Origin of the sequence: Paenibacillus sp. Aloe-11 (genome assembly GCF_000245715.1) — a bacterium.
GTDB classification, from domain to species: domain Bacteria; phylum Bacillota; class Bacilli; order Paenibacillales; family Paenibacillaceae; genus Paenibacillus; species Paenibacillus kribbensis.
Genome location: NZ_JH601045.1, coordinates 1 through 43,021 on the forward strand (window position 1 = coordinate 1; position 43,021 = coordinate 43,021).

The 43,021-nt window shown below is 47.5% G+C and carries 35 protein-coding genes and 1 pseudogene; 23 read left to right on the plus strand and 13 right to left on the minus strand.

Annotation, left to right across the window (positions count from 1 at the left end):
• The 3 genes from WG8_RS03365 to WG8_RS03375 form a co-directional block, all read right to left on the minus strand.
• Positions 1 to 574, minus strand: a 574-nt coding sequence (locus WG8_RS03365) for a collagen-like repeat preface domain-containing protein (RefSeq protein ID WP_007428679.1), incomplete at its 3' end; no start/stop codon positions are given.
• Between the two features lie 222 nt (positions 575 to 796).
• Positions 797 to 4,684, minus strand: coding sequence for an immunoglobulin-like domain-containing protein (locus tag WG8_RS03370; RefSeq protein ID WP_007428680.1), 3,888 nt, complete (start codon positions 4,682 to 4,684; stop codon positions 797 to 799).
• Positions 4,685 to 4,730: 46 nt separating this feature from the next.
• Positions 4,731 to 5,075 (minus strand): phage tail protein, encoded by a 345-nt coding sequence (locus WG8_RS03375; protein ID WP_007428681.1) that lies wholly within the window; start codon positions 5,073 to 5,075, stop codon positions 4,731 to 4,733.
• A 313-nt stretch (positions 5,076 to 5,388) separates the two neighbouring features.
• On the opposite strand from WG8_RS03375, the gene WG8_RS03380 reads away from it, so the two are divergent.
• From WG8_RS03380 to WG8_RS03390, 3 genes are read left to right on the plus strand one after another with little or no spacing between them, the layout of a single operon-like run.
• A complete protein-coding gene (locus WG8_RS03380; protein ID WP_007428682.1) occupies positions 5,389 to 7,083 on the plus strand; it encodes a spore germination protein in 1,695 nt (564 codons plus the stop codon).
• Between the two features lie 22 nt (positions 7,084 to 7,105).
• Positions 7,106 to 8,203, plus strand: coding sequence for a GerAB/ArcD/ProY family transporter (locus tag WG8_RS03385; RefSeq protein WP_007428683.1), 1,098 nt, complete (start codon positions 7,106 to 7,108; stop codon positions 8,201 to 8,203).
• On the plus strand, positions 8,200 to 9,399 hold the full coding sequence (locus WG8_RS03390; RefSeq protein ID WP_007428684.1) for a Ger(x)C family spore germination protein: 1,200 nt from the start codon (positions 8,200 to 8,202) through the stop codon (positions 9,397 to 9,399). The genes WG8_RS03385 and WG8_RS03390 overlap by 4 nt, the downstream gene beginning before the upstream one ends.
• 90 nt (positions 9,400 to 9,489) lie before the next feature.
• On the opposite strand, the gene WG8_RS03395 is transcribed toward WG8_RS03390, so the two are convergent.
• A complete protein-coding gene (locus WG8_RS03395) occupies positions 9,490 to 10,041 on the minus strand; it encodes a PadR family transcriptional regulator (RefSeq protein WP_007428685.1) in 552 nt (183 codons plus the stop codon).
• A 156-nt stretch (positions 10,042 to 10,197) separates the two neighbouring features.
• Between WG8_RS03395 and WG8_RS03400 the strand changes: the two genes are divergently transcribed.
• Positions 10,198 to 10,689 (plus strand): phenolic acid decarboxylase, encoded by a 492-nt coding sequence (locus tag WG8_RS03400; protein ID WP_007428686.1) that lies wholly within the window; start codon positions 10,198 to 10,200, stop codon positions 10,687 to 10,689.
• Positions 10,690 to 11,180: 491 nt separating this feature from the next.
• Here WG8_RS03400 and WG8_RS03405 read toward each other — a convergent pair whose 3' ends face one another.
• Together WG8_RS03405 and WG8_RS03410 are read right to left on the minus strand one after the other, a co-directional pair.
• The gene (locus WG8_RS03405; RefSeq protein ID WP_007428687.1) at positions 11,181 to 11,570 is read right to left on the minus strand and encodes a winged helix-turn-helix transcriptional regulator; all 390 of its coding nucleotides are present in this window, start codon (positions 11,568 to 11,570) and stop codon (positions 11,181 to 11,183) included.
• 150 nt (positions 11,571 to 11,720) lie between these two features.
• Positions 11,721 to 13,064: a glycoside hydrolase family 30 protein gene (locus WG8_RS03410; RefSeq protein WP_007428688.1), complete on the minus strand. Its 1,344-nt coding sequence runs from the start codon at positions 13,062 to 13,064 to the stop codon at positions 11,721 to 11,723.
• Positions 13,065 to 13,271: 207 nt separating this feature from the next.
• On the opposite strand from WG8_RS03410, the gene WG8_RS03415 reads away from it, so the two are divergent.
• From WG8_RS03415 to WG8_RS03440, 6 genes are all read left to right on the plus strand, one after another.
• Positions 13,272 to 13,952, plus strand: a complete 681-nt coding sequence (locus tag WG8_RS03415) for a response regulator transcription factor (RefSeq protein ID WP_007428689.1) — start codon at positions 13,272 to 13,274, stop codon at positions 13,950 to 13,952.
• Complete coding sequence (locus WG8_RS03420) at positions 13,949 to 15,715, plus strand: sensor histidine kinase (RefSeq protein WP_007428690.1); 1,767 nt, start codon at positions 13,949 to 13,951, stop codon at positions 15,713 to 15,715. Before WG8_RS03415 ends, WG8_RS03420 begins: the two co-directional genes overlap by 4 nt.
• 24 nt (positions 15,716 to 15,739) lie before the next feature.
• Positions 15,740 to 16,264, plus strand: a complete 525-nt coding sequence (gene pssA, locus WG8_RS03425; protein ID WP_007428691.1) for a CDP-diacylglycerol--serine O-phosphatidyltransferase — start codon at positions 15,740 to 15,742, stop codon at positions 16,262 to 16,264.
• Between the two features lie 7 nt (positions 16,265 to 16,271).
• Positions 16,272 to 16,766: a DedA family protein gene (locus tag WG8_RS03430; RefSeq protein WP_007428692.1), complete on the plus strand. Its 495-nt coding sequence runs from the start codon at positions 16,272 to 16,274 to the stop codon at positions 16,764 to 16,766.
• Between the two features lie 87 nt (positions 16,767 to 16,853).
• Positions 16,854 to 17,270: a phosphate-starvation-inducible protein PsiE gene (gene psiE / locus WG8_RS03435; protein WP_007428693.1), complete on the plus strand. Its 417-nt coding sequence runs from the start codon at positions 16,854 to 16,856 to the stop codon at positions 17,268 to 17,270.
• Positions 17,271 to 17,325: 55 nt separating this feature from the next.
• Positions 17,326 to 18,333, plus strand: a complete 1,008-nt coding sequence (locus tag WG8_RS03440) for an AI-2E family transporter (RefSeq protein ID WP_007428694.1) — start codon at positions 17,326 to 17,328, stop codon at positions 18,331 to 18,333.
• Positions 18,334 to 18,391: 58 nt separating this feature from the next.
• On the opposite strand, the gene WG8_RS03445 is transcribed toward WG8_RS03440, so the two are convergent.
• Both WG8_RS03445 and WG8_RS03450 read right to left on the minus strand, forming a co-directional pair.
• Positions 18,392 to 19,027, minus strand: a complete 636-nt coding sequence (locus WG8_RS03445; RefSeq protein WP_007428695.1) for a GNAT family N-acetyltransferase — start codon at positions 19,025 to 19,027, stop codon at positions 18,392 to 18,394.
• Positions 19,024 to 19,593, minus strand: coding sequence for a hypothetical protein (locus tag WG8_RS03450; RefSeq protein ID WP_007428696.1), 570 nt, complete (start codon positions 19,591 to 19,593; stop codon positions 19,024 to 19,026). Before WG8_RS03450 ends, WG8_RS03445 begins: the two co-directional genes overlap by 4 nt.
• A 184-nt stretch (positions 19,594 to 19,777) precedes the next feature.
• Here WG8_RS03450 and WG8_RS03455 point away from each other — a divergent pair, with 184 nt between their 5' ends.
• The 4 genes from WG8_RS03455 to WG8_RS03470 all read left to right on the plus strand — a co-directional run bounded on the left by WG8_RS03455 (position 19,778) and on the right by WG8_RS03470 (position 22,536).
• The gene (locus WG8_RS03455; protein ID WP_007428697.1) at positions 19,778 to 20,374 is read left to right on the plus strand and encodes a TetR/AcrR family transcriptional regulator; all 597 of its coding nucleotides are present in this window, start codon (positions 19,778 to 19,780) and stop codon (positions 20,372 to 20,374) included.
• Between the two features lie 64 nt (positions 20,375 to 20,438).
• Positions 20,439 to 20,810: an MmcQ/YjbR family DNA-binding protein gene (locus tag WG8_RS03460; protein WP_007428698.1), complete on the plus strand. Its 372-nt coding sequence runs from the start codon at positions 20,439 to 20,441 to the stop codon at positions 20,808 to 20,810.
• 111 nt (positions 20,811 to 20,921) lie between these two features.
• Positions 20,922 to 21,548 (plus strand): nitroreductase family protein, encoded by a 627-nt coding sequence (locus tag WG8_RS03465; RefSeq protein WP_007428699.1) that lies wholly within the window; start codon positions 20,922 to 20,924, stop codon positions 21,546 to 21,548.
• Between the two features lie 37 nt (positions 21,549 to 21,585).
• A complete protein-coding gene (locus WG8_RS03470) occupies positions 21,586 to 22,536 on the plus strand; it encodes a ring-cleaving dioxygenase (RefSeq protein ID WP_007428700.1) in 951 nt (316 codons plus the stop codon).
• 110 nt (positions 22,537 to 22,646) lie between these two features.
• Here WG8_RS03470 and WG8_RS03475 read toward each other — a convergent pair whose 3' ends face one another.
• On the minus strand, positions 22,647 to 25,985 hold the full coding sequence (locus WG8_RS03475; RefSeq protein WP_007428701.1) for a DEAD/DEAH box helicase: 3,339 nt from the start codon (positions 25,983 to 25,985) through the stop codon (positions 22,647 to 22,649).
• Between the two features lie 147 nt (positions 25,986 to 26,132).
• On the opposite strand from WG8_RS03475, the gene WG8_RS03480 reads away from it, so the two are divergent.
• The gene (locus tag WG8_RS03480) at positions 26,133 to 27,224 is read left to right on the plus strand and encodes a site-2 protease family protein (protein WP_007428702.1); all 1,092 of its coding nucleotides are present in this window, start codon (positions 26,133 to 26,135) and stop codon (positions 27,222 to 27,224) included.
• Positions 27,225 to 27,300: 76 nt separating this feature from the next.
• Here the strand turns inward: WG8_RS03480 and WG8_RS03485 are convergent, their stop codons facing one another.
• Complete coding sequence (locus WG8_RS03485) at positions 27,301 to 28,089, minus strand: hypothetical protein (protein ID WP_043890748.1); 789 nt, start codon at positions 28,087 to 28,089, stop codon at positions 27,301 to 27,303.
• Between the two features lie 197 nt (positions 28,090 to 28,286).
• Positions 28,287 to 29,195: an AraC family transcriptional regulator gene (locus WG8_RS03490; RefSeq protein ID WP_007428703.1), complete on the minus strand. Its 909-nt coding sequence runs from the start codon at positions 29,193 to 29,195 to the stop codon at positions 28,287 to 28,289.
• 175 nt (positions 29,196 to 29,370) lie between these two features.
• Between WG8_RS03490 and WG8_RS03495 the strand changes: the two genes are divergently transcribed.
• From WG8_RS03495 to WG8_RS03530, 8 genes and pseudogenes are all read left to right on the plus strand, one after another.
• Positions 29,371 to 30,765, plus strand: coding sequence for an MFS transporter (locus WG8_RS03495; RefSeq protein ID WP_007428704.1), 1,395 nt, complete (start codon positions 29,371 to 29,373; stop codon positions 30,763 to 30,765).
• Positions 30,766 to 30,817: 52 nt separating this feature from the next.
• Positions 30,818 to 32,829, plus strand: a pseudogene (locus WG8_RS03500) (beta-galactosidase).
• A 135-nt stretch (positions 32,830 to 32,964) separates the two neighbouring features.
• A complete protein-coding gene (locus WG8_RS03505; RefSeq protein WP_007428707.1) occupies positions 32,965 to 34,764 on the plus strand; it encodes a sensor histidine kinase in 1,800 nt (599 codons plus the stop codon).
• Positions 34,761 to 35,873: a response regulator transcription factor gene (locus WG8_RS03510; protein WP_007428708.1), complete on the plus strand. Its 1,113-nt coding sequence runs from the start codon at positions 34,761 to 34,763 to the stop codon at positions 35,871 to 35,873. Before WG8_RS03505 ends, WG8_RS03510 begins: the two co-directional genes overlap by 4 nt.
• Positions 35,874 to 36,049: 176 nt before the next feature.
• Positions 36,050 to 37,330: an ABC transporter substrate-binding protein gene (locus WG8_RS03515; RefSeq protein WP_007428709.1), complete on the plus strand. Its 1,281-nt coding sequence runs from the start codon at positions 36,050 to 36,052 to the stop codon at positions 37,328 to 37,330.
• Positions 37,331 to 37,370: 40 nt separating this feature from the next.
• On the plus strand, positions 37,371 to 38,255 hold the full coding sequence (locus WG8_RS03520) for a carbohydrate ABC transporter permease (RefSeq protein WP_007428710.1): 885 nt from the start codon (positions 37,371 to 37,373) through the stop codon (positions 38,253 to 38,255).
• On the plus strand, positions 38,252 to 39,079 hold the full coding sequence (locus WG8_RS03525) for a carbohydrate ABC transporter permease (protein ID WP_007428711.1): 828 nt from the start codon (positions 38,252 to 38,254) through the stop codon (positions 39,077 to 39,079). Before WG8_RS03520 ends, WG8_RS03525 begins: the two co-directional genes overlap by 4 nt.
• Before the next feature lie 440 nt (positions 39,080 to 39,519).
• Complete coding sequence (locus tag WG8_RS03530; RefSeq protein ID WP_043890749.1) at positions 39,520 to 40,566, plus strand: hypothetical protein; 1,047 nt, start codon at positions 39,520 to 39,522, stop codon at positions 40,564 to 40,566.
• Between the two features lie 28 nt (positions 40,567 to 40,594).
• On the opposite strand, the gene WG8_RS03535 is transcribed toward WG8_RS03530, so the two are convergent.
• Positions 40,595 to 42,148, minus strand: coding sequence for an Ig domain-containing protein (locus tag WG8_RS03535; protein ID WP_007428713.1), 1,554 nt, complete (start codon positions 42,146 to 42,148; stop codon positions 40,595 to 40,597).
• A 165-nt stretch (positions 42,149 to 42,313) separates the two neighbouring features.
• A partial coding sequence (locus tag WG8_RS27840) for a LamG domain-containing protein (RefSeq protein ID WP_007428714.1) occupies positions 42,314 to 43,021 on the minus strand: 708 nt, incomplete at its 5' end.

The following is a 43,021-nucleotide window of genomic DNA, read 5'->3' on the forward strand; positions in this document are numbered from 1 at the left end:
GCCCGGCAGGTCCAACAGGACCAGCAGGTCCGACATGCCCCTGTGGTCCGGGAACCCCTGCTGGTCCCGGAGCACCCATGGGACCTGGAGGTCCAGCAGGTCCTTGTGGGCCAGGGACCCCTGAATAGTATGTTTCACTTAATGCGTTGCTAATAGTCGTTCCTGTCGTTCTGATCGCACTAATCAGGCTGCCTTTAAAGACAGGACCAAGAGGTTCCTGTAGAACGATAGACAATAGGGCATCCAGTAGCTGTTGCAGTGTAGTTCCTACACTAATCGGTGAGAAAGGTGTGGCTTCCAGTGCCACGATAGCCAGCTCCAACGCAGCCAATAGGTCTGCCTTAACGCCATTTCTAAGTCTTAAGCTTTTCGTCAGAATCAACAATCGCCTTAAAATTTGCTGCAATGAAGATACATTAGCCGCTGAGGGATTTTTGAATACAAGCGGGATGATTGCGGTCAATTCATTTATAAGCTTGAGAAGAGCTTCAATACCCCGATTAACCTTTGCTGGTTTATTGTCTTCATCCTTTTTTGAAGCGCCACTGAACCTGAACGACCTTTTATGTTTCATGCTCAAATAACTCCTCCTCACCATTCTTCCTGCTGTAGAGATGACAGGTGGTTAATCGCCCCGCTTCACAGATATAATTAATATATTTACTGAGGGAAAAAGGGTGAATAAACAAGCAAAAATGAATGTTGGAGTATTCACAAAAAAGCGCGGTCCCCGAAAATGCCAGGGGCCGCGCTGTATTTGTTTGTATTCCATCTAATTTAAGGGTCTTCAACAGACTTATTTGAAAATACGTATTAGCATTTCAGCCAGCTCACCTCTGCTGATGGCTGCCTTCGGTCTGAGCGTCCCATCAGGATATCCGCTGATCCAACCGGAGCCTATAGCATTTTCGAATGCAGTGGAAGCCCAGGAGGCAATCTGCTGCTCATCCTTATAGGACTGCGGTGCAGCCTTGCTTGGAGCAGATACTTTATCCGCTACTGCATGTGACAGGATCACCATCGCCTGTTCACGTGTAAGGCTTTCATCAGGGCCGAATGTCTGAACGGTTAGCCCTTGAATCCACCTTTGACGATGAGCGGTATCCACGGCTGCTGCAGCCCAGTGCCCTTCCATATCTGTAAAGTCTGTAGATGCACCCTTGTCTTCGGTAGTCCCCAAAGCTCTGATCAGTATGGACACAAATTCTGCACGGCTTACCGCGCGCTCAGGGCGCATATTGCCGTCTTTATATCCTTGTATCCAGCCTTTGGCTGCAAGAGATTGCAGGGACTTCGCTGCCCAATGTCCTTGTACATCCGGCCATACCTGAGCGAGCTCTTGCGAATCCGATGAATTTATAGGGTCATTTTGCACATTTGTACGGTCGGTTTGAGGCTTTGCGTCGGTGGAGACGGCAACAGCAAAGGTACTTAACCGGGTCGTATTCAGACTCACACCTGACAACATGCCTTTTGAATCCATCACAGCAGTGCCTTTTAGAATCTCACGCTCGCCATTTTCATGAATAACAAGAATGGAGAATTGAGGCTCCGCATTCTGTACTTTACTTAAGGATTCGTTATCCAGCGGTAGAACGATGGACGAGGTTCCTGTCACGTTGGCTTTGATGTCTACAACCGGACCTATCAGCTTCAGGCTGGATTGTTGCTCCGCCCAATCGCGCATCTGCTGTACACGTTGTGCATCTGCATGCTGGAAGGACAAAGTAACGTCCTCCTGGCCTGAAGCCATACGGGTTAAGGCGTCGCTGGATATCATCAGTGTTCCATATCGGGATATCACGGCAGCTCCAACCTTATCCCATTTATTCAGTAAAGCATGAGAAAGGATAACACGGCTAATCTGTTTTTCCTGCTCCAAATGAATGTCTGCGTACGCCTTGCCTTCTCGAAGTGCTTGTTGTATCTGCTCATTCACATATGCCGCTGTTGGAATAAAGAGGGAGACCTCTTTCCCCTGTCCGGACAATCCTGCCTGTAGAGCCTGATCTTCCTCTTTATCTTTGTTAGACTTCCCCGTGTTCACACTAATCTTGGCAGGGATCATGACTTCTATTGCTTGTGTCAAAGCATGAGAACCATCACTTACCTTTGTGACATCCAATATTACAGCTACAACGGATGGAGTTGCTGCCTGAATAATCGTTCCATCGGTCCGCACGATGTCTGTCTGGCTGCTGCTGCTAATGGTCAGACGGAAACCATCGGGTACAACAGGCAACCTGAGCAGTGTATCACTTGCTGTAGGAGCGGGTATGCCTGTGATGGAATCCGCGACACGCTGGGCGGTTAAACCTTGGGCATATACTAACTCTGAAGGAACGCTTTGCATGCCATTTACGTTCTGCAGCACATAGTAGCCGGCACCCTCGGGAACGGGGGTAAACATATATTTCCCTTCTCCCGAAGCGATCCCTTCCGCTATAAGCTGCTGCTGGGCATTGTACAGCTCCAGCCGAGCCCCCGGCAAGGCACCTGTAACGATCACTGAGGCGACACTCCCTGTGCCTGCTATGGCTTGAACAGCACGTGGCAGTACGTTTACACGGCGTTTGGCTGGCTCTGCCGTCCAGCCTCCATTGTCGTTATAAGCATAGCTCAATACGTATATGCCGGGTACATCTGTATCGACATTACCGCTACCTGACAGCTCAGGTATCAGGACATTGCCGTATACGCTGTCCAGTACACTGGCTCCCGGATCGGTGAAGCTGTCGCCAGTTTCCAGGACAATCGGATTATTGCCGTTCAATCGTACATAAGGTGTATTCGGCAATGCCTTTAACACTGTGATCGAGAATGTTCTTTGTGCAGAAGCTGTACCTTTAGAAATGATTGCCATTAACTGTACATTCACATCACCGTCTGTATATTTGGGCCGATTCACCTGACCGCTGCTGCTGAGGATATCCGGTTGATCCGAAGACCAGACGATCTGGGTGTCGAATGCCCCTGTCTGTGGCAGAGCAATAGAATCCTTAATCCCTTGCGGGTAATCCAGTTTCAGTGTATTTGCCGCCAAATTCACTGCTTCATCAGCGCTTACAGGCAGTGCGGGCACGAGCAGGCTGAATGTTTTTCGAAGCTCAACCCCGCCTCTTGCCAGAACCGCTTCCAGCGTGATGGTCTGATCACCCTGTACATAGCTCGGGAATGTTACATGTCCAGTATGTTCCAGGAATTCAGGCTGATTTGAAGTCCACGACACCTGAACGCCGTTCAGAGCGTCTTTTGGCAGATATACGTCTCCAGTTACTGTAGTCATCGGCAGTTCAAGCGCTCTGTATGCTGCGTCAACGGCCTCGGTGTCATTCATTGGCAGACGGAGTACGTGTGCAGTAAAATTCTTTATTTTCGTTAAGCCAGCGAGCTGTAGGGTAGCTGTTAGGGTAACATCTGTATCTCCATGACTATAGGAGGGTCTGGTGAGTGTTCCATCTGCTGAAATAACAAGCGCATTAGCTGATGACCATTGAATTAGCACACCACCATCTCCAGATAAAGGGAGAGATATATTTTCTTTTACGGCAGACAAATCGCCTAGTGTGAGATGATTCGCAGCCTGGTCCAGTGTATCTTGAGCAGAAGCTTTCAGTACCGTAACCTCGAAGGTTCGGGTATCTGAAGCGGTTCCCTTTGTAATCGTCGCTGTCAGCTTTACCGTCTTGTCTCCCGCATCGTAGCTTGGACGCGTTACAGTCCCTGTATTAGTAATGACATCCGGGGCATCTGAGTTCCAACTCACCGTCGTACCGTTCAACCCAGACAGTGGCAATGCCAGCGGCTGTGATACTGCTGTGGCTGAGTCACCCGAAGCAAAGCCCGGAGCAAGTGCGTCTTTGGCCTGCGCAACATCATCGGCATCCGTAGGGATGTTCACTGTGACCTCCGAGGGAGTACTTTCTCCCCGAGCATTCACAGCCTGCAGACTGTAAACAGCCGTACCTGCCGGTAATGCCGTGGAATCTGTGAATCGGGTTAATGGTCCTGCATACAATGTGATGCCATTTCTGATGACCTTGTATGACGTGGCGTAAGGAACAGCGTCCCAGCTTAACTCCACCGTATTTCCATTTTTGGTTCCTGTAAAATGACCTGGAGCCTGCGGAACGGGCAATCGCTCCCCATAAGCAGCGAATTCCATGATAGAAGTCCACAGATTGTTTCTCGCGTTTCCTTGGTCAATATATAATCGCAAGAATCGTGCGGTTACAGGAGTGATGCTCTTTTCAAAATTAGGATTCGTATTATTCTGAACGGTATCGACAGTAACCCAATTGCTTCCGTCACTGCTTGTTTGCAATCGAAAGCCATAAGGGTCACGTTGATCCTGCCATCCACTGATGATCCCCATGCCTGCTACACCATAACGGTCTACGATATACCAGTCTCTCAAATCTATCTGAATCCATTTTTCACCGTTGCTGGCTTGATACCAGCGGCTTGTTGGTTCATAGGAACCGTCGACTGCCTTGGCGGGGGCATAGGGTTGACTGTAGCCGCTGGTTGTGACTGGCTTGTTAAGCACCACATTTTCCGGACCTGCCGCATTGGCTTTATTCGTCCCTATGAGCAAAGCCGCTCCGCCGAGAAAGGGCAGCAACGGAATCAGCAAGCGATAGGGTTTCAATTTGTTGCGTGTGAAGTTATTGCCTTCGAGCACGCCATCACCTCTTCTTCGTTAAATAGCACACTGATGAACACATTCATTATGGGCGGGACGGGAACGCCGCTCCTTCAATTGCGATATAGTAGTCTACATTCGGCATCGGAGAGGCCCCGCGCAAATCAGGCAATGCAAATGTGGTTCTCCCATCGCCACCAAAATTAGTACCCAACAGCGAAAATAACGCTGTATTTTGCGAAATATTCAAGATCTGACCTTCGCACTTTAGCCAGCCTCTAGGAGCGAACGTGTAAGGGTACAACGTAATTTCTCCAAGATAAGGCTCGGGGGATGCTTGTGCCTGTTTGGGACTAATCGCCGTTCCTCCTAACAAAATCACTGCTAACAAGCTCAACACAGCGGCTTTTTTCCAAAAATGATTCTTCATACCTACAGCTCCTTTTGAATTCGAATAATGGACAAATAAACACAAGTAATTTGCGACATTAGTCATAGAATGAATAGATATTATCATGGTTTTTCGCTTTTGACACTGCAATTGCCCCATCAAATTCACCTTTTTATTCCTTTTATTTATCAAAAAATATCCCCCATGAAATAGGCATGTTTAGGTGCGAATGTCACTTGTTAAATCCTTTATGTACGCGTGAGACGGATTAAGCCGTCTGTCAGTGATGCATCTTTTTTCTAATCCAGGTAAATATATATACAAATCGGATGGAAGTGAAGGAGGAATGGACATGTGGCGGACAATCATGACTCACGTCCCCAAATGGACTGTGTGGATAGAAGCCTTATTTTTGTTCATTGTACCTTTGGTTATTTTTTTGGTGGTACGACAAATTAGAAAACTGGATGGCCGAGAGAGTAGACGTATGGAGCGTTTGAAGCTTATGGAAGAACAAGACCGCTCGAAGCATGCAGATCGTAATACGCTTGCAAGTGAGAAGGAAGGGGAAACCTTTACAGAAGATTATCAGGCCAATGTGGAAAAAATCAGACAAGCAGCCGCAGATATGGCAGATGTGAACGAGCGCTCCATTTTTCTGGAAAACCTGAACGCTGCAGGTACTCTTTTTTTTGTGGATGGATTAACGGACAAGGTGGGTATGGACCAGAACGTTTTAAAGCCGCTGATGGATTGGGGCAGATCCGGACAAGAGGGCGACGAGCCTCCGAGAGGAGAATCGCTTCGGGATATGATTATTCGTCAGGTCATGCTTGTGTCGGAGACAGAATGTACGTTGGAAGTCCAATATGCTTTGCAAAAGGTATTGTTCGGTTCAGTGGTTCTCATGATTCAAGGCATACCGGGTGCTTTTGTGCTGGGTACACCCAAGGGGAATACACGAGGGGTAGAAGACCCAATATCAGAGTCGGTGCTGCGAGGACCGCGAGTCGGTTTTACGGAGACACTCAGCGACAATACGGCGATGCTGCGCAGACATGGGGAAAGTACGGAACTGGCTATGTCGTCCTTCAAAGTCGGCAAAAGAGTGGAGAAGCAGTTGATGGTGGTGTATTTCAGAGATATCGCTGACCCTGAGCTTGTAGATGAGGTAAAGCGCCGGATAAAAACCATTGATATGGATGAGGTGCTGGAGTCGGGCTATGTAGAGCAGCTTATAGAGGATAACTTTCTTAGCCCTTTTCTGCAAATTCAAAATACGGAGAGACCGGATCGGGTCATGGCCGCATTGCTGGAGGGACGGGTAGCGATTCTCCTGGACGGTACCCCTTTTGCGCTCCTGGTGCCTGTAACGTACGGGATGATGCTCCAGTCTCCTGAAGATTACTATGAACGATGGATACCGGGGTCGCTTATTCGATTTCTTCGTTTCATGGCGATTTCGATATCTTTGTTTGCCCCAGCGCTCTATATTTCCTTTATCTCGTTTCATCCCGGATTGATTCCGACCAAACTGGTCATTTCCATTATCAGTTCAAGACAGGGCGTCCCCTTTTCCACACTCATTGAAGCCCTGATTATGGAGATTTCCATCGAGATTTTGCGTGAAGCAGGATTACGGCTGCCTAAGCCCATTGGTCCGGCCATGGGCATTGTCGGTGGTCTTATTATTGGACAGGCAGCTGTCAATGCCGGGATTGTAAGTCCGATTCTCGTCATTGTGGTGGCCGTTACAGCCATCTCTTCTTTTACCACGCCTGTATACAGCGCCGGAATTTCCATGCGTGTTCTCCGTTTTGCGGCCATGTTCACGGCGGCCACCTTCGGTTTGTATGGAGTGATCATGTTTTTTCTGATGCTGAGTATTCATATGGCTAAATTACATAGCTTCGGTGTACCGTTCCTTAGTCTAACAGCCCCGCGTTCGTTGAAAGACTGGAAAGATTATCTCATACGGGCACCGTTTCAGTTTATGAAAAACAGACCTATTCTATTGAAGCATAAAGACCCCAAGCGACAAGGATGAGCTCAACATAGGAGGGAGCCAAATGGCCGTAGGAAAAGAAAAGGCAGATAAAATTACAACGTTACAGACGACGGCAATTGTGGTTAGCTTTATGCTGGCTGCCGGGTTGCTTACGCTTCCCCGGGTAATGGTAGAGGATTCAAGGACGCCAGATGTGTGGATAACCATTATTTTGGCAGGTGGGGTAGTTTTCCTGTCCGGATGGATTATTATAAAATTAAGTCAACAATTTCCAGGATCGACCATTTACCAGTATGTACAGAGGATTATAGGTAGAACCGTTGGCAAGGTTATTGGCGTGCTGTTAGTCATCTATTTTGTTTGTATAGCTGGATTCGAAATTCGATCTGTGGAGGAAGTAACAGCGTTCTTCCTGCTTGAAGGGACGCCGGCATGGGCTATTTCAGCGCCTTTTATGTGGATCTCTCTGTACCTGTGCATGGGTGGTATTAGTACTATAGGTAGAATATGCCAAATTATTTTCCCGATTACAGCATCTATCTTTTTGTTGATATGCTTGCTGGGATTAAACGTTTTTGAACTAAATAATTTGCGTCCCATCTTATCGGAGGGTGTGATGCCAGTGTTTAAAGCTTTGAAAACTACCACGCTTACTTTTACGGGGACTGAGTGTATGCTTATCATTCTTTGTCGCATGGAAAAACCTGGGAAAGCAACCAAGGCAATCGGATGGGCGATTGGGATCGCGGTTGTTTTTTATATAGTTGCATTGATCCTGTGTATTGGCGCTTTTTCGGTGGAAGGGGTTATGACCAGAACCTGGCCTTTTTTAGATTTAGCCCGCAGCTTTGAAGTGGAGTATCTGGTATTTGAACGGTTCGAATCCCTATTATTGTCGATCTGGATCATGCAAATTTTTTGCACATTCACTATCGCTTTTTATTGCGCTTCGCTCGGAGTTTCTCAAATTTTGAATGGCTCTTATGCCAAGATTTTGTTTATTTTGCTCCCATTCATTTACATCTTGTCCCAAATACCTAAAAACCTGAATGAGTTGTTTTCTTTTGGAACGATCATCGGGAATGGAGCTTTAATTTTGTTCACTTTGCTTCCACTTCCGCTGTTGCTTATTTCTCGCTGGAGGGGGATGCGGTCATGAAGAGAGTCCGGTTAGGATTTCTCGGAATGGCGGCTCTCCTGATATGCAGTACACTTTCAGGCTGCTGGAGCAGCTCACCGGTGGAGGATCTAAACCTGGAGACAGGCATTGCTATGGATGTAGCGGAACATTCTTCGCAAGAAGAGCAAATCAATCGGAAAGGAGGAGCTTATCCAAAAAAAGAGTTAATTACCGGAACCTTTCAATTTATCGTGCCAGAGGAAAACAAAAGTTCCGGAAGCTCTCCTTCGCAAACTAAAAAATTTTACAACGTTAAGGGAAACGGTGATTCCGTCTTTGAGATATTGAGGGAAATTTCATTACGGATCAATCGTCCTCCGATTGGATTTCATTTGAAGACAGTCATTATCAGTTCCAGTCTGCTTCGTAAGGTTCCGTTGTATGAGCTGCTGGACTTCTTTTTGGGGGATAATGACATCCGACCCAGCGTCCAATTGCTGATCAGTACGGGCACGGCAAGTGAAGCACTTCAGGAGAAAATCCCTGGTCAGACCCCGGCCTTTGCATTAAAGGATATTTTTGAAAACCGTAAACGAAATTCACGGATGTTGAAGCCCGTGTCATTGGCTAAAGTGATTGGACCCATGAAAGCGAAAAGAAGCTTTTTATTGCCTAATGTCATTACGACGGAGAGTGAAGTCAAGCTGGCGGGTGCGGGAATCATCAAGGGAAAGGCGCAAACATACGGTGGTTTTCTGAATGAGTCCGAGGTGGAAGGGCTTATGTGGATCAAAGGCGAATTGAAAGGAGGTCTTGTGAAAAGTATCGATCCCGAAACCAAAAAAAATATTGTTTATGAGATCAAATCGGTAAAAAGCCACATCAAAGCGATCGTTCAGGGGAATGACATATCTTTCCGCGTGAGAATGACTTCAGAGGGGCGTATTTCGGAAAACTTTAATCCGAATGAAGATTTGGGCAACAATCGGCTGCTCGGACAAGAAGAGAGTATCTTTCAGGAGAAAGTCAACTCATTAGCAAAACAAACCTTAGCCAAAATGCATAAACTGCGGGCAGATGTCGGAGGCTTCGGAGACGCCCTGCGGATTCAGCATCCTAAAGTATGGAAAAAGGTCAAAGATGACTGGGACAAGACCTTTAGCACGATTCCGGTACAATTCAGTACGGATATTCACATTGAGGATTACGGCGCTTCCAAAACGACGGCAGATTAACATACTAGGTTGACATATATTGGAATCAGCCATTTCACAGACAGGATACAAACCTGTTTTGCTGAAATGGCTTTTTTTGCGTTCCAAAGGCTATTCTTCAAACAGTGATAGCGTTTCTTCCAGCCATGCAATATAGCTTTCTTCCCGATTGATGGCACGGCTCAGTACCAGATAATGTCCGAATTGCTGAGAGCCAGGAGCTTGGAGGTTCTCGTCCAACAGTTGGAGGGATTTTTTGCTTTCATATAAATGCTCCAGCTTGCCTTTACGTTTGGCGATTTGATCCTTGAACAGCCGCTTGTTCTCTTCCTTGGGGATGGCGGCTGAGAAATACAGCATGAGCATAAACTCATCCTTTTCCGTTTCCGGCAGCTCTTTGGGACTTGCCAGCCACTCGATCAGCTCACGGGTTCCCTTGGGTGTGATGCAGTACAGCTTCTTTTCCAGCTTGGCTCCTGTAATGGAGGTGCGATATTCAATTAACTCTTCTTCGGTTAGTCTTTTGAGCTCAGGATAAATCTGGCTGTGCTTGGCACTCCAAAATTGTCCGATTTCCTGCTTGAATTGGCTCGTAATATCGTAGCCGCTCATTTCCTGTTTATGAACCAGGCCCAAAATGGCATATTTCAATATTCGTTTCAACGTAGCTCTCCTCGTCATGGGGTATTTGACACTAGTATATCACAGTGCTACAATTTAAATGTAATTTCAAACATGTCCATATTTACATGTTTGAAATTGCTATTTTCATGGTCTCATTCAATTCATAAAATCATAATAAGGAAAGAAGGATGTGCGATGGATAAGTTTATCGGAAGCCACATGATCTACACCTATGAGAATGGTTGGGAATACGAAATATATATTAAAAATGAGGATACGATTGATTACCGCATTCATAGTGGTATGGTAGGCGGGCGTTGGGTACGCGACCAAAAGGTGAATTTGGTGAAATTAGTGGAGAATGTGTACAAAGTATCGTGGACCGAACCGACCGGCACGGACGTTGCTCTAAACTTTATGCCTGAGGAGAAACGCATGCACGGCATTATTTTCTTCCCTAAATGGGTGCATGAGCATCCAGAGATTACGGTCCGCTATCAAAACGATTTTATTCCACTGATGGAAGAATCGCGTGAAAAGTACGAAACCTATCCGAAGTATGTAGTCCCTGAATTTGCAGACATTACCTTCATTGAAAATGCGGGTGTAAACAACGAGCAATTGATTTCCCAAGCACCTTACGCGGGAATGACGGACGATATTCGTGCAGGTAAGCTGCAAGCCTGATCAAGCCATGGAGTGATTGAGGAGTGATTGAAGTGTAAGCCTGAGCCTGTCATGAACAGTCTCAGGCTTTTTTGTGCAATGTTTATCATATTCTCGATGAATTTGAATGGGAAATATTAAACTTATATGCTCAAGGAGCAGAAGAAACCATCGACTAGTTGTTAAGCTATACTAAAAAATGCACATTTAAAACGGAGTAGGCGGAATGGTGCTGTACAAGCGAAGCGGTCGCTTTAAAAGCTTTCCGTAGGAAAGCTCGCTTCGGAAGCATCACCTCCCCGGATTTCTCCCCTGATTAGAGCTTTATTCAAGAAATCCGGGGGCGGTGGCGATGGGAAGCACCATCCGTCTGCGGAGTGGCACCAGAAGTAACTTTAGGTGCAGCTTATATAGGAATCCCAAATTCTATGCTAAAGAACCTCCGTTTCCACGAATAAAGTGGCGCAGAGGTTCTTTTGTATCCACTAGAGGTTGAAAGAAGATCATGCTGATTACACGGGTGTAACGTCCTGAATAGCTCCTTCTTCTTTCCAAATCACGTTTTCACGATAATTCTGACCCCAGTCGTACATGGCTTTCAGTACCGGAATCAGGCTCTCGCCATGCTCGGTCAATGAGTATTCCACATGCGGAGGGACAACAGGATAAACTTTGCGCAGAATAAGCTTATCTTCCTCCAGCTCGCGCAACTGATTGGTCAGCATTTTTTGTGTAATATGAGGGATCAGCTTCTTCAATTCACCGAACCGCTTGGTGCCTTCCATACCGAGATGCCACAAAATAATCAGCTTCCATTTTCCGCCGATGACCGCGAGGGTCAATTCCTTATCACAATTAATCAGCTTCAAATCAATCCGGTCTTTTACAGTAGTGATGTTCATCGCCCTCCTATCCGTAGTGACTCCAAGTATACTATTTATAGCTACTCTACGCAAAAGGAGATACATCCATTTTGGAAACTAAGCATACGTTTGGATACGGATCGACCGGACAGTGAAGCGTGATGATTATACCTCCAGGAGCAGTGACGGTTAAGAAGGAATAACGATGGTGTTAAATGACTCCGGCTCCAGTTCCAAATGGTGCGTTGTTTCTCCCACAGACAGATTCAGCGCGCGCGATTCGTGGAACGGATTGGCGATGACCAGCACCCTTTGTCCGTCCGCATTTTGGAAGGCAACGGCATTTCCAGTCCATGAACCGCGAAGTCCAATGCGTCTGGCTCCCGGTAATACAAAATGAGAAAAATGCTTCATAACGTAATATTCCGGGTTTAGGACAGACTTTCGATCTGCTGGATCGACAGTAATCATCGAATTTTGCTCCCAGCCCCATGTGCTCTTGCCTTTCGGCTCCAAAACCATATTCCAGTAAATATAAGCATTCACACCGTTCGTGAAATAATGCTGGTACAAGTTGTATACATATTTAGCGTAGTCCCATGAGTTTTCCCCGTTCCCGCATTCATTTTCGGTCTGCATGTAACGAAGCTCGGGATAACTGGCAACGGTGCGTTGAATCGCATTTTTGCCTGCCCATTGATAGCCCACGCCTTTAATATATTTGTAGGCTTCCGGGTCACTCAGCACGGTATGGGCATACTCGTCGAATCCGGTGGAAATCTTTTTTGTTAACTCCTCCCACGGATCGGGAGCATTAATGGTACCGAGCCATATTTCCGTATCCAGTCCGTGTTCCTCAAAAGCAGGGCCCAAATAGTCGCGAATAAATTCACGCAGCTGTTCTCCCGTCCACACACAGGAAGGGAACTTTTGATCGGCAATGACTTCATTTTGGACATGAATCTGATGGATTGTAATTCCTTCTTCACGGTATGCTTGCACAAATTTGACAAAATATAATGCATACGCTTTCAAAATATCCTTTTCCCAGCGCAGAGTTCCGAAGTTGTAGGCCTTGGGTGATTTCATCCATGTCGGCGGGCTCCAGGGGGAAGCGAACAGCTTCAAGTCCGGATTGAGCTTCAGTGCTTCTCTAATGTAAGGAATAAGATATTGCTGATCGCGTTCAATGGAAAAGTGCTTCATTTCCACGTCGCCGTCTGTTTCATTGTGACTGTACCACTCCAGCGCGTAGTCACTGGCGCCAATGGGCAGCCTACAAATCGTGAATTTGTGCTCGCCCTCCGGGTGAAAGAGGGAATGCAGCACCTGTTCCCGTTGGGCGCTTTCCAGGTGGTTCAGGGCGACATACCCTAGTTCATTAAAACAACCGCCAAAGCCTTCGACAAGTTGATACATTTCTTCCGTGATGGTTAGGTTTGCCTGCTCTTGCGTTTGGGTGAGATTATGAGCTTGGGATTGCCAAGCCTGGGTCTTGGAAGTGGAAAACCACTGAATGGTTTGATTGCTCATGTATTACCCTCCTGTTCAAGCTTTTTGTATCTCTTTTTATTATAGGGTAGGATCAAAGGAGATGAGATGGTCTGAGCCAAGACAAATTTGCCCTAATCCAAGGTGGAATCTGAGAAGATTTTTGTTGATAAGAAGTGCTAAGGACACATAAAGAACACATGTCTTTGGTATGCTGTTGCCATAGAATGACCGAAAGAGGGAAGTCGATTGAATAAAAGAGTTCTTCTCGTTGAGGATGAAATTCGTATTCGTGAAGTGATTGCGGATTATTTTAAACAGAATAAATGGGAAGTCTATGAAGCAGGCAATGGAAAAGATGCGCTAATCTGGTTTGATTCGGTGCAGCCGGACCTGATCGTACTCGATATTATGATGCCGGAAATGGATGGCTGGGAGGTGTGCCGTCAGGTACGCAGCCGTTCAGGAGTGCCGATTATTTTGCTGACAGCCAAATCCGGCGATGATGATAAAATATTAGGCTTTGAGCTGGGGGCGGATGACTATGTTACCAAGCCCTTCAGCCCTAAAGTACTAATCGCCCGCGCGAATGCGCTGATGAAGCGGGTGGAGGGACATGTGCAGCCAGAGTCGCATATATTGCGATTCGGCAGTGCCATTCTTAACACGATGGCTCATCGGCTTGAGGTGGATCAGGCAGAAGTCGAGCTGACACCCAAGGAGTATGAGTTGCTGCGGCTGCTTATACATAATAAAGGCATGGTCATTTCACGGGATGCGATACTGAACCGGGTGTGGGGCATTAATTTTGAAGGAGACACACGGGTTGTCGATACGCATATCAAAAAGCTGAGAAGCAAGCTGGGCCGTGAATCACGCCATATCCGCACGGTTTTTGGTACAGGCTACAGGTTTGAGGAGGAAGAATGAACAAACGGGGAGTAACCTTCAAGCTGTTCATTATGACCGTTGCGTTTTTCCTGTGTTTTTACGGGATGGTGATTTTGTGCCAATTGCTGTTTTTTGAAAATTTTTATCAGCAACAGAAGATTGGCCGGGTGGAAAGCCGTTTGCAAAGCTTCGGTCAGAGCTATGTCAGGGAGGCCTGGGGGTCCGGCAGGGTTTCGCGCGAGGCGGCCCGCTTTATGCTTCAAAACAAGAACCAGTTGGCGATTGTAACGCTGGACGGCAAAGTCAAGCTGGACGATCCGTTTCATATCAGTCTCAGAAAAGCAGATGGTAAGATCGTTAAGGTATCGCTGTCTCTGTTTATAGGCCAGTACGGAGATGAACTGAGAGCTGCCCGAATTCAGCCAGGAGATACAATAACGGTTGAAGGTGAAATTCTGGAAAGTGGTGGAATTTCCTCTGCTAATGTGATATTTCCTGTGGCTATTCAGAAGTCTGGCTACAAAAATATAGGTGCCCTGGACGAGACAGGCATAGAAAGCGGCATGAAATGCACTGGTACAGTGACGGAAATTGTAATGCCGGATCTGAAAACATTAAGCGGTCGACAAGGATTGCTGTTTAGTGCGTTGGAGGAATGGTTTCCATTATCGCAGGCACATCTGGAGAAGCTCAAGAAATTCGAAGTACTGGAAGAAGAATGGACAGAACCCTGGACAGGCGTACGTAATGCAATCATCGTTCACCCTGTACGTCAGAGTACGGGAGAAATCGATCTGTTGTTCACAGTGACATCGTTACAGGAAATCAGTGAGACGAATGAAGCGCTGCGTTGGTTTTATTTATACCTGGGGATCGGGGGATTTGCGCTGATTTTGATGTTGTCCCTATTTTATTCCCGAATGGTGACCCGTCCGCTGATTGCCTTGAACAATACCGCCAAGCGGATGGCTAAACTCGATTTTACAGCCCATACACCGATCCGGCAAAATGACGAGCTGGGCAGTCTTTCCTACAGTATGTATACCTTGTCCCAGAGCCTGGATTCCGCTTTGCGCGAGCTTCAGGAGGCCAATCAGCAATTGGTCGAGGACATGGAGCAGAAGCAGAAGATGGAGGCAGTACAGCAGGACTTTTTTGCCAACGCTTCCCATGAGCTGAAGACCCCGCTGAGCATTATTAAAGGCTTTGCCGAGGGACTGCAGGATGGGGTTAGCGCTGGAAAGCAGGACCATTACATCAAGGTCATTGTAGAGGAAGCGGACAAAATGGAGCGGCTGGTCAAGGATATGCTGGATCTGGCCAAATTGGAATCCGGCACCCTCAAGCTTCGCAAGACGACCTTTATATTAAGTGAGCTGGTAGAGGAAGTCGTGGACAAGCTATTTCATCTGTTGAAGGAAAAGAGACTGGAAGCAGTCATTATTCCTGCCAATGAGTTGCCGATTCATGCCGATGCGGGATGGATGGAACAAGTGATGATCAATTTCGTCGTCAATGCCATCCGACACGCTGAGGAAGGAAGTTCTATTACAATCCGTATCGAAGGCACTGGAGAAATCAATACTTTTTCCATTGAAAATAAAGGGGAGACGATTCCAGAAGATCAACTGGATCAGATATGGGATCGGTTTTACCGGGCCGAGCTGTCACGCAGCCGCCAAACGGGTGGGACAGGACTCGGGTTGTCCATTGTCAAACGAATTCTGGATTTGCACGAATTCCGCTATCAGGCGGAGAATACCAGGAATGGCGTTCGTTTTGTCGTTATATTCGGAGGCTAGGCTATAGCAAAGGAGTTAAGTAATATGAAATGGAATTGGTTGCCCTCGCTTTGCACGCTTGCAAACCTGGGGGCAGGGGTCTTATCCCTGTACTTCACGATTCATGAGCAATATATGACCGCCTTTACCCTCGTGGTGGTGGCTGCTTTATGGGATGTACTGGACGGTTTGCTGGCAAGGCTGCTGCATTGCTCCAGTGATTTTGGCAAGCAGCTCGACTCGCTGGCGGATGTGGTCTCATTTGGTGTTGCACCTGCTTTCTTGATCTTACTTTACAAGCTGGGAGATACCCATTGGATAGGGCCAGCCGTGGCTGTTTTGTTTGTGATATGTGGTGCGGTAAGGCTGGCCAGATTCAACCTGATGGCTTTTAGCACAGGTTTTGTAGGTATGCCAATTACAGCTGCGGGTGTGATTGTGTCCTTTATGTTTCTGTGGAGTGAGCATCTGAAGCCGGGGCTGCTGCTCACGCTAATGGTAGTGCTATCGCTCCTGATGGTCAGCCGTATTCCGTTCCCGTCCTTCAAGAAATTACCGAGCAGGAGGTAACGTCCCTATGGAATGGGCCATGAGTATCATTAATCAATACGGATACATCGCTATTTTTGCGCTTCTTGCTCTTGGGATTATCGGCCTGCCGGTTCCGGATGAAATTATTATGGTATTTGTAGGATATTTATCCTCCATCATGGTACTGAACTATTCAATGTCAGTACTGGTCAGCTTTATCGGTGCGATGACAGGGATGATGATCAGCTACACGCTTGGCAAAAAGCTGGGGCAGCCGTTGGTCGATAAGCACGGTAAGTGGGTCGGGCTGACACCGAAGCGGTTTGCAAAGGTGAAGGGGTGGTTTGCACGCTTTGGGCTATGGACGATTCTGTTCGGTTATTTTATTCCGGGAGTCAGGCATGTAACAAGCTACTTGTCGGGGATTAGTGCCATGCCTGCTCGAAAATATATACTGGTGGCAAGCGCAGGTTCTCTGGTATGGACGCTTATCTTTATCTCGATTGGTTATATTGCCGGGGCGAATATAAACTTTCAGTAAGGTTATACCTAAAGTAATGTAGCATTTTTCACGTATTCCAACGATAATATAATTAAAGAACTTGTACAGCCAGTGAGGGGATCTATATTGAATGTTGTCATGAAGTATATTGAGAAGTTGCCTGGTTTTCTGCAAATGATCTTGAATATCTCGTTGTTTCTGGTCGGGCTGACTTTAAGCTTCTTGCTCCTGAAAGAAACCTGGTCCATTTTCTCTTATGTATTTTTGTACTCAGAGGCAGATAAAAATTACTATGAATTCACGGAGGAACTGCTTGTATTCTTCTTGTATTTTGAGTTCATTGCATTAATCGTTAAGTACTTTAAAACCAATTTTCATTTTCCCCTTCGGTATTTTATCTATATTGGAATCACGGCCGTCATCAGGCTCATTATAATAGATCATGAAGATGCTAAAAATACATTTTGGTGGTCCATTGCAATTCTGGTCATGGTAGGTTCTCTATTGATCGCTAACAGTAAATTGTTAAAAAGAGAAAGCTGATGCTGGAGCAAATGACAAGGTCGACAGTCAAGCAGGAGAGAGGGAATAAAGACGAATGGTAAGAAACTGGATGAATCATACGGGCGTCAGGCGGGCAGCTGTGCTTGCGATAATCATTTTGCTATTGTTTATGTTGAGAAGCATGATGAATATTATTTTGTTAACGTTGCTGCTTACGATCCTGATTGGCAGCGTATATAACGGAGTGAACAAGCTGATCAAGCGGTTCGCCAATGTATCGCCAATGATTGTGCTGCTATTGGTTTACGGGCTGCTGATCCTGATTATCGTGTGGGGAGTATACCGTATGGTGCCGCTAATCAGCATTCAGGTCAAGCAGGTGTATTTCATGATTCATCAGGCGTATATGTATCCTGACCGTAATCAATGGAACGAAACGATCATTCAATTTATGGATACCCTGAATGTTCAGCGGCTATTTGAGCCTGGCTGGAATGCGGTCATGAAAATCAGCCAACTGGGCACACAACTGCTGGTGTCGATTATTTTGAGCTTGTTTTTCCTGATGGAAAAATCCTATATTACACGCTTTACAGCTACGTTTGTCGATAGCAAGCTGGGCTGGTTCTTCAAGGAAGTAGCGCATTTTGGGCGCATGTTTCTGGACACGTTCGGAAAGGTGCTGGAAGCCCAGCTATTGATTTCACTCATTAACTGTATATTGACGACGACCGCTCTTTGGATTATGGGTTTTCCTAATCTGCTCGGCCTCGCGCTCATTATATTCTTGTTGGGATTAGTCCCGGTGGCGGGTGTGTTCATCTCGCTGATACCGCTCGGTCTGATTGCTTTTAGCGTCGGGGGAATCAAGTATGTGATTTATCTGGTTATTCTGATCGTGGTTATTCATGCGATTGAAGCTTATTTCCTGAATCCGAAGCTGATGTCATCCAAAACCAATTTGCCGATCTTTTTTACCTTTGTCGTATTGATTTTCTCTGAACATTTGATCGGGATTTGGGGCCTGATTGTAGGGATTCCACTGTTTGTTTTCTTCCTCGATCTGATTGGCGTACAGCGCAAACAAGAGAAGGATACCTGATCTAGCTGCACCAATTCATAACGAATGCCTGCGAAGCCGCAGGCATTTTTGTGTATGGTTAACCTTCTTTTGGGTAGAACATGCAGTACACAGGCATATTGTCCATTTGTGCTTCTTGGCTTAACGTAAATCCAAATCTTCGGTATAAATCCACATTCTCTTTATTTTCTGTATCCAGCGCGATTCCTTGCGATTTTTTATCCGCCTTGACCGTATTGATCAAGTGTTGCAAAAGGGATTTGCCGATCCCCTTTCCTTGTTCTTCTGGACTTACCCCGATCATAATCAGATAGTGATGCGTAAATGAAGGAGCAGAGGATCTGGTGACTCGCATATAGGAGTTAAGAAGATGCAACGTTTGCCCGGACAATTGAAAAAATAAAGGAATCAGCCTCACGATTAACAATACACCTTTCAAATTCTGAAGCATGCTTGGATGTGGCTTCTCCACGATGTAAGTACCGATCAAGCTTTCATTTTCGAAATAACCCCACACCTCTTCATGAAGCAAAAAGCTTTTATCAAACATAAAGGAAACAAAGGCTTTTACTCGATGTTTTGCCTTTCTGTCAAGCTTGGAGTCGCCAAATAAATGCAGGAATAAGGGGTCCTGGGCAAACGTCCTGCTCATAAGTGATACGAATAAGGGCTTGTCTGCTTTGGTTAGTTTGGATAGGTTGCGTGAATTACTCATGCTTCCTCACCGATGCTATTCGCGGCTCTGCCATAATGATCTACGGCGAAGCTAAATAACACTTTAAGCATAAATAATAAGCAGGTGGTCAGCATATAAGGCTGTAACCCGGGCAATAATGGCATAGCACCGAGACCAACAGATAGAAGCAAGCCTGCAACGAATCGTTGTGCCTGTTTTCCGATAAGAGCATTCACGATAAATGCTCCTGCGATTGTGTAAGCCCATACCCCTATGGAGTACCCAATATTTGTATTGATTAAAAGTGCAACAAGCACGATATGAAAGTGTATCGCAATGAATAGGATACGGTTCATTTTACGTGAAGCATAAAAGTTACTGGTGGAAGCCGTAAAATTGGCAATACAACCGGAGAATATATCGAAAATCAATAACAACGCCAGAGCGCTGCGCCATATCGGCAAGTTACCCGTAAGCTGAGGGAATACCAAATACAGTACAGTAGTCAGCAGCCCACCAAAAAGCAGGATGGATACAATCGAGCCAATACTTTGCTTTTCACCAAATACATCATGTAAAAACGAAGGAATCCGAATTTGTTTCATTTCATTTTGCCTCCTCGGTCAAGTAGATGCTACAAGCATCATTTATTTTTGGAGTTATGTACTGAAATAGTACATTTACTATAAAATTATTATAACTTTTAAAATGCATTATTACAATAGATTTGTAGTTCGATTGTTGATGTACTCTAAAATCTAAGCTACACTAGGATGTGAGGTGGAGAGGATGAACGGTTTTGAACGACGGAAAGAGAAAAAAATAGAGCAGATATACAGTGCTTCATTTCAACTATTTTCTAAATACGGATTTCAGAAGGTTACTGTGAATGAGATCGCTCAGCAGGCGAGGGTTTCCCCGGCGACTATCTATAATTACTTTGGGACGAAAGAACAGCTTTATGCCGATATGCTCATGAATTGGATGGACAAGCAGCTGGAGCAGTATGAGGAAATACTTGATTCGAGCCTTCCCTTTCCTGAGAAAAGCAAGGAAATTATGATGCTGGAGGCCAAAAATTTAAAAATCCTGTCGGATGAATTTCTAAAATTCCCGTCCTCTGAGTTTAGCGGACTGGCTCAAGCACTGGAAAGCTACAGCGAGCAGAAGGTAACGGGCTTTTTTATGAAGTTTGTTGCGCTCGGGAAGCATGAGGGATATATCCATAGAGACCAAACCGAAGAGACAGCGATGATGTATTTTACGATGTTCAAAAATGAGCTGAGTCGGCATTGGGAGGCGTCGAATCAAGAACGGTTAACCTGTAATGTCGATCAATTCATGGAATTGTTCTTCTTTGGATTAGCCGGACAGGCGCAGAAATAGGAGATTCGGATTTGGGGTTTAATAAGCTTCATAGGTAATGGCTAAAGTAGAGGAGAGAAGGCAGATGTATGAGGAGATTGTGGCGTATGGCTTAAGTAAAAAGGAGGCTGTAAAGGATTACCCTTTTGGTCCCGAGACGCTGGTGCTCAAGGTAGGAGGCAAGATGTTTGCTCTCTTGACTGAAAAGGATGGCATTAGCCATGTATCTCTAAAATGTGATCCGGCCATTGCAGAAAACCTGCGTGAGCAAAACAAGGCGATTAAACCGGGATATCATTTGAATAAAAAGCATTGGAACACGGTGACGGTCGATTCTGCTTTCCCATTAGATGATCTGTATAGCATGATCGACCATTCGTATGAGCTGGTGTTCAAGAGCTTGACCAAAGCGCAGCGTGAAGCCATTACGATGAGAATACGGGCAACCGAATCGTGACTGGTGCGCTATTCACATTTTTATAGTTTTGCTTGACATAAAGTGACTAAAGATATATTCTTGATTTAAAGATAATTCATTTGAAAATAATATCAAGGAGTGGAACTGAACATGAGCGAACTGGTGAAAACTATCCAAGAGAGAAGATCAGCTTCTAAATTTATTCCTGATGTTACAATAGATCAAAAAGAACTGGAAGAGATATTCCAGCTGGTGAAGTTTGCTCCATCGGCTTTTAATTTACAGCATGCACACTATATCGTGGTACAGGATGCGGATATGAAGCAAAGGCTACATGACGAGGCAAGCAAGCAGTATAAAATATTAACGTCTTCGGCCACCATTGTGGTGCTGGGGGATACAGAGGCTTATACAAAAGTAGCTGAATATAATGAAGGTTTTCTGAATCTGGGCGTGTTGAGCAAGCAGGAATATGACAGCACGGTGGAATCGGTGACCCAGTTTTATCGAGAACGGGGACCTGTTTTCCAAAGAGAAGAAGCGATACGCAATGCCAGCCTGTCGGCCATGCAGTTCATGCTGATTGCCAAGGACAAAGGGTGGGATACTTGCCCGATGATCGGCTTTGATCCTGTGAAGGTGCAGGAAATATTGAATATTCCAGAACATTTTGTACCCGTAATGATGATTACCTTGGGTAAAGAGGATGAATCCGGTCAGCGGCCACGTGGATACCGCAAGCCAATTGGACAATTTGTGAGCTACAACGGATTTTGAAATAGATGAATTATGAGCCTATTGAGGAGGGATGAAGATGTCATTAAAGACTGCCGGAATTCACCATATCACGTCCTTTGCAGGAGACCCGCAGGGCAATGTTGATTTTTACGCAGGTGTGCTGGGTTTGCGATTGATTAAAAAGACGATCAACTTTGATGCTCCAGAAGTGTATCACCTGTATTTTGGGAATGAACAAGGCAGCCCGGGAACGATTGTTACCTTTTTTCCAGCTCCGGGTACACGCAGGGGCAAGATCGGGGGCGGGCAAGTCGGGATTACGACGTATGTCGTGCCACCCGGCGCTTTGGAATACTGGGAGAACCGTCTGCACAGCTTGAAGGTGTCTTTCACGAAGGCCACTCGTTTTGGCGAGTCATACATCCAGTTCCGAGACAATGAGGGCTTGCATCTGGAGCTGGTGGAGCGGGAAGAAGGTCCGGCGAACACGTGGACAGCAGGTGGTGTACCTGCGGATAAAGCGATCAAAGGTTTTGGCGGTGCCGTGCTGTTCAGTACGGATTCCAAGCATACACAAGATGTGCTGGAGAACGTTCTGGGCATGGTTCCTGTCGGAGAAGACGCAGACGCAGGCTACATCCGCTATCAGACGACTGGAGATTTGGGCAACCTGATCGACCTTCCGATCAAAAATGTACCGCCCGGAAGTGGCGGTGCAGGTACGGTTCACCATATTGCCTGGCGTGCGCAGGACGATACGGAGCATCAGGCGTGGAACGAGTGGGTTCGCCAGCATGGCCTCGGGACGACCGGCATTATTGATCGCCAATATTTTAACGCAGTATATTTTCGTGAACAAGGCGGTATTCTGTTCGAGATCGCAACCGATCCGCCCGGCTTTACCGTCGATGAGGAATTGAATGAATTGGGTCACAAGCTGATGCTGCCTGAGTGGTATGAGCCTCAGCGTTCCCTGATTGAGTCAAATCTGGTTCCCATTGAACCCAGAGTGATCAAACAGGATTAAGTCTTTGGGACAGGATCATCACGACATGAGCAAACAGGTCCAATGGCGGGTAGCTTCTCCCGTTCATTGGACCTGTTTGCATGTGAAATGGTACTCCTATAGGACACTTCTTATATCATAAGCAGCTCGCGAATTTCCAATTCGGTCAGTGCCGAAAGGCTTTCTTGTCCCGGCTGGATGATCTGGTCGATCAGGTGTTTCTTTTTCTGCTGCAGCTCATACATTTTGTCCTCCACGGTGCCTTGGGCAACGAGGCGAATCACCTGTACGACTTTTTTCTGGCCCATTCGGTGTGCGCGATTGGTAGCCTGCTCCTCCACGGCGGGATTCCACCACAGGTCATACAAAATGACCGTATCTGCTCCGGTGAGATTCAGGCCGGTTCCCCCTGCCTTTAGGGAGATCAGGAACAGGTCGCGTTCTCCTTCATTAAAGCGACTGCACAGCTCCACACGCTCCGAAGCCGGTGTCTGTCCATCCAGATAGAAGTAAGGGACCCCTTCCCGGGCAAGCTCGCGTCTGATCATTTGCAGCATCGTTGTGAACTGTGAAAAAATGAGCATCCGTTTCCCGGAGCTGAGACATTCTGCGATAATTTCCAGCAGCTGTTCATATTTGGCTGAGCTTCCGGTGTACCCGTCGACGAACAGGCCCGGATGACAGCAGAGCTGGCGAAGCCGGGTCAGACCGGCAAGGATTTTGATCCGGCTTTTCTGAAAGCCCTCCTCGTTCAGATGCTTCAACGTTTCATGCTGGAGCTCGGCCAGATAAGCCATGTACAGCTTTTTCTGCTCCGGCAGGAGCCGTGATACCTGAACGGATTCAATTTTTTCAGGCAGCTCCTGGAGGACATCGCTTTTGAGACGACGCAGCAGAAACGGGCGAATCCGCTTGGCAATCGCATTGCGAGTCAGGTTGTGAAACGCTCTCTTTCCGCCGGGAAATAGCTCGGGAAATACAATGTCAAAGATGGACCACAGCTCTTCCAGTGTATTTTCTATAGGCGTTCCTGTCAGGGCAAAACGGTAACGGGCTTTTATATCCTTAACGGCCTGCGCTGTCTGGGTGGCATGGTTCTTGAACGCTTGCGCTTCATCCAGAATGAGCGTGTGAAACGATGACTTGCTGTACATCTCCGCATCCCGGCGCAGCAGAGGATAGGAGGTGATCAGAACGTCATAGCTGGCGGCATCCCGTATCATCCGGCTGCGCTCTTCCGGGGTACCATCTGCGATCGTGACGCGGATATGCGGAGCAAATTTCTCCAGCTCATTTCGCCAATTGTACACCAGTGATGCAGGGGATACGATTATGGCTGGCAGCTGCTGGCTGCGGATTTCCGGCAGGACAGAGACAAGGAAGGCGATGCTTTGCAGCGTTTTGCCCAGCCCCATATCATCTGCCAATATGCCCCCAAAACGGTAATGCGCCAATGTCTTGAGCCATTGAAAGCCATATACCTGGTAATCTCTCAGGATGGGAGCGAGCGATTCCGGCACTGGAAAGTCGAGATGGTCAGGATTCCGTATGTTTTCCAGCAGCTGGCGAAAGGCTTTGCCCAAAGTCAGATTTTTCCCCTGATCGTGGGGATCAATTAAGTACAGCCCTTGCGTGACGGGAATACGAATTTGCGCGGCATCCAAATCGCTTTTGCGGATACCCGTTTCGTTCATGAATCGGATGAGCTCCTTGTATTCCTCTGTTTCCAGCGGCAGCAGGGCACCATTCGGCAAACGGTGATACCTTTTCTTCTCATTTAACGATTTGAGCAGCTGGCGAATTTCAGATTCGGGTATACCGTCAATATCAAATTTAAATTCCAGCAAATCCGTGTGTTCATCCCACTCCACCCGTGTCCTCGGGACGGGCAGCGTATTGTTGATCTTCGCTTTGACCGCACCTGTGGCATAGATGGCAAGCAGCTTCTCCAGTTGTGGTACGGTATGGTACAGAAAATCAAATTCCGCATCTTCATCTTCCATAACATATCCGCTGTCTGTTTTGGCGAAGGAGCTATGGTCCATCAGTTCCAAAATACGCTGCTCCTGTTCCCCGTCCCGGATCAGAATCCGGTTGTTGCCAGGCACCTGCTTATCTGTTTCCAACGGATTGATCACGATATCCCCATATTGGAACTCCAGTGCAGCCAGCAGCTTGTCCCTTACCCGATCCAGATATAGCTTCGCCTTTAGTGGCTGTTGTGTGACCCGTTCAGAGACAGACCGGCTCATATGGACCCGTCCGAGCTTCATTAGTCCAGGCACAACCTTGTCCATAAAAGACTCCATCTGTGTCGGCGCAATCTGGATCTTCCGCCTGTGGTGGACTTCCACCATCCGTTTCAGCTCGGATAAATGCCGCAGTGGACCAGCCTTCTGGGGTACAAGCTTGCCATCGGCAATGACGACACCATAGTCCTCCATGATGGTCAAATCATCGAGTCCCTGAATACATAGCTGGTAGCCCTCGGTTTCGCCCTCGGCTTCATCGAATTCAAATTGCAGCGGAAGCATGAGGTCCGACTGGGGGATACCCTCGCTCATATTTCCGTGAATTTCAAAATGGACACCCTGTGCTGCTGTCAGCAAGGGGAATAGCTTCTCCCAAGCCGCAGGAGGGATCAGCAGCATTCGTTCGCCACTCATATGACTGCTTGGGGACACATACGCACCTGAAGTTTCCCGAATCATGCGTTCATTGCGGCAAACCTGCACCAACTGCTGGAGAATGGCGTCATGCTCAAGCCGGAAGCGGTGCAGCTGAGGCTCGTAAGAGAAGTTTTTCGTGAACCTGTAGCTATCCCCATGGTCAATACTATCGAGAAACGAGCGGATTTTCTGAACGATATATAATCGTTTGGGCCCTGATTTTATCTCCACGCCAAACATATATTTCTGGTAGCCATAGGCGAAAGGCCGGATCATAAACTGAAAATCCAAGACCTCGCGAGTATCCAGCAGGGTCGGCGTACTGCGAATCGGCCTTTTGCTGCTGAACAGCTTTAACATACTGTCGGTCAGCTGGAGATCCCCTGATGTGATGCCAGAGGAGCGTGCGGTTTTGGCAGTGTGATCATACGAAGCATCTGTAGCCCCAGCTGTATCCGGGGAAGTGCCGGGATGAAGTCTGGAAGCAAAGGAGCGTACAGACAGACTTTTGCCTCGCAGCATATCGTGCACGTTAATGAGCACAGCAGCGATGTGTTTACAATATCTTCCGGTCGTCTGAAATGTTCTACAGGTGCATTCCGCACGGATACTGCCATTGGGACGGATCATTGCGGCAACAGCATAAAATCCGCTTCCTTTGACTGTAGCTTCGTACACACCTTCATCATGGTCTATTTGTGTAAAGGCCACTCTTTTGGCCCGGTAATAGTCGTCCCCGTCGTCATAAGCGGCTTGGCTGCATAGCTGTCTGATGGTTCGCCGGGTAAGTTCAAAGCTCATGGTCCGTAATCCTTTCCTGGTTGTTCCGTTTTCTTACATGATAACAGAACAGACGGGAGGTTGGACACCTGGCAGACCGCTTGAGGCTTTTACAAGCTGCACATAGCAGGATACAATGGAAGTATTAGAGAAAGGAGACGGATACTTTTGCCAAAAGAAGACCAAAAGGCGGATTCCAAGTCCGGCTCATCCAAATGGTATCTTGGCAGTGCGGCAGCGTTGCTTCTTTTGAAGGGCAAGTCGTTGCTTGCGCTTTTGAAATTCAGTAAATTTGGCAGTGCGCTGTTCTCTATGGCAGCGACGATTGGCGCATATGCGATCATTTATCCATGGGGATTTGCGGTCGGGTTCGTGCTGCTATTATTTGTGCATGAGTTGGGGCATGTATGGGCTGCCAAGCGCAAGGGGCTTCCAGTGTCGACACCGTTATTTATCCCTTTTCTGGGTGCGCTGATCACGATGAAACGCCAGCCTTTGGATGCCCAGACAGAGGCTTATGTGGCCATGGGCGGCCCGTTACTGGGCACGGTTGGGGCTATGGCGGTATACGCAGGAGCCTATGCAACGGACAGTCCGCTGCTATATGCACTCTCGTATGTCGGATTTTTCCTGAATCTGATTAATCTGTTGCCGATTCATCCGCTCGACGGAGGAAGGATTTCCACGGCAGTAACACGCTGGTTATGGCTGGTGGGCTTACTGGGTGGCATCGTCGTAATTATCTATTTGAAATCCTTTTTATTTTTCTTTATTTGGGCCCTCTTCGCCTATGATTTATACAAAAAATATGTCAAACAAAATAAAAGAGAGGCCAAGGTTCTATCCTTTACGCAAAATCCGGTGGTTGATGTACAGTATCTGTACGAGCAGGGATATCCGCTGCCGGGGCCTGAGCATACGCGCAGATTATCTTTTAATACCTACTCGGATCTGGAAGGGCAGCAATATGTGACGGTGTATATGGAAAGTCTGGATGTAGCACAGACATTCATGCTGCCACAGCAGTGCCTTGTCCAAGATGCATGGCTGAACGGTGTGGAGCATATATCGACGCCAGATGCGTATCAGCTCAGATTGCTGTGCGGGATCGATTATATACCCTATGAAAATGATAAATATTACGAAGTACCCGCATCATCACGCTGGAAATTCGGGATCGGTTACTTGGGCTTGGCCTTATTCCTGATGGGGATGATGTATGTGGTGCACCAGCATATAGGAGATATTAGGCTGAGATAATGTGGTTATAAAAAGGCGCGGTATCTGGTACTTTCAGACCGCGCCTTTTTTTGTTATTGGAACAGAGATGTATTTTTTATTTTTTAAAATCAGACAGTTCTATAGGCACCTTTCCTTTTATTAGGAACCATTTTTTGTTTTTGTAATTTTGAATCATTCCAATATCAAAAATGATTGAATTTACATTGTTTTTCGATAGGATGTCTCGGGAAATATCAGCCTCTAATGTATACTTAACGGAGTTATCATCTATCTTTTGATGAGAGAACTTTATATTAGATGCATACTTTCTGATTTGGGATGGAAATAGATATTCTATTTTGGAGTTCCTGTCTTGAGGAAGTATGATATCTGTCAGCAAGTGTCCATTTTTGAATTTTAAATGAAAATTTCTAACCTCAAGGATTTCTTTATCAAATTCATTTAGATTGTCTTCCTTAAAATTTTCGAAATAGTATTGACCGGAATTTAACCGTACAGTGTTTCCGTCCTTGAGGACAACTTCGACAGCATCAAATTCACGAATAAAATTGATAGCTACAGTCAATTCATTTTCATGGATCTGAACAATTTTTACATTATCTGATACAACTTCATTCTTTAACAATAAAGAAGCCTTTTTAATATTTAAACCTTCTACTCTATAGGGGAAACTAATTTTAATTTTTTGAGGGCTATCATCATGAGAATTGAAAATGAAATAACTATTCTCTCGTACACTTACTTGTCGTATATACTCCAACTGAGTGTTTTTACTTTTATTTGATTCATTTATAACCTTTTCTTGATTATTGTTTGTACATCCAAATAAAAATATAGAATTAGTCAGCAGCAACATGATGATGAGAATAATGCGTAGTTTCAATATGTAATCACCTCTTCTTGTAATGGGTAAACCCCCCTCATATTGAGGAGGGTTATGTAAACGAGTTGCTTTTAATTAGTTTGGGTTATCATAAAGCATATAGGTTTGTCATTCCCTACTCAATAGTTCTCTATAAAAAACATAATGTCGTACACTCTTGAATAATTAAGAGCTTACGACATTATGTTTGCATCCCCCTAATGCTCAGCAGTAATGGGCTTTAACGATTGACGGTATTTAAGCGGGCTGGTGCCCGTCCAGCGCTTGAACTGCCTGCTGAAATGAGCCAGACTGGAGTATCCGAGCAGAGAAGCTACCTTGTTCAGCGGCAGATTGGGCTGCTGGATCAGCACTTTGGCCTCATGAAGCTTGGTCTCCGACAGGTAGTGGCGTGGTGAATAGCCGTATACCTTGCGGAATACCTCCTGTGCATAGCCGGGACTGATACCGAGGGAGGCTGCCACGTCTTCAATCCGGAATGCCTGCTCGCCAGATTCGTCATCCCGGTAAGGTTTAAATCTGGATTGGATGGCTTCCATAATGGCTTTGGCATACTGAACGGATGAAGGTGCAATTCTGGGCTCCAATCCCGTAGAAATCATTTGCGAGAATATCCCGAACAGCTCGAACAAAGCAATTTGCATGCGAAAACGGTCTGCTGTCGTATATTCTCCACTCTCCCGTACCATGCCGATCCAGCTATGGACAACCTTTTGCAGCTTGGTATTGGTTTCAGTACCCGCCGGGAAAAAGAGCTGATTGCTCTTGATCATCTCCTGACGGAACAATGGGTCATCCACATTAAAATGAGTGCTAAAATAATACATTCCACCAGGGGAAACACACTGACTCACATGCTTGAATCCCGGCGGAATAATTAAAATATCACCCTCCCCAACCGAATACACATTATTCTCCATAATCGTTTCCTGACGACCTTCTAAAATAAGTGCAATTTCAAAACCGATATGAGACTCCTCCGGCATGCGCCAGTCCGCTTTGACCCGGTGAATATGAGCGCCAAAAAATTTCACATTCCAGTCAATTCTAGGCAACCATTGGCAATCATGGAATAAAGCTGGATCAACTTCAGCATTTAATATCATAAGATCACCTTCGATTAGGGCAAATTTTACACCGTTTAGACAATCTCATTGTACCTAATATTTGATTATAATAAAAGAGCGCTTACAAACGCTATGTTATAGTCTTTTACACAAAAAGAAAGCGCTTATATGGATAGGAATTGAAAGCGATACCATATTGGATTCAGGAGGAGCTATGGAAACAACAACGAAAGAACGTGTGTCCTATTACGTTTATTTTTTGGGGAGCAACGCAATTCTCTGTCTGGTCGCCTCTTTTGCGATGCTATTTTATACGGATTATGTTGGCATTTCTGTGTCGATTATCGGTACTTTGTTCGTACTGGCCCGCATATGGGATGCGCTTAGTGCTCCAATCTTCGGCGTGATCATTGACCGAGCCCAGCTCAAAGGCGGTTTGTTCAAGCCGTGGACGAATCTGGCCTCTATCATTTTGCCCATACTTACGGTATTGGTGTTTCTCGTTCCCAGCGATGCTTCGCTGACCGTCAAGGTCATTTATATTGCCGCCACATACCTGGTATGGGAAATGTGCTACACCATCAGTGATGCGCCCGGCTTTGGTCTGGCAACACTGATGACGAAAAACACGCACGAACGCGATCTGCTGATGTCCAGAGGCCGGACGATGGTGTTCTTGGCTTTTATGGTCATTTCCTCGTCTGCGGTAGCTGTGGCCAATCAGATATCCTGGCCGATTTTGGCGGTTATCGTTGCCACGGCGGGTTTGGTACTCATGAATTTTACTCGCTTTAATGTCAAAGAGCGTTATTCCAACAAGGCAGAGAAGGTTACGCTCAAGCAAATTATGACGTATCCCATGCAGAACAAGCAGCTTTTATTCTATCTGATGTCGTTTATGACATTGTCCATGACCAATCTGCAAGGAATTGTCGTCAGCTACTTTGCCTTATACAACTTGAAAAATCCTATTTATATTTCAGTACTGATGTTCATTTCCTTGGGTGTACAGCTGCTAACAGCATTAATTTTGCCACCGATTATTAAGAGATTTGGTAAATGGAAGGTGAACGTATTCAGCTTGGTAGGATTGTTTGCCACGGGCTTGTCCTTGTTTGCCATCGGGTACAGCAATCCCATCGTCGTATGTGTATTCGCGGTTCTGTTCGGCCTGTTCAGTTCCGCTCCGCAGCTCATGGTGCCGATGTTTACCGCCGATTGCGTCGAATATGGAGCGTTCCAAAAAGGGGTACGTGCCAGCGGAACCGCTTTTGCCACCCAGACGTTTGCAGGAAAGCTGGGAGGAGCGGCAGCCAGTGGGATCGTCGCTTATGCGCTTGCCTTTGCAGGCTATATCCCGAATGTACCGCAGACCGGACAGGTTCTCACATGGATATTCGCGCTCTATGCGGTGGTGCCTGGTGTAGGAGCCTTGATTACGGCAGGACTGTTCGCGTGGCTGTACAAGATTAGAGAAAAAGACGTAGAGGGCTGGCTGGCGATTGCGAAAAAAAATCAGCAGCAAGTGGATTCTGCGGAGCAGGGCGTTACCGATAAGAAACTGGCGGTCCCGTCCCTAAAGAAACCACATAACAGCCACGGCATTTGAAACGAATGAGATAGGATGACACTTTACCATGAATTAATTGGAGGACGACTACATGAAAAAGCTGCTGTACGGTGTTGCTTATTATGATGAGTACATGCCTTATGACCGGTTGGACCAGGATATCCAAATGATGAAGGATGCAGGCATCAACGTGGTGCGGATTGCCGAATCCACCTGGAGTACGCATGAACCGCAAAACGGAGTGTTTGATTTCACCTCCGTGGACCGGGTGCTGGACGCCATGCATAAGGCTGGCATTGAGGTCATTGTAGGTACGCCCACCTATGCCGTTCCGACATGGCTGGTCAAAGAGCATCCCGATGTTCTGGCAACAACACCTCAAGGTCCGGGCAAATACGGGGCTCGCCAGATTATGGACATTACGAACCCTGTCTACCTGTTCCACGCTGAGCGCATCATTCGCAAGCTGATTGGACGGGTGAGTCAGCATCCGGCGGTCATCGGCTTTCAGACGGATAACGAGACGAAGCATTACAACACATGTGGGCCGAATGTGCAATTGCAATTTGTAAAATATTTGCGCGAGCGATTTGAATCACTAGAGGAGCTGAACCACAAATTTGGGCTCGATTACTGGAGCAATCGCATCAATAGCTGGGAGGATTTCCCTTCCGTCGTTGGAACGATTAATGGAAGCTTGGGGGCAGCCTTGCCTTGTCCCAATTCCAGCGCAAGCTGGTGACGGACTTTCTGGCGTGGCAGGTCGCAATTGTGAATGAATATAAGCGAGAGGACCAATTTGTTACGCAAAACTTTGATTTTGAGTGGAGAGGCCATTCCTTTGGTGTTCAGCCGGATGTGGACCATTTTGCGGCATCCCAGGCATTTGATGTGACTGGCGTAGATATTTATCATCCATCACAGGATGATCTGACCGGCATAGAAATTTCCTTCGGTGGCGATGTGGCGCGTTCGACGAAAAATAACAACTATCTCGTGCTGGAAACGGAAGCGCAGGCTTTTACCCACTGGGTTCCCTATCCGGGGCAATTGAGACTGCAAGCGTTCAGCCATCTGGCTTCCGGGGCCAATTTGGTGGCTTACTGGCACTGGCATTCCATCCATAATTCCTTTGAAACGTACTGGAAGGGTCTGCTGAGCCATGATTTTGAGACGAATCCTGTGTATGAGGAAGCACAGACCATCGGGAAGGATTTTGCGAGATTGTCTCCGCATCTGGTCAATCTGAAAAAGACAAACAAAACAGCCATCCTGGTCAGCAACGAAGCGTTGACATCGATTAACTGGTTTAAGTTTAATATGAACAGTCCACTGAATTACAATGACATTGTACGCCGTTTGTATGATGAGCTGTACAAGCTGAATATTGGGACGGATATCGTTCATCCGGGGACGGAATCGTTTGATGATTATGATCTCTTGATCGTCCCGGCACTCTACTCCGCGCCGAATGCGCTGTTGGAGAAGCTGAATCGGTATGTGGAAAATGGCGGTCATGTAGTCTATACGTCCCGCAGCGGATTTACCGATGAGCATGTGCAGGTGAGAACTTCCCGGCAGCCGGGCGTGATCAGTGAAGCCTGCGGCATTCACTACAGCTTGTTCGTGGAGCCGAAGAACGTGACGCTCAAGGATAACCCTTTTAAAGTAGCAGCAGAGGACAATCAGGTAGATACGTGGATGGAGCTGATTACCCCGACGACTGCCGAGGTGTTGGCGTATTACGATCACCCGCATTGGGGAAAATATGCGGCGATTACGCAAAACCGCTATGGTCAGGGGACGGCGACTTACATTGGCTGTATCGTCAGCCCGGCGGTTATCCGCGAATTATTCCGTTCTGTTGCAGGGCAGGCAGGAGTGTGGGGAGTAGATCAGGAAGCGTCATTTCCGATCATTGTTAAATCAGGCACGAATGAACAGGGACGGACGATTCGGTATTATTTTAACTATTCCGAACAAGCGGGCTCGGTGGTGTACCCGCATGGAGACGGCAAGGAGCTGATCGGGGAGCAGGCGATCACTCAAGGACAAACGCTCCAATTGGAGCCGTGGAGTGTTATAATTATCGAAGAAGCGTAAATGCTGTATAATGAGCTGAATTTGACATATGAATGAAATCATATATGTGTCCTACCGGGAAATCCCCGGTAAATGAGCGCCCCTGCGAATAGCGGGGCGTTTTCGCATATGGCAGAACAAGAGGAGTGCATCGCTATGCCAACCCGAGTAGTCCGCTGGTTTCGGGCGCTGATGGCACCGTATCGACGCAGCATTCAGCTCAAGCTCATTTTAACGATGATTGTTTTATCGGTGCTGCCGGTCATTGCCGTCACGGTGCTGGCTGCGGAAAAAAGCAGAGCGTCGATGGAAACGGAAGTGGTAGAGACGAACATGTCCAATATGAAATGGACGGGAATCTATATCAGTGACCAGTTAGACCGCCTGAATCAGCTAATTTACAGCATTCAGATCAGCCCTGATCTGAGTGATTATTTGAATGAGCGCGAGCCGGGCAATCTTTCAAGCCAATTTAATGCCCAGCGTAAAATGCTGAATACGCTCGCGAATGTGTATTATTCGGCCGGAAGCCATGTGATCGGTATTCAGCTTTATTTGAAGCAATCGCAAAGCCTGTTTACCTTCAACGGGATGCAAAATGATATTACGACGGTGAACGGTATTCCTCCGCAGTATGCCGAGATGTGGCAGGCGAACAAGGATTATTTGATTCGCACGAGTCCGACCGATGCGGAACGCTTTACACTAATCCGCAGTATTCGGCGGTTTGAGGATCAGAAGCAGACAGGTGCTATTTCACTGGATGTCCTGTGGTCGCAATTCGATCAGACGCTGGGCTTGCTGGGACGAGGAGATCAGCATCAGGTGCTTATTACAGATACGGATGGCAGGATTATGTATCCGGTGCAGGCTCGCCAGTCGCCTCCTCCTGCGGGTGTATTGACGGCTCTTCGCGACGTTAGGCCAGGCCCCGGTATGATTCAAACTGCCGGGCATTATGTGTTCTATAATGATCTGGGTGTGGTTGGGCTGAGGCTGGTCAAAATCATACCTACTTCTTCCATTAACCACAGCGCCTTTTCAACGATGCTGTATGGTATTATCGTAGGTGTTATTTCTATTCTTGTTTCCATCTGCATAGCTGTTTTTATCGCATGGCGGACCGCACGTCCAATTGTTCATTTGGCGCGTTCCGTACAGGAGCTGGATATGATCAAGGGAGCGGCTGGAAAGCCGAGTACACGCCCGGATGAGATTGGGTTATTGGAAAGAAGTCTCCATGGCATGGCAGGACGAATCCGTGAGCATATCCAGACGGAATACAGTATCAATTTGCAAAAAAAGACGGCTGAATTGAAAGCGCTCCAGGCGCAGATTCACCCCCATTTTCTGCAAAACACACTGCAAATGATCGGAAGCATGGTATTTTCCCAAAAGCCGGAGGACACCTATGAGGTGATCCGTTCGCTGAGTGAGATGTTTCGCTACGTGGTACGGGAGCCTCAGGATATGGCCTCTTTACGCGCGGAGCTCGACCATGCGGGGCACTATATGCGCATCCAGCAGCGGCGGTTTCCGCAGAGATTGGTGTTTCGGGTGGAGACGGATGAACGGGCGATGGATATTCGTCTGCCCAAGCTGTCGCTGCAGCCATTGCTGGAGAACGCGTTTCAGCACGGTCTGGATCGTAAAGCGGGGGCATGGCGAATGGAAATCCGCGTGGAGATTATGAAAGAAGACGTATGGATCACGGTTTGCGATAATGGTAACGGCATGGCCCCGGATAAGCTGGAAAAAGTACGGGCCAAGCTGGAAAATGCTTCAGAGGAACCGATCTGGGCGCAGGGCAGTCACATCGGCTTAAGCAATGTAGCTTCACGCTTACGAATGAATTTTGGGATGAATTACGGGGTGACCATAGACAGTGAGCAGGGCGTCGGTACACGTGTCACGATCCGTATTCCATTCACCTCAGCAGAGGAGGGGGACATATGATCAGGGTATTAATTGTCGATGATGAGCCATGGAACCGCGATATTGTAAAGACATTTGGCACATGGGAAAAGCTCGGCATGTCGGTGGTAGGTGAGGCTGAGGACGGAGACGAAGCGTTCAGGCTGACCGGGGAATTAACCCCGCATATTGTGATCACCGACATGCGGATGCCGGGTGCGGATGGAGTAGAGCTGCTGCAGGCGTTAAATCAACATTTTCCTGATGTGAAAATCATTGTCGTGAGCGGTTATGATGACTTTGCGTATGCCAAACATGCCATCCGTTATAAGGCTGTCGATTATTTGCTCAAGCCTATTAACCCCACCGAGCTGAATGCGGTGCTGCTCAAATGCAAAAATGATCTGGAGACCAGGGCGGCAGAGCAGCAGCAAGAAAAAGCGGAGCTGGATTATGAGTTCTTCCACAAGCTGACCCGGTATAAGCAACTGCTGCGTCTTTATTTTAATGAGCTGAATCAGGACGGCGTGAACATGACATGCAGGCAGGTCATGCAGGAGCTGGAGCGCCTCGGAGTGCCAAGTCAGCCTATGCTGGGCCGGCTGGTGCAGGAGCTGCTTTCCCTGCTAAAAGAGCTGGCATTAGACAACGGACTGGATATCCCAACAGCGAAAGCTGGATTTCCTGTGTCGCAGGATGCGTTATCCTCTGTAGAACATGCGTTGGAATTCGTATCGGCGTGCTATAGTCAGGAGCTGGATCAGCTCATTCGACAGCGGAAGTACAAAAACAAGCTGAATCTGGAGGAGGTACGGCGTTATATGGATCGTCACTTTGCCGAATCGATTACACTGGAGCAGCTGGCAAAAAACTTTTTTGTGAGCAAAGAGTATATGAGCAAGGTATTCAAGCAGGAGTATGGTCAAAATGTAACAGACTATATTGTAGAGCGGAGAATGGAAAAGGCGCGGGAATGGCTGGCAGATAAACAGCTCTCAATTAAAGCGGTGGCGGAGATGGCGGGGTATGAGGATGTGTCTTATTTTTATCGGGTGTTTAAAAAGCATTTTGGTATGGCGCCCGGAGAGATGAGGAAGGAAGTTAAAAAAAATCCAACTCAACAGGCTAATGATGTCCAATGGCAGAAGTGACCTTCCACCCTATAATGAAAGCGTATACAAAACGAGCAGCACAAAGGATTCGACCTCTATGAAGCTCAACTTGGAGCATGAATGGAGGTTGAAGACTGGCAGCATAGCTGCTTGGAATAACCAAGTGATTAGCCAGCCGAATACCGTTATTTTCAACTTAGGGGAGGTCATTTTGCATGAAATTATGGAAAGGTGTATTGAGCACAATGCTGGTTGGTACGTTGTTGGCCGGGTGTGGAGCGAATTCTTCAGGCAGTGACAGCGGCAGTTCCAGTGGAGACGGCAAAACCGTGAATCTCAAAATGTTTATCGCCCAGCCCCGCTTGAAGGAGCATTACGATAAATACATTAACGCGTTCGTAGCGAAGGAAAAGAAAGATAAAAATATCGACGTTACGGTGCAACTGGAGATGCCGCCTGCCGACAATGCCGCACAAATTTTGAAGACAAGACTTGCATCCAACGATGCGCCGGATGTGTTCGCGCTGCATGCGGTGAATGAAATTCCTCCGTTTTATAAAGCGGGTTATTTGGAGGACTTGTCCGGTCAGCCGTTTGTCAGCAAATTAATGGATAGTGTGAAGCCTTCGGTGACGACCAAAGACGGCAAAGTCGTAGCGGTTCCTTTGGAAACGATTTCATGGGGCTATCTGTACAATAAAAAGATATTTAAGGACCTGGGGCTGAAGCCACCGGGAACGTTGACCGAAATGAAGGCTGTGGTCGAGAAGCTGAAAGCGAACAATGTGAAGCCGTTCCTGCTGTCTTACAAGGAATCCTGGATTCCACAGCTGTTCGTGCCGCTGACAGCAGGTGCGATGATCAACACACAGAACAAGGATTTTATCGACCGGATGAATCAGGATAAAGGCTCTTTTGCTGAAATGAAAAGCATGTTCGACATTATCGATCTGGTGAACAGCAACGGCACAGACAAGGCGCTGGAAATTGGCGGGGATGACGGGTCAGCGGCCTTCGCTTCGGGCAAAGCAGCCATGTGGATTCAAGGCCCGTGGTTTGCCGAAACGATTTTGAAATCGGATCCGAAAATGGATTTTGGGGTTGCACCGCTGCCGATCAACGATGATCCGAATGCAACCTTAATCAATCTGTCGACTTCGACTTCGCTGGCTGTATCCTCCACAAGCAAAAATAAGGAGGTTGCGCTCGATTTTGTCAATTATGTGCTGGACGACAAGGATTCCAGTGCGTTCTATGAGGCATTGAAATTTAACCCGATCTCCAAGGTGCATACGTTCAAAAGCTATCCTTGGGTCAATGACGCTACCGCATACGTGAAAGCAGGCAAATCATATCAAGACCCTTCCATCCCGCAAGCGGTCAAGGATGAGGCAGGCAAAGCGCTTCAATCCTACTATGCAGGCCAGCTCTCGCAGGATGACGTGATCAAAGCGCTGGATAAGGCATGGAAATCGTATAACAAAGTGAACAAGTAACCGGTAGCCTACAGAAATACATCAGGAGGGGGGAGACTCCATGCCTTTTAAAATCTATAAAAAATATGTGATGCTGCTGGCATTTACCGCTCCGGGGCTGATCTTTTACGCCATTTTCCTGCTCATTCCGACAATCAGCGGCATGTACTACAGTTTTACAGATTGGAACGGCTTGAATCCGAATTACAGCTTTCTCGGCTTGGGGAACTTTGTAGAAGCGCTGAAGGAAGACCCGGATTTTCTCAATTCCCTGTGGTTTACGCTCAAATATGTATTGGTCATGATCGTGCTGCAAAATGTACTGGCGCTGCTGCTGGCCGTGCTCATTGAGTCTCGCACGCGTTCCAAAGGATTTTTCCGAACGATATTTTTTATGCCCAATATGATTAGTACCATTATTAGTGCATTTATGTGGACGTTCGTTTTTTCCTCCGTGCTGCCGCAGATTGCCGAAAAGACAGCTATCGCCTTTTTGGGCCAATCGTGGCTGGGTGATCCGAAGGTATCCTTCTTCTCCATCATTATTGTCTCGCTATGGAATGGTGTCGGATACATGATGATTATTTATCTGGCTGCACTCCAGGGGGTGCCGCAAAGCTTGAAGGAGGCCGCTATTATTGACGGGGCCAACGCATTTCAGACATTGCGAAGCGTGACGCTGCCGATGATTACCCATGCCATTACCATCTGCTTCTTCCTGACGCTGAACGGTGCCTTCAAGGTGTATGAGGTTGTCTATGGACTGACCGGCGGGGGGCCGGGACGCAGTACGCAGGTAATTACGATGAACATTTATGAGGAGGCGTTCTCCAACAACTTCCGTTATGGCTATGCGAGCGCCAAATCCGTTATTTTATTCGCCATCGTCCTGATCTTCACACTGATCCAGCTGCGTGTCATGAAGAAGAAGGAGGTGGAGGCATGAGGCTAAAAAAAGCCAATTCCCTGCTGATTACGTTGCTGCTGTGCGCGGGGGCCATAGTATCCTTCTTCCCCATTTATATGGCGGTGATTAATTCATTTAAAACGCAGGGTGAGATGTTCGCATCCTTTACGGCGCTGCCGACGAAGCTTCACTTTGAAAATTACAGTCAGGCTTTTATCCAGACCCACTTGCTGAACAGTGCTTTGAATTCCACGATCATTTCGTTTGTCGGCATTGGCGGCATCGTGATCTGCTCTGCACTGGCAGGCTACAAGCTGTCTCGTACACGGGGAAAAATGAGCAGTGCGATTTTCTTCCTGTTTGTCGCCTCGATGCTGGTCCCGTTCCACTCCATTATGATACCGCTTACGCGAATGGCAAAGGATTTGTCCGTTCAAGGCAGTACGTACGGCTTGGCACTGATCTATATCGGTTTGGGAGTCAATATGGCCATCTTTTTGTATCACGGGTTCGTCAAATCCATTCCGCGCGAGCTGGAAGAATCGGCACAAATGGACGGCTGCAATGAGTTCCAAACGTTCTTTCGCATTATATTTCCTTTGCTGCTGCCGATCACCGTCACGATTGCCATTTTGGATTTCCTGTGGATTTGGAACGACTTTTTACTTCCGCTGTTGATGCTGACGGATGTGAATCACTACACCCTGATTCTATCGACGAATATGCTGTTTGGCGAGTACAACAAGGATTGGTCGCTCATTCTGGCTGCGCTTGTATTGACCTCTATTCCAGTCATTCTGATCTATGCGTTCTTTCAGAAATTCATCATGGAGGGCATCGCGGAGGGAGCGGTGAAGGGATAAGACAAATGAGCCATATAAGTTGAACTGGAAATGTACATGAGGCGCCACTGCGCAGTCGGATGGTGCTTCCCATCGCCACCGCTCCACTTGTACAGCACCATTCCGACTACTCCGCGTTTTCATGTGAATCTTTTGGAGTTCAATATATAGACTTGAGCCTTATACTGCATTGCTGGGGAGGTAGATGGCTTTTCCTGCAAAAATTTTCAGGCAAACGTAAGAACTTGGTACAGCAGCATTTGGCCTGCTTTGTGCTTATCGTAGTATACCGAAAGAGCCGTGTACAAATGACACGGCTCTTTTTTTATGTCTAAAGTTTTAAATTTTAGGAAACTTTTAAAATCATATGAATCCCGCCGCAACAGCGATCGTAAGATCAAATGGAACGCGAAGCGATCTTAGCCATACAATATTTCATCTGAATGTAAAAGGGGATGATGATGATGGCTACCTTCTCGGCCGCCCTTCGAGTGAAAAAGCGGATGGCCAAGCGCGTATTAAAATTATCCGGTGTCCATGGTATTGGCGTAGGGTACAAAGACCCTGGTCATCCCAAAAAGGGAGCCGCTGTTATTGTGTATGCAGACCGGCTGGCTTCGGCCTCCACCGGACTTCTGTCTGCCACAGCATTGGGCAAAAAAACGAATGTCCCTGTCCGGATTGTAAAAACAGGAAAGATCAGAGCCAATGCCACGGATTACAGGGCACGCATACGCCCGGTCATCGCCGGCTACAGTGTCGGAACGATTGAAGGCTCCGGGACAACCGGATTGATCGTTGCGCCAACTGGAGCGCCGGCTACACGGTATCTTTTCAGCAACAACCATGTCCTTAATCCCTCCAATACAGACAATCGGGAGGCTACGATTCAGCCGGGCGGAGCCGACGGGGGAACGGTTCCCCGGGATCGTATTGGACGGCTGTATCGTTACGTACGCTTGAATCCAAGTGGAACGAACTTGATTGATACAGCGCTTTCCCTGCCGACCCGCAACAGCTTGCTTAGTCCGCGTTACGCCACAGTAGGAACGATTCCAGGCCATGTGACCGCTTATCGCATAGGAGAAAGGTTAAAAAAGGTAGGGCGTACAACCGGGCGGGTCAATGGTACGGTAGAGTCTGTCTATACAGACCTGCAAATCAATTATGGCGGAAGCCTGGGGTTGCTGACCTTCGAGGATCAGACCGTCATAAGAGGCACGAATCCTGTATCACTGCCGGGCGATTCCGGTTCTGTCTGGCTCAGACAGTCGGATAATTATGCAGCTGCGGTCAACTATGCAGGTACGGCAGATGGCCGTCTCTCCATTGCCTTCCCGGTGCAGTGGTTCATGCAGGTGTTCAACACACGCGTAGCCCGCCCCAATGGGGCAGGCAGAGTACTCACGGTAGATACAGGCTCTTCCCCAAGTTCCTATACAAGGCAGCTCACTAGTGAGGAACTGGCTCGCTTAAGACCGAGAACGACGCGCATTAGAAAGGGCTAAATGTCCCTTAGATAGAAAAAGCTGCTTCCTATAAACGAATCGTAAAGCTGCGTGTGAACGGCTTCGCCAGCTCATCATAATCCCGAAGCTCAATCGTAAATGTGTAGCTGCTTTGCGATTGGCTGGCGGATACGGTGCCGCTGATCGTCCCAGTGAAGCGGTCGAGCGTCAGCCCGGCAGGCAGACTGCCGCTTTTCAGTGTCCAGTCGTAGAAGGGAACACCGCCCTTGGCTATTAGTTTTTGGCTGTAGCTTTGCCCTTTTACGGCATTAGGCAAGGAAGTTGTAACGATTTCCGGTTCAAGAAAAGGGGTTAGTTTGCGGTTCAGCTTCCAGCCAGCTTTCTCGGCAATGAGCAGGGTCAGCTTGTTCAGCATCCAGCGGCGTACCGGAAATTCTGCTGCCCAGCCTGCACTTTGACCGCTGAGACGGTCCCAGTATTGCCGGTCTCCCGGGATATGGTAGCTGCTATCCAGCGGAACACGTACACCTTGGTACGCTTCGACGACCGCGTCAGCACCGCCGCTGCTGTGATAGGCGCGCATGCCTGCCCACGAATCACTAAAAGCAACGGCGTGGCCGAACTCATGCATAATGAGACCATATACGTCCGTCACCTGAGTGAGATCGGTTTTGTACCAGTCGTCATCATTCAGCGAGGTGAACACCTGAGCATCGGGATAAAAATCCAGCGCAGTACCTAGTGAACGGTGGATGGGACCTGGCACCCGGACGCCGTTCCTTGTGTGGTAAAAACCGCTGTTGCCGGGCCATCCCGTCGAATACGGGCCGTCGATACCCCGCAGGAAAATCCATTCCCCATTATAGGGCGCGTTATTTGTTCCAATTGTATGCCCGTTCCAGTCATTGTTCGGAATATAGTTGCGTTCGGCTCCGGCAGGAACGGTATCGAATGGCTCCATATCGAAAAAGTAGAACCAGTCCTTAATCGCCTGCTCGGCGGCTTTGCGAATACCCGGATCATCGAAATAGTGATTGACTGTATCATAGCGGTAGTCGAATACCAGCGGGAATTGGGTTTCTTGATTATCGTCCTGGTCCCATACCCGGATCGGAATGGTATGAATTCGTGAAGCTCCCGCACTGTCAGCAATGGTGAGGGAGAGCGTATAGTGCTCAATCTCGTCTGGGCCGCCGTTGCGATCTGGTGCAACCTCCAGTTTGAAATCCTTTCTCTCGGATGCATTATTAAAATTTAACACCTTCGTAGCGCCAGTGGCAGATAACGTGCTGGGCAGATTCATCATGAGCCGGGACGTGCCCTGTGCCCTGAGTGTGATGCTGATCGGATACGCCGCACTGGCAGGAGGCTTCACGGTCAGATTAATGAAAGGGTTGGCGATATAGCCCTGCCAATCCACCAGATCAACGCCATACCCGTTAATGATGCGTCCGAAGCGGTCAATTACCTCGGCATCGCTGCCAATCGCTTGCGGGGACATGCCGGAGGTCGAGACTTGTGCGGCTACGTTTTTGAGAAGAGACTCCTTCATAGAAGCAGAGCCGCACGAATCAGATTCAATGCTTGCCGACAGGGGTGGTCCTGCATGTTCTTTACACATAACAACATCCTCCTATAAGACGGACAGCTTCTAAACCGGGCAGCAACAAGGCTTCCACGCAAGCTGCCCGCCTTTTTATTTAAAGATTGGGGCCATATATGACACGAATCATTCACAGTACAAATCATTCACAAGTTAAAAAGTTAAGGTCATGAAATGTTCGTTCTAATCGGCTCCTTCGGCATATGAATTGGCTCCCAAAGAATGAACATTAACGATGCTGCTTGCCGAGGCCAAGCCCCGGACTTCTTGAGCCGTCAACGTTCTGTTGTAAATGACCAGCTCGTCTACTGCACCGTTCAGATAGGGATCATCGAACTGGGATTTGCCAATATAGTTCCGGTCTGTCAGTCCGAGGCTGGACGGCTTCAACGTCATATTGGCGTTGCGCGTCGCTTCCACACCGTCCACATACAATATCCCCGTATTGCCTGACAGGGTCACGGCCACATGCTTCCACACGCCTGCCGCTAGCTCCGGCGCGTTCAACTGCTGCTCTTCCCCGTTCCCCGAGACGGTGATGGCAAAGCGCATACCTGTCCCTTCGGCCTTCGGGGTCAAAAACATATACCGATCCGTTCCTGCTCCAAAATCAAACAGGCGGGCCCAGCCGTTATGCGTGTTCACTCGTACCCACGCTGCAATCGTAAAGTCATTTAGGCTGCTAACTATACCGAAGGGGAGACTGGCATAGGTGTCTGTGCCGTTGAAGTACAGGGCGTTGCCTTTCCGTCCCGCTGCCCATGTCCCACTATTTACACTGGCCTGCTGCCCATAACCCGATGAATCGGCTGCGGTAGATCCGGCCGTTTCGTTAAATTCATAACGGGCTACAATGTCTCCGGTGGGAGTCGGATTGCCGGTGCCCAACTG

Bases quoted from the DNA above. Each gene is read 5' to 3' on its own strand.
- WG8_RS03505 (WP_007428707.1), top strand. From the start codon at position 32,965: ATGCCAACCCGAGTAGTCCGCTGGTTTCGGGCGCTGATGGCACCGTAT.
- WG8_RS03470 (WP_007428700.1), top strand. From the start codon at position 21,586: ATGTCATTAAAGACTGCCGGAATTCACCATATCACGTCCTTTGCAGGA.
- WG8_RS03530 (WP_043890749.1), top strand. From the start codon at position 39,520: ATGATGGCTACCTTCTCGGCCGCCCTTCGAGTGAAAAAGCGGATGGCC.
- WG8_RS03510 (WP_007428708.1), top strand. From the start codon at position 34,761: ATGATCAGGGTATTAATTGTCGATGATGAGCCATGGAACCGCGATATT.
- WG8_RS03410 (WP_007428688.1), bottom strand. From the start codon at position 13,064: ATGAGCAATCAAACCATTCAGTGGTTTTCCACTTCCAAGACCCAGGCT.
- WG8_RS03495 (WP_007428704.1), top strand. From the start codon at position 29,371: ATGGAAACAACAACGAAAGAACGTGTGTCCTATTACGTTTATTTTTTG.
- WG8_RS03405 (WP_007428687.1), bottom strand. From the start codon at position 11,570: ATGAACATCACTACTGTAAAAGACCGGATTGATTTGAAGCTGATTAAT.
- WG8_RS03450 (WP_007428696.1), bottom strand. From the start codon at position 19,593: ATGAAACAAATTCGGATTCCTTCGTTTTTACATGATGTATTTGGTGAA.
- WG8_RS03440 (WP_007428694.1), top strand. From the start codon at position 17,326: ATGGTAAGAAACTGGATGAATCATACGGGCGTCAGGCGGGCAGCTGTG.
- WG8_RS03535 (WP_007428713.1), bottom strand. From the start codon at position 42,148: ATGTGTAAAGAACATGCAGGACCACCCCTGTCGGCAAGCATTGAATCT.
- WG8_RS03380 (WP_007428682.1), top strand. From the start codon at position 5,389: ATGTGGCGGACAATCATGACTCACGTCCCCAAATGGACTGTGTGGATA.
- WG8_RS03525 (WP_007428711.1), top strand. From the start codon at position 38,252: ATGAGGCTAAAAAAAGCCAATTCCCTGCTGATTACGTTGCTGCTGTGC.
- WG8_RS03490 (WP_007428703.1), bottom strand. From the start codon at position 29,195: ATGATATTAAATGCTGAAGTTGATCCAGCTTTATTCCATGATTGCCAA.
- WG8_RS03400 (WP_007428686.1), top strand. From the start codon at position 10,198: ATGGATAAGTTTATCGGAAGCCACATGATCTACACCTATGAGAATGGT.
- pssA (WP_007428691.1), top strand. From the start codon at position 15,740: ATGAAATGGAATTGGTTGCCCTCGCTTTGCACGCTTGCAAACCTGGGG.
- WG8_RS03375 (WP_007428681.1), bottom strand. From the start codon at position 5,075: ATGAAGAATCATTTTTGGAAAAAAGCCGCTGTGTTGAGCTTGTTAGCA.
- WG8_RS03475 (WP_007428701.1), bottom strand. From the start codon at position 25,985: ATGAGCTTTGAACTTACCCGGCGAACCATCAGACAGCTATGCAGCCAA.
- WG8_RS03520 (WP_007428710.1), top strand. From the start codon at position 37,371: ATGCCTTTTAAAATCTATAAAAAATATGTGATGCTGCTGGCATTTACC.
- WG8_RS03455 (WP_007428697.1), top strand. From the start codon at position 19,778: ATGAACGGTTTTGAACGACGGAAAGAGAAAAAAATAGAGCAGATATAC.
- WG8_RS03385 (WP_007428683.1), top strand. From the start codon at position 7,106: ATGGCCGTAGGAAAAGAAAAGGCAGATAAAATTACAACGTTACAGACG.
- WG8_RS03465 (WP_007428699.1), top strand. From the start codon at position 20,922: ATGAGCGAACTGGTGAAAACTATCCAAGAGAGAAGATCAGCTTCTAAA.
- WG8_RS03460 (WP_007428698.1), top strand. From the start codon at position 20,439: ATGTATGAGGAGATTGTGGCGTATGGCTTAAGTAAAAAGGAGGCTGTA.
- WG8_RS03420 (WP_007428690.1), top strand. From the start codon at position 13,949: ATGAACAAACGGGGAGTAACCTTCAAGCTGTTCATTATGACCGTTGCG.
- WG8_RS03445 (WP_007428695.1), bottom strand. From the start codon at position 19,027: ATGAGTAATTCACGCAACCTATCCAAACTAACCAAAGCAGACAAGCCC.
- WG8_RS03430 (WP_007428692.1), top strand. From the start codon at position 16,272: ATGGAATGGGCCATGAGTATCATTAATCAATACGGATACATCGCTATT.
- WG8_RS03515 (WP_007428709.1), top strand. From the start codon at position 36,050: ATGAAATTATGGAAAGGTGTATTGAGCACAATGCTGGTTGGTACGTTG.
- WG8_RS03390 (WP_007428684.1), top strand. From the start codon at position 8,200: ATGAAGAGAGTCCGGTTAGGATTTCTCGGAATGGCGGCTCTCCTGATA.